Source organism: Paenibacillus sp., assembly GCF_035645195.1.
GTDB lineage: Bacteria > Bacillota > Bacilli > Paenibacillales > YIM-B00363 > Paenibacillus_AE.
On record NZ_DASQNA010000015.1, the window covers coordinates 1 to 57,671 of the forward strand.

Here is a 57,671-nt window from a genome sequence, read left to right on the forward strand (position 1 = left end):
AGCGGCGGCGCGCTTGTCCGAGCAGCATCACTCCAGCGGTGCGTAAAAAGGCAATACGAAACTGGCCCCGATCCATCGGATCGGGGCTTTTCTTTGCCTGCAGCAGCCCCCGGAGCGCGCCGACAGCATAAAACATGTGCGCTTGAGCGCGAAGAGCACAAAAGTTGTGCGGATGAACGGAGCGTAAGCTTCGGTCCGGAGGCGCGAGAGATGTTGGCTGAACCGCTTAGAGCGCCGGAGCCCGCCGACAGCACAAAACATGTGCGCTTGAGCGCGAAAAGCACAAAAGTTGTGCGGTTGAACGGGGCTGGCGCTTTGGTCCGGGAGGGAAGCATGCGAGCATCAAAAAAATCCCCGAACGTATCGTTCGAGGATTTCGCATCGTCGGATTCCCGCCGCTTCGCGCGGGCGGCGAATTAAACGCCCTTCGCGTCCAGCACCTTGCGAATGTACGCCTGCGTCTCCTTCGGCAGCCGCTCCATCGCCATCGACAAATCGGCGTCCGTCTTGATGCCGAGCCGATCGATCCGCCCGGGGCCCGCGTTGTACGCGGCCAGCGCGACGGCTTCGCTGCCGTTGTATTTCGTCAGCAAGTAGGACAAATAGCGCGTGCCGCCGTTCACGTTCTGCACCGGATCGAACGAATCGGTCACGCCGAGCGACCGCGCCGTCGCGTCCATCAGCTGCATCAGCCCTTTGGCCCCGGCCGGCGACACCGCATTCGGGTCGTACCCGGACTCGACGCGCACGACCGCCCGCACGAGCGACGGATCGACCCCGTACGCCGCGCTCGCCTCGCGGATCATCTCTTCTACGCCGGTATCCGGCTTCGACTCCCCTGCCGTCGCGTACCGCCCGAGCGGGACCGACGCGGTGAGCGCCTCCAGCCCGAACTGCGCCGCGGATCCGCTCGGCTCCTCGACGGCGGTGCCGTTGCCCGATGTCGCCGTCATCAGCTGCAGCAGCGCCGCGAAATCGGCGCCGCCCTCCGCGCCCTGGCCCCCGCCGAGCGACGCCGACGTCACGTCCGTCGACGATATGAATTGCGTCCGCAGCCATGCGCTGATCAGCTTCGGATCGATCGCTTCCATCCCCATACTCATGCCGTTCAGTCTCCGTTCTCCGTGGATGCGTCTATTATAGAGGAAATCGGACGAGAGCTCCATCGTTTTTTGCATGAAAAAAGCGCCGCCCGGACATGCCGGACGGCGCGAAAGGAATGCGCTGCTATACGCTGTTCTGGAGCGTCATCAGGAAGATAAAGAACGAAATGAGTCCGAGCGCGACGGCCCAGCCGCCCATCGCTTTCCGCCCTTGCGCGTACGCCATGAAGCCGACGACGGCCGCAGCGGGCCCCAAGATGCTCGGCAGCAGGAAGAACGACAACACCGCCGTCAACAGCGCGGCGAGCCCGAGCGCATAGCCCGGCTTCGCGTTCTGCCGCGCGTCTCCCGCCGTCCCGCCGGCACCGGCGGCCCCGGCAGGCGGCGCGGCCAGTTCGGTCCCGAACTCCGCGTCTTCGGCTCCCTTCGACCCCTCGTTCGAGTCGGGGACGATCGGCTGCACTTTTTCTTCCTGGAAGAACGCTTTGTCCGAAACGGACGATTCGCTTTCGAACCCGGTTTCCGGGCCGAACGAGGCCGAAGCGTCGTCGGCCGCCGTACGATCTGGATGCTCGTTCACGTGGAGTTCCCTCCTTGCGTTCTGTCCGGCGTCGTTACGCTTTCGGCTTGAACGTATGGCAGCAGGTGGACGACGACGACTTGGCGGCGTCCTGGTGATCGGAATCAAAGCTTTCCCCGGCGAACTCCGCGTCGTAGTTCATTCGCGCGTGTTTGTCGATATCGACCATGATGAGGTCCGCGCCGCAATTGTTGCCTTCTTTATTGAAGACGCAATTCGATACGCTGCATTTGACCTGTGTCAAAACCATCACCCCCTCCAAAGGTTGCCCGTCCGGAGGGGGTGAGTATGCGAGGGAGGTTTAGGTACGCTCGCCCTGCATGCGGCGCTGCGTGATGTAGTCCGTTTCGTAATAAGCGAGATCTTCGCGAAGCTCTTCGAAAATTTTGGACAGCGACAGCGTCAAATCGCGCACGTCGCGGACCGGCTTTTTCCGGAAGCGGATCGCGTCTTGCCCCGTGTACGCGTAACGTCCGTCTTCGGAATAGCATTCATGCTTCGGATAGAAGAAGTTGTTGACGGAGCTGTGGTACACGTCGTACAGGACGCGCTCCGCATAATCGTTGTTGAACGTCGGGCGGCGCAGCGCGACGCCGAGCTTCTCGTAATTGACGGTCGAAAACACAAGCAGGTGACGCATATCCGATAAAAAGCCGCGGTTGAACTCGTCCAGCGCCGGATCTTGCTCCGGGTTCAGGCTCGTCAACGTGACGCTGTTTAAGAACGGTTCGATCGTATCGATCGCTTGCTTGAGCTTTTGTTTCGTCGTTTCGCACAATTGTTGGACGTTATGAATCGCCATAAAGGTTATCCCCCTTACCTCATTCACCGGGCGCAAAACCGCGCCGATGCTCATCCATCATCCTATCACAAATAAGGCAAAAACGGTACTCCTCGCCGCGAATAACCGAAAGCCGGGAAGCCACCCTAACAAACAAAGAATCATGCGTCGCAGAGGGGAGCGCAATCGATCTATGGACAAACGGAAAATCGGCGCAGGCGTGCTGGTCGCCTTGTTCGCGCTGGCGTTGCCCGCGGCTTATTGGCTGCAGCAGGACCGGCCCGGCGACGGGCCGCGCGCCGCCGACGTCGGCGATCCGGCCCGCCGGCCCGCCGCTCGATTCGAGCATCGGCATAAACAAAAGATACTGGCGAGCGACGTCTCCACGACCGCCGCGCTCTGCCGTCTCCAATGCCGCAGCGATTTGGCGTCGTTCGCGAAGCGAAACGGCGGCCGGAACCAAGAGCAGATTCGACTTGAGCTCGCCGAGATGCGCGGCATGCATCCGCATCTCCATGCGCTGGCGTGGGTCGACGGCGGCTCCGCGCTGACGGACGGTAGTCTCGGCAACGCGGCGCCGGACGCGAAGGCGCGCTGGGAGGAAGCCATTCGCGCGGTGCGGGCCGGCAAGCGCTACGAATCGAAGCCGCTGCAAGGAACGGACGGCGATCAATACTTCGTGCTCGGCGAACCGGCGGGCGCCGGCCGCGGCCAAGGCGCCGTCGGCTTCGTCCATCAGGACGTCCTGCGCCAGGTCGCAAGCAACCAGTCCCGAAACCTGCGATTGAAAGAGTTTCCGGACGAGGACAAACGGTTCGGTATTCGCGCGGTCGATCCGGAAACCGGCCGCGAGGTCGACGTCGACACGCCGGAGGAAAACCAGGGCGTCAGCCATTACCGCAAACGCGAAGTCGTCGTTAAATTCAAGAAACCCCCGAGTCCTGACGACATCGCGCGGATGAAGGCCGAGACGAAGGCCGTCTCGGTCAAGCAGCTCGGCCCCGCGTTCGTCTTCGATTCCCGGCAGATGACGACCGCGCAGCTGATGGACTATTTCAAGAAGCGCGACATTGAATACGTCGAGCCGCATTATATGTACGTTACGAACGAAACGTCGGCGGCGGAGCCGAACGACGAGCTGTACGGACGATACCAATGGAATTTGCCGATCATCGAGACGCCTGCCGGATGGACGCTCTCGAAGGGCAATGCGGAGGTCGTCGTCGGCGTCATCGACACCGGCGTCGCCCTCTCCCACCCCGACCTCAAAGAGCACATCGTCGAGGGATACAACGTCGTCGAACCGGCCTCGCCGCCGGAGGACGACGTCGGCCACGGCACGCACGTCGCGGGCGTCGTCTCGGCGCTCACCGACAACGGCCAAGGGGTCGCCGGCATGACGTGGTACAACAAAATCATGCCGGTGAAGGTGCTCGACTCGACCGGCATGGGCAGCACGTACTCCGTCGCCGAGGGCATCATTTGGGCGACGGATCACGGCGCGAAGGTGATCAACATGAGCCTCGGCAACTATGCGAGCGCCGAGTTTCTGCACGACGCCATCCGTTACGCGTTCGACCGGGACGTCGTGCTGATCGCGGCGACCGGCAACGACAACACGAGCGATCCCGGCTTTCCGGCCGCCTATCCGGAGGTGTTCGCCGTCTCCGCCACGAATCAGGATCGGGAGAAAGCGACGTTCTCGAACTATGGCGATTACGTCGACGTCGTCGCCCCGGGCGAAAATATCGCGAGCACGTATACCGACAACCAATACGCCGCCCTATCCGGCACGTCAATGGCGAGCCCGCACGTCGCCGCGCTCGCGGCGCTGATCCGCTCCGCCAATCCGGCGCTGAAAAATACGCAGGTGTACGACATTATGCGCAAGAGCGTCGACGATTTGGGCACGCCGGGAAGAGATCCCTACTACGGGTATGGGCAAATCAACGTGTCCCGCGCGCTGCAGCTCGCGGTCGGCCAAAAGCCCGAAGCGGCGTCGGACGACGGCGCCGAGCGGCGGACGGTCGGACGCAAGCCCCGCGAATCGTTCTTCGAAGAGCTGGTCCGCTCCATGTTCGGTTCGTAATAAAAGCGTCTAAACGCGAAGAAAGAGCTGTCGAAGGTTCGACAGCTCTTTCGCGTTATGGTGATCAAGAGAAGTTTGCCGTAAGCCGGGTTCTGTACTTCCAGTGGTCAGATCGGGTCACCTGCCCTCCCACCGCGGAAGCGACAATCATCTATCTAGGCGGCGCATTGCTGCGACGCTCAAGCGACCAACCCGAACGCGCCTCGGGCCAAGGCTGCGGCGCGAAGCCGCGGCGTTCTCCTCGGTCTTGCTCCAAGTGGGGTTTACCAGGATGTATGTCACCATACCTCCTCGTGGTCTCTTACACCACGGTTCCACCCTTGCCTGTGCCTTCTCGCGAAGGCCATCGGCGGTCCATTTCTGTGGCACTATCCTTCGGCTCGCGCCGACTGGACGTTATCCAGCACCCTGCCCTGTGGAGCCCGGACTTTCCTCCCGCGAGCCTTGCGGCCCGCCGGCGATTGTCTGTCAAACTTCTCGAATCTATAACTCAGTATACTCGCTGGCTCGGCTCGTTGCAACGACAGGTTATTGGCACGGCTTCCAGCCGGGTCGATTCCGCCCGAGAAACGCGCCCTATATGAACGTGAACGGCTCCGTCGACGGCGCCGAAGCGTACGCCTCGACGTTCCAGCCTTCGCGCGCCGCGTGGGCGTTCAGCTTCTCCGCGACGGCCGCCTTCATCACCTGTTCGATATGATGCCCCGGATCGACGAGCGCGAGACCGGCCGCCAGCGCGTCGTGCGCCGTATGATGGTCTAGGTCGCCCGTGACGTAGACGTCGGCGCCGGCGGCGAGCGCGTGCTTCACGAAGCTGCGCCCCGAGCCGCCGACGACAGCGACGCGGCGCACCGGCTTCGCGGCGTCGCCGACGAAGCGGAGCGCGGGCACGCCGAACGCCGCCTTCGCCCGCTCCGCGAACGCGCGCAGCGGCTCCGCCGCCGGCAGCTCGCCGATGCGGCCGATGCCGTACGGCGCTCCGCTCAGCTCGAGGCGGAACACGTCGTACGCGACCTCCTCGTAAGGATGCGCCGCGATTACCGCTCGGACGACGTCCGCCCTGCGGCTCTCCGGCACGATCGTTTCGAACCGAACCTCTTCGGCCCGCTCCAGCTTGCCGGCCTCCCCAAGGTACGGGTTCGCTCCCGCCTCCGGCAGGAACGTGCCGGTGCCGTCGACGGAGAAGCCGCAGTGGCTGTACCGTCCGATATGGCCCGCCCCGGCGTCGAACGCCGCTTGACGCACCGCGTCCGCGTGCGACGCCGGCACGTAGACGACCAGCTTATAGAGCGTCTCGCGGCCGGTCGTCTTGAGCGGCGCCGTGCCGGTCAAACCGAGCCGCTCCGCGAGCAGGTCGTTGACGCCGCCTTCCGCGACATCCAAATTCGTATGCGCCGCGAACACCGCGATGTCGTGCAGCAGCAGCTTTCGAAGCAGCCGCCCGTCGGGGCGGTCCGTGCGCACGGCGGCGAGCGGCCGATAAATGAGCGGATGATGCGCGATAATGAGCCCTGCCCCGGCGGCGATCGCCTCGTCGACGACCTCCTCCGTCACATCGAGGGCGACCGCCGCTTTGGCGACCTTCGCGTCCATCGAGCCGACGAGCAGCCCGATTTTATCGCCCTCCTCCGCGAGCGACGGCGGCGCCCAGCTTTCCATCCAGCGTACGATCCGTTTCACTTCGACAGCCATGACAGCACCTCGTTCACTTCGTTCCTCTCTTGCGACAACTCCTCGCGCTTCTTCTTCGCTTCCAAGCTGTCCGACCGCCCGATTTGCTCGATCAGCGCGTCCAGCTTCGCGGAATACGCGGTCCACTTCCGGACGAACAGCTCCGTCGGGCGCCGCAGCAGATGCGGTCCCATCAAGAGGCGTACGGCCCGCGGCACCGGAGCCCCGGCCCCGTCCACGGGACCTTCGTACAGCGCTTCGTTCCACTCGCGCGCCTCCGCCGGATCCGTCGCCCGGTCGGCCGTCAGCACTTCGTACATCAGGCCTTCTTCTTCGAGCAGCGTCTCGGCCGTAAGCTTCCAGTCCTGCCGAAGCAGCCACTCGCGAACGAGACGCTCGCCGATGTTCGGCTGCAGCACGAGCCGACGGACGCCGGCAAGCGCCTCCCCGCCGGAAGATAAAATATCGACGATCGTGCCCCCGCCCATGCCCGCGATGGCGATCGTCGCCGCCTCGCCCGGGCGCAGGACGGCGAGGCCGTTGCCGATGCGCACGTCGACGCGGTCCTCGAGTCCGGCCGCGCGCACCTGGCGCTCGGCCGCCGCGGCGGGACCTTCGTGAATGTCGCCCGCGACCGCCCGGGGAATATGCCCGCGCTGCACGAGCGCCACCGGCAGCAGCGCGTGGTCCGTGCCGATATCCGCCAGCGTGCCGCCGGGCAGCACCTGCTCCGCCACGGCCCCGAGCCGTTTGGATAATTCGATCATATTACACAACCCATTCCGTCCAAGTTTTTCGTAGAGCGAACGCGGCCGCGCCGAGCGCGGCCAGCTTGCCGAACATGACCGACTGCGTAACGACAAGCGGCTGCTCCGTCAACGCATACGCATAGCCTTCAGGGACGAACCACAGCAGGCAGGCAACGATGAAAAACACGGCGCCCGCCTCCTTCGCCCGCCGGCTGAGCAGCCAACCGATCCAGCCGAACAGCAGCGACAGCGGCACCCAGCTCAATTCGAGCGCCGCCCAACCTTCCGGGGCGACGATCCGGTGAACGGCCAGCGTGTACGAGAGGAGGAATCCGATCCAACCGCATAGATGAATCCAAGGCACCCGCAGCGCGAGTCCGAACGCGATCCATAGGATGGAGCAGCAGGCGATATACAAGGCCCCGGCCCCCCAATGTCCGCCGCCGTCCGCCTGCATCATCCACGCGCCGCCGACGAGCAGCGCGAACGCGCCGACGCCGAACAGCCCGTACGACAGCAGCGGCTTGCGGCGGCGGAACGCCGCGCTCGCCGCATGCGCGCCGACGACGACGGCGGCGTACACGCCGATTTGCAATAAGGGCGGAAACAGGCTAAAATGTAGACCAATATAGCAAATCAACCCAATGCTGGCAACAAGTAACAGCCAGTGCATCGGATGGCTCTCGACGATCCGGCGTTTCCGCTCCTGCTGCTTCGCGTCTCGCGATTCTTCCGGATCGCGATACAGATTCAGCAGGAAATCGCAATAATGGTCCGGCAGCAGCTTGCTTCGCTTCCAATGCTCGATTTCCTTGACGATCACCGCTCGCTTGGCTTCATCCATCGATACGCATCCTCCGTTAAGGGAAAAGACCCCAGCCGCATTCACAGCAAGAGGTCTCTTCGTTCATACTATTCCAGGAAATCTTTAAGCCGTTTGCTGCGGCTCGGATGGCGAAGCTTGCGAAGCGCCTTCGCTTCGATTTGACGAATCCGCTCGCGCGTGACGCCGAACACTTTGCCGACCTCTTCGAGCGTACGCGTCCGGCCGTCGTCGAGTCCGAATCGCAGACGAAGCACGTTCTCCTCGCGCTCGGTGAGCGTATCCAGCACGTCCTCCAGCTGTTCCTTCAGCAGCTCGTATGCGGCCGCGTCCGCCGGAGCGAGCGCCTCTTGATCCTCGATGAAGTCGCCGAGGTGGCTGTCGTCTTCTTCGCCGATCGGCGTTTCCAGCGAGACAGGCTCCTGCGCGATTTTCATAATTTCGCGAACCTTCTCCGTGCTGAGATCCATCTCTTTGGCGATCTCTTCCGGCGTAGGCTCCCGGCCGAACTCCTGCAGCAGCTGGCGCGACACCCGGATAAGCTTGTTAATCGTCTCCACCATATGTACGGGGATCCGGATCGTGCGCGCTTGGTCCGCGATGGCGCGGGTGATCGCTTGGCGAATCCACCACGTCGCGTAGGTGCTGAATTTAAATCCTTTGTCATGATCGAACTTTTCGACCGCTTTAATGAGACCCATGTTGCCTTCCTGGATCAAATCGAGGAACAGCATGCCGCGGCCCACGTACCGCTTCGCGATGCTGACGACGAGGCGCAGGTTCGCTTCCGCGAGCCGGCGTTTCGCTTCTTCGTCGCCCTGTTCGATCCGCTTCGCAAGCTCGATCTCGTCTTCGGCGGAGAGGAGCGGCACGCGCCCGATCTCCTTCAAATACATCCGAACAGGATCGTTGATTTTTACGCCCGGCGGCAGCGACAAATCTTCGTCGAATTGGAAATCGTCATGCTCGTCGTCCGGAAGCGCCATGCCCCCGTCCTCGTTTTCGTTCACGACTTCGATGCCTTGCTCGGCGAGCACCTCGAAAAACTCGTCGATTTGTTCCGGGTCCTGATCGAACGGGGACAATCGCTCCGTAATATCTTTATACGTCAGCGTCGACCGCTTCTTCCCTTGTTCGATCAGTTGTTCTTTGACTTGCTCCAGGGTCAATTCGGTCTCCTGCTCCGTATGCTGTTCGTTCGTCATTCGACAACTCCCTCCTCCCTAGATCCGTTGACCAAGCGACTTGAGCTCCTTCTCTAGGGTAATGATCTCGATTCCGATCTGCGCGGCGGCGCCGAAATCCGACGCTCGCTCGGCTCTTGCAAGCTTCTGTTGCATTTGCTTCAATTTCTGCACTAAGCCCTGTTTGCGGATTTCCGTCAGGCAATCCTCGAGCACTTTATCGTTCGCTGCGTCCTGCGGGTAGGAGAGCAAAATCGAGCTGGCCTCCGCTTCGAGCGCGTCGTCGTGCAAGGTGGCGACGAACCCGCTCGGATTCGGAGCCTTGCCTTCGGCATAGTAAGCATATAAATAAGCAGCGATCGCCGCATGAGCTTCCACGTGAAATTCGTCGCCCACTTGATCTTGGACGAGCCGTGCGACATCTTCGCTGTGCATCATCGCGGAAAGCAGCTGTCGTTCCGCCGCGATGTACGCCGGCCGCAGCGTCGGCACCGGCGGGGCCGGGGGGCCCTTTTCATTCATATCAGTATTCCACGGAATTTCGTTCTTATCCCCGGGGCCTCTCATTTTCTGCCGGATTTCATGCATTTCTTGTTTCAAAGTTTCAAAGGCGTATCCGGTTTCCGAAGCGACGTCCCGCAGATAATGTTCCCGCTCCGTCGGCGATTCCAGAGCGGCCACGATCCGAAGCGCGGCTCTCGCGAACGACAGTCTGCTCCCGTCATCTTGTAGTGTATGTTCCTTCTTTAAATATAGTATTTTATATTTTGTCGAAGAAACCGCCTGACGGATGACGCTCGACAGGAACGCTTCGGGGCCGTATGTCGAAATGTATTCGTCGGGATCTTTCCCTTCGGGCAGCAGCGCCACTTCCGCTTTCATGCCGACCTTTTCGCACAAAAGCACGCATTTATGCGCCGCGGCTTGTCCCGCGCGGTCCCCGTCGTAACAGATCAGCACCGAATCGCAATACCGTTTGAGCAAAGCTACATGCGACTCCGACAAGGCCGTGCCGAGCGTCGCTACCCCGTTCTCCACCCCCGCTTCCCTCGCCTTGATGACGTCCACCATGCCCTCGAACAGAACCGCCTGCCGCGATTTGCGAATGGCGGCTTTCGACAGATGGAGCGGATACAACACCTTGTTTTTCTGGAACAAGGGCGTCTCCGGTGAATGCAAATATTTCGGCTGCGCATCCCCTACCGCGCGGCCGTTAAAGGCGATGATTTTGCCGCCGGCGTCCCAAATCGGAAACATGACGCGATCGCGAAATCTGTCGAACCAGCCCTCGCTTTCCCGAGCGACGATCAGTCCCGCGCGCTCCGCAACTTGCGGCGGGTACCCTTTCGTCTGGAGAAATTGCGTCAAGCTGTCCCACAACGGAGGCGCAAAGCCGATTTGGTATTCGTCGATCATCTTCTGGGTAAAACCGCGCCTCTTCAAATACGCGTAAGCCGCTTGCCCCTGCTCCGTGCCGCCGAGCACGAAGTGGAAAAACTTCGCGGACTCCTCGTTGGCGGCGACATACCGAACCGCCTCTCTTTGCTCCGGCGTCATCTCGCTCGGCGCGGGCGCGAAATCGAAAGCGATGCCCGCTTCCTCGGCGAGCGCGCGAACCGCTTCCGGGAACGACAACCCTTCGGATTTCATCAGAAACCGAATGGCGTTGCCTCCCGTGCCGCAACCGTAGCAGTAGAAAATCCGCTTCTCCGGCGTGACGTGAAAAGAGGGCGTTCTTTCGGAATGGAAGGGGCATAATCCGAGAAAGCCTCGACCGCTTTTGGACAATTTCACGGTGCGTCCGATCAGCTCCGCGATGTCCGTTTTGTCCAATACCGCCTGAATGACGCTCTCCGGAATCGAACCTGTCCTCATGACCTCTTCACCACGTTCCGAAATTGCAAATATTAGTATTCGCTATGATGAACCATTCTCCTGCAACCTCGACAAAACTTTTGTCAAAACGTGTAGAAACTTGTCTCGGTCTTCTTTCGTGAACGGCCTCGGCCCCCTCGTTCTCCCGCCGGACCGCCGCACCTTCGCCGAATGATGGCGTTCCTCGAGAAGCCGGTCGATGTTGTCGTTCGTAAACATCGTCCCGCGCGGGGACAGCACCGTCGTCCGCTTGGCGAGGCCGATCGTCGCGAGACCGTAATCGCCGGTGACGAGCACGTCCCCCGGCGCCAGCCGATTCGCGATATACAAGTCGGCGGATTGGTTCGACGCGTCCACCTGTACGTTCGTCACGCCCGGCAGGTCGGGCAGCCGATGGTTGTACGACGACACCATCCAAGCCGGGATGCCGAACCGGACGGCGACGGCCGAAATTTCTTCCTTCACCGGACAAGCGTCGGCGTCTACGACGATCTTCGGCTTCGCCGCGTCCATGATGCGTTCACCGCCGTTCCTTCGATGAAATAAAATCGAGTCCTTACTAATATATACGAGGGCGTCACGGAAAACTCCTGCTTCCGGCGCCCTCGCGAAAAAGTTGTCGAGTTTAGAACGCGATCTTGCTAGCCAAATACGCCGGAAGGTCCGCGATCGGCATGCGCACCTGCTCCATCGTGTCGCGGTCGCGAACGGTCACTTGACCGTCGGTTTCCGAATCGAAATCGTACGTGATGCAAAACGGCGTGCCGATTTCGTCGTGGCGGCGGTACCGTTTGCCGATCGAGCCCGCGTCGTCGAAATCGACCATGAAGTCGGCCGCCAGCTTCTCGAACACCGCGCGCGCGCCGTCGTTCAGCTTCTTGGACAGCGGGAACACCGCCGCTTTGTACGGCGCCAGCGCAGGGTGCAGATGGAGCACGACGCGGCTGTCGTCGCCTTCGAGCTGCTGCTCTTCATACGCGTCGATGAGGAACGCGAGCGTGACGCGGTCGGCGCCGAGCGACGGCTCGATGCAGTACGGGACGTACTTTTCGCCGGTCTCCTGGTCGTGATAATGGAAATCCTCGCCGGAGTGCTCCATGTGCTGCTTCAGGTCGTAATCGGTCCGGTCGGCGATGCCCCACAGCTCGCCCCAGCCGAACGGGAATTTGTACTCGATGTCGACCGTCGCGTTGCTGTAGTGGGACAATTCGTCCTCGGAATGGTCGCGCAAGCGGATGCTGTCTTCCTTCATGCCCAGCTTGAGCAGCCAGTCGCGGCAATACGCGCGCCAATATTCGAACCATTGCATATCTTCGCCCGGCTTGCAGAAAAACTCGAGCTCCATCTGCTCGAACTCGCGCGTGCGGAACGTAAAGTTGCCCGGCGTAATTTCGTTCCGGAAGCTTTTGCCGATTTGGCCGATGCCGAACGGCAGCTTCTTGCGCATCGTGCGCTGCACGTTTTTGAAGTTGACGAAAATGCCCTGCGCCGTCTCCGGACGCAAATACACTTCGTTCGCGCTGGACGCCGTGACGCCTTGGTGCGTCTTGAACATTAGGTTGAACTGGCGGATGTCCGTATAGTCGAACGCGCCGCAGTCCGGACATACGATGTGATGCTCTCGGATCAGGTCCATCATTTGGTCGAACGTCATGCCGTCGACGATAATTTCTTGCCCTTTCTCGGCGAGCGCGTTTTCGATCAGCTTATCGGCCCGGTGGCGCGACTTGCACTGCTTGCAGTCGATCATCGGGTCGTTGAAGTTGCCGACGTGACCGGAGGCGACCCACGTTTGCGGGTTCATCAAAATCGCCGCGTCGAGGCCGACGTTATACGGCGACTCTTGGATAAACTTTTTCCACCAAGCGCGTTTGATGTTGTTTTTCAGTTCGACGCCGAGCGGCCCGTAATCCCACGTATTCGCGAGACCCCCGTAAATTTCCGAGCCCGGAAAAATAAAGCCTCGGTGTTTGGCTAACGCCGTTACTGCGTCCATCGTTGTCGCTGACATGTTTCGTTTTCTCTCCTTATATGCAAAAATCCCGTCTCTACGCCCGTTGACACGGACGTAGGGACGGGTTTGTTTTCCCGCGGTTCCACCCTACTTGGCGCATCGATGTGCGCCCGCCTTTCGTTCGACAAACCCGCCGCTCCGAGAACGCCTTCGCTTACGGCACGGACCCGGGCTTTCACCATCCCCGGTCGCTGCGCTCCGCCGCGCATAAGCTACTTGTTTTCCCTTCAACGCGTAACGCGTATGTCACTTCATACTATTGGTGGATTATAACAACGTATCATGGCATTGTCAAGACGTTTCGTTCGGTTCCGCGGGTTCGTCGTACACCGCTTCGATCTGGTCCAAGACGGCGCGAGTTTTCAGCCGGACGTCGGCGTGCGCGTCCAAGTACCGGCGCAGCGCCTCCTTCAGCGCCCGCTTCGTGGCGGGCTTCACGCTGACGTCGCCGATGCGGCGAAGGTCGGCGCGCTGCAGCACCGGCAGCAGCCGAATCGCTCCCGGCGGCAGCGGCATCCGGTCCGCGCGGTCCGCCGCGCATCTCGCGCAGACGAGGCCGCCCGCCGAAGCGCTCCAGTATGCTTTCTCCTCCGGCTGCGGAACCCGCCCGCACTCGGCGCATTCGCTCGTCAGCGGCGCGAAGCCGGCGAACTGCGCCAGCTTCAGCTCGAGCATGGCGGCGACGACCGCCGGATCTTTGCCCGCCGAGAGCGCTTCGTACGCCGCTTTCAGCTGCTCGAACAAAAACTGGCTCGCCTCCCCGTCGGGCACGAGCCGGTCCGTCAATTCGGCGAAATACGCCGCGTACGCCGATGCGCGCAAATCGCCGCGAATGCCGGAGAAGCCGTCCAGCAGCTCCGCCGAGTTGAGCGTGCCGAGCCCGCTCGCCTGCGATTTGTAAAACACGAAATCTCCGTATGTATACAGCTGGGTGACGGCAGCGTGACGGCTGCGCGCCTTCTTCGCCCCGCGGACCATCACCCCGACTTTCCCGACCTCGCCGGTAAACAGCGTGACAATCAGATTGCCTTCGCCGTACGCGACGGATCGGATGACGATTCCCTCTACTCGGTATAACATGCCTCGGTTTCATCTTCCCCCGGGATCGCGTCCATGTCGATACCGGAAACGGCCTTCACCTGGTCCCATTCGCGGTATAGCATATAAGCATCTACATCCCCAGTCAAAGTAAAATACGTCCACGAAAAATCTCGCATCCGAATTCATCCCTTTCGCCTGTGGTGTGACATGACGCTATGGTCTTAGGATGGGATGGGAGCGTGTTTCCTATGCCTTGTAATAGATGGGAAAGGCGCGCGCGAATAACGAATCGGCTCGCGTCAATCGTTGCGGAAGCCGAGATCCTTAAGCACGTGCTCGGTGTTCCGCCAATCTTTTTTCACCTTGACCCACAGCTCCAGGAAAATGCGCGAGCCGAGCAGCGCTTCGATATCTTTGCGCGCCGCTTCGCCGATTTGCTTCAGCAGAGCGCCCTTCTTGCCGATGATGATCGGCTTTTGGGAATCGCGCTCGACGTAGATGACTGCGGAAATGTCGACGACGCCGTTGTCCCGCACGCTCATCGCTTCGATCGCGACCGCGACCGAGTGCGGTATTTCTTCCCGCGTCAGGTGCAAAATTTTCTCGCGGATCATTTCCGCGCATACGAACTGCTCCGGGTGATCCGTCACCTGATCGGCCGGATAATATTGCGGGCCTTCCGGCAAATACTTGGTCAGCTGCTCGAGCAGCGTCGAGACGTTGTTGCCCTGGAGCGCGGACACCGGCACGATTTCGGCGAACTCGTACAAATCTTTGTACTGCGCGATGACCGGCAGCAGCGCTTCCGGATGCACCTTGTCGATTTTGTTCAGACCGAGCACGACCGGGGTGCGCACGTTTTTCAGCTGTTCGACGATGTACCGGTCGCCGCCGCCGAGGCCGGCCTCGACGTCCACGAGAAACAGAACGACGTCGACCTCCTTCAACGTGTCGGTCGCCGCCTTCACCATGTAATTGCCGAGCTTCGACTCCGGCTTATGGATGCCGGGCGTATCGAGAAACACCATTTGCGACGTATCGGTCGTGTACACGCCGTGAATTTTGTTCCGCGTCGTCTGGGGCTTGTCCGACATGATGGCGATCTTTTGGCCGATGATTTGGTTCATCAACGTCGATTTGCCCACGTTCGGCCGCCCGATGATCGTGACGAAGCCGGAGCGGAACGCTTTTTTACCGTGTTGATTCTGATTCATGCAGGACCGTTCCCTTCCAGGACGAAGGCGCCAGGCAGCAGCTCCGCCACCGTCATCACCATGACGTCTCCGCGCAAATTGCTCATGATGACCGGCATATCCGGCGGGCACAGCTCGGACAGCACCTGCCGGCATACGCCGCACGGCGTGCACGGGCCGGCCGTGTCGGCGACGACCGCGATCGCTTGGAACGCCCGCGGCGGCACGCCGTCCGCGATCGCGCGGAACGCCGCCGTCCGCTCGGCGCAGTTCGTCGGGCCGAGCGCGCCGTTTTCGACGTTGCAGCCGTAATGGATATGCCCTTGCGCGTCGAGCAGGGCGCTGCCGACCGCGAATTTCGAATAAGGAACGTATGCCCGCTTGCGGGCTTCCAGCGCGTGGTGCAGCAGTTCTTCGTAACTCATCTGCATCTATGTATCCCTCTGTTTCCCGGTGAAATGTACGTTTGTTACGCTCCGTTCCATCGCGTCAGCACCGCGGGCACGAGAACGACGGCCAAGACGACGAGCGAAAAGGCCGCCAGCACGAGCACCGCCCCCGCCGCGGCGTCCTTCGCCTGTCCCGCGAGCGGCTCGCGCGCGGTGCCCACCGTCAAATCGACGACCCGCTCGATCGCCGTATTGACCGCCTCGGCGCTGATCACGAGCGCGATGGCGAGCGCGACCCACAGCCATTCCGCGGCCGTGATGCGGCCGTATACGCCTAGCGCGACCGCGCCGGCCGCCGCCGCCAAATGAATACGCATATTGCGCTCGGCGCGCGCCGCGTGCACAAGCCCTTGCAGGGCGTATTTCAGGCCGATTCCCCGTTTCACCGGGACAGCCCCGCCTTGCCGAGCACGCGCTCCTGCTTCTCCGTCATGACGGCTTCCGCCGCCTCGTCCTGATGATCATAACCGATCAAATGGAGGAAGCCGTGCACGAACAAGAAGCCGAGCTCGCGCTCGAGCGAATGCCCGTACTCCTCCGCCTGGCGCTTCGCCGTCGCCGCCGAAATGACGATGTCGCCGATCGGTTCGTCCGGCAGCTCCACGAGCTCGCCTTCCTCGCCTTCGTCCGCGTCCGTCTCGTCCGCTTCGTCGCCGTAATGGATCGGCGCTTCGTCTCCGGCCGTCTCCAGCATCGAGAACGACAAGACGTCCGTCGACTTATCTAAGCCGCGGTACTGCGCGTTCAGCTCGCGGATCGATTCGTCGTCCACGATCGTGACCGACACGTCGCCCGTCTCGACGCCTTCGAGCTCGCCCGCGATCGCGAGCAGCTCCTCCAGCTTGTTTTCGAGCCCTTGAGGCAGCTCCACCTCGTCCTGCTCGTTCGCGAAATCCAATCGCAGCGTCATGGGGTTCCCTCCTTCTTGAGTTGTCCCTGCGTCCCGCTCCCCGCCGGCGCGTCGCCGGGATATTCGATCCGGGAGTGGAAGACGCCGAGCAGCGTTTCCTTCATGCTTTTCGCGATGATGTCCAGCTCTTTCAGCGTCATGTCGCATTCGTGGAACTGCTGGTCGTCCAGCCGATCCTTAATGATCTTCCGCACGATCGAATCGACCTGCTCCACCGTCGGATTGCGCAAGCTCCGCACGGCCGCTTCCACCGAATCGGCGATGCCGACGACCGCCGCTTCCTTCGTCTGCGCTTTCGGGCCGGGGTACCGGTATTCCGACTCGGGAATCGGCTCCACCGCCGCGGCCGCTTCCGCGTCGCCGGCCGATTCCGCGATGCGCGCGGCGTACTCTTCCCGCTGCTTCAGCGCTTTGTGGTAAAAATATTTCAGCAGCGTCGTGCCGTGGTGCTGCTCCGCGATGTCCCGAATCGGCTTCGGAATTTTCGCCTCGTTCAGCATGTCCACGCCGTCCTTCGCGTGCGCGATGATGATCGCCTTGCTCACGCTCGGATCGAGCGTGTCGTGCGGGTTGTCTCGGTTCATCTGGTTTTCGATGAAGTACGCCGGACGCCGCGTCTTGCCGATATCGTGGTAGAACGAGCCGACGCGGCACAACAGGCCGTTCGCGCCGATCGCCTCCGCCGCCGCCTCCGACAAATTGCCGACCATGACGCTGTGGTGATACGTGCCCGGCGCTTCGGTCAAGAGCTTGCGCAGCAGCGGGTGATTCGGATTCGACAGCTCCACGAGCTTCAGCGGCGACAAAATGCCGAACGTCGCTTCGAAGAACGGCATGAGGCCGAGCACGAATACCGCCGTAACGACGCCGCCGGTGAACGCGTAAGCGACGGCGAGCAGCACCTCATGATAATTCCCCATTTCGGGGTTTTCGATTAATGCGAGCAGCGTCACCGATAACGCCGAGACGATCGAAATGGCCATGCCGGCGCGGAGCACCGACGCCCGCTGGCTCACCCGGCGGATCATGAAAATGGCCATAAAGCCGACGACGAGCGACACGAAGCCGTAATGGTAATCGAACAGCGCATCCTGCTCGGCATGGAACAGGATGCTGGCCATCGTGCTGAACAGCACCGTCGATATGATCGCGAGCTGATCGTCGAGCAAGAGCGCGATCAGCATCGTGCCGAGCGCCACCGGCGCGAGATAAGCGAGCGACGGATCCAAATCTTGCGCGACGGTGACGATTTTCATCAAGACGAGATTGATGGCGTAAATGAGCCAGAGCATGAGCAGCAGCCGATTGTCGGAGCGGACCGCCTGCCGCGAGTGGCGAATGAACCAATGCAGCGCGCCTAGGAACAGGAAGCACAGCGCCGCGAGCCCGACCCTCGGAAGCACGTTGTTGTTCCGATTTTGAATCAAATTCATTTCGTCGAGCTTTTGGTACATCTCTTCGGTGATCGTTTCGCCCGCTCGGACGATCACTTCGCCCTTCTCGAAATAGATCGGCTCGGTTTCCCGCTCGGCCGCCTCCCGCGCGCGCTGCGTCGCTTCCTCGTCGTAAAACCGGTTCGGCGTCAGGGCGAAGCGAATGATTTCCTGCGTCAGCCCGCGGGTCACGTTGCTCGTCAAGTCGGAGGCGTTCACCCATTCCGGCACTTGCAGGCGGACCGCTTCCGCGTCGACGACCGGGTCGCCCATCAGCCGGTTCACGATGTTGATCGCGACCGGTTCCATTTCGAGCAATTGTTTCTCCGTTAACTTCGGCAGTTTATATAAGTCCTCTTCTTGAAAACGGTACTGCTGTTCGTACAGCCGCAGCCGAATTTCTTCGATTAAGGTATCGCTGTACGCGTTCGTGTTGTGCCACCGAGTGAGCGTCGTTTCGTACGTCTCGCGGAACATCTCGGGCAGCTTGTTCCGGTAGACGCTGACCTTCTCCTCCGTCGTCAAACCGTCGTCGGCGTTGATGCGGGCGATTTCGTCGAACAGCCGCTCCACCAGCTCCGCGTTGCGCATCGGGACGATCGTCGACACCGGCTGCACGCGCCGGACGGCTTCTTTCCGCGCCGCCTCAGTCGCCAGCTCGTCTTCGATTCGATCAGTCGCGTAAATCGTTTGTTTGCTTTCCGTATTCGGCTGCACGTTATACGTCGGCGGGATGACGTTCTCTGCCAGCGTAAAATAAAAAAGAAGGGCGAACGACAGCAACAATGCCGCCCGAACACCCATGCTGTATCTCCAGCCTGTAGTTGTATATCGATGCTTGCCGCGAACGCGGACCTCTTTCGACGTCATGAGGGGGGCCTCCTACGGCTATTGATGATCCTTGAACCGATCGTACGCCACGATGATTTTTTGGACCAACGAATGGCGGACGACGTCCGATTCGGCGAAATAAATGAAGCCGATTTCGGGGATGGAGCGCAGGATGCGTTCCGCTTCGACGAGACCGGAGCTTTTGCCCCGGGGCAGGTCGATTTGGGTGACGTCCCCGGTGACGACCATTTTCGAGCCGAAGCCGAGACGCGTCAGGAACATCTTCATCTGCTCCGGCGTCGTGTTTTGCGCTTCGTCCAAAATGATGAACGAATCTTCCAGCGTCCGTCCCCGCATGTAGGCGAGCGGCGCGACCTCGATCGTCCCCCGCTCCAGCGCCTTCGCGACCGCTTCGGGTCCGAGCACGTCATGCAGCGCGTCGTACAGCGGACGCAAGTACGGGTCGACCTTCTCCTGCAGATCGCCCGGCAAGAAGCCGAGGCTTTCGCCCGCTTCCACGGCCGGACGCGTGAGCACGATCCGCTTCACTTTGCCTTCTTTGAGCGCCGTGACGGCGAGCACGACCGCGAGGTACGTCTTGCCCGTCCCGGCCGGTCCGATCCCGAACACGATATCCTTCTTGCGGATCGTCGATACATAATGCTTCTGGCCGATCGTCTTCACCTTGATCGGCTTGCCTTTGTACGTCGTCGTAATTTCGCCCTTGAACAGATCGAGCAGCTGGTCGGCCTGCATCGTGCGGGCGAGTTCGATCGCGTACATGACGTCCCTCTCCGACAGCGCGTACCCGCCGCGGATGAGCTCGAGCAGCACCTCGAACAGCTGCGTGAGCGATTCCACCTGTTCCTTCGTGCCCTGTACGGTCAGCTCCGCGTCCCGGGAAAACAGCCGGGCGTTCATCTCTTTCTCGATCAAGTGAAGGAAAGTATCCCCTGGACCGAACAGGGCCAGTCCTTCGGCCGCGTTGCGCAGCGTTATTTTAGCGGAATGTTCAGCGATGCGTTCGTTCAATAGCGTCCTTCACTCCTTGTTGGCTTGTCGAAGTCGTCGCAGGGCCGCGGGCGCCGCCCGGGCAAGTCCGTACCGTCGAACGTCAGGAGCGATTTTCTTTCTCGGCGGGTTCCGGTTCCGGCGGAGCGAGCTCCTCCGGCAGGATCGTTCTTTCCGCCGCCAAATCGACCTCGACTTCGAATACCACTTTCATTACCACTTTACCATTGTCGGTACGCTCATGCAAAATTTTTTCCTGCCGAATGACCGCGTCCCCCCCGACGTTCGCGACCAAATCGGCCCGGGCGTTCGCGAGGCCCGTCTCCCTCGCCTCTTTCGCCGTCCGCTTCTCCTCTTGCACCGAGGCTTCGTGCCGCGTCACCGTCATCCACCCGACCGGCGTCGTCCACGGCCCGAGGCGGAGCTGCTTGCGGTCGGATTCGACGCGCTCGTTCGCGAACGGCTTCTGCCAATACCCTGTCAGCTGCAGCGCCCGCGATCCGAGCACGAGATGGAACGACGAGCGCGCGTTGCCCGTGAGCGCCTGATGCTGTTTGACGGTGGGCACGGTGACGTTGTATTCGTACCAGACGAGTCCGCGGACCTTCCCCTCCGCTACGACGGCTTCGCGGTTTTCTTCATCTCCTAGAATGCCCGAAATCAAAATATCTCCTCGTTTCACCCGCGCGTGGACGCCGACCTGCGGCACGCCGCGGTCCGCGATGATGCTCGTAATGACGCCGTCCGAATTCGATACGATGTGGCGCGGGCTTTGCGGCGTCCGCTTCGCGGGAATCGTCGCTTCGACGACGCGGATCGTCGCGGCGGTCCCCTGCATGTCGATGCCGACCCACGCGGCGTTCGGCAGCGAGCGGGTCAGCCGGTCGGCGAGCTCGCCGCGGTCGCCGAGCCGGAACTTCCACTGGAGCGGGTGCAGTCCTTCGGCTCTCGCGGCCTGCAAAATTTGCTCCTTCGGAATCGTATCGTTGCCCGTCACCTCGACGCTCCAGACGACGGCGGACAGCAGATACATGCCGACGACGAAGCCGGCCGCGCCGGCCAGAAACCATTTCCGCCGGGCCAGTTTGTCCAACAAAAAGGGAAACCCGTAGCGCCCCGTCGTCCGCACCCGGCAGCCTGTCTCCCGCAAAAACGGCTTCAGCCGGAAGTAGTCCGGCACCGTAATATAGCACTCGCCCCGATTCTCGCCGCGCCGGCGAATGTCCCACACGGGGACGCCGCCTTCGGCCAGCCGGTTGATGAGCCTCTCGAACGACGTCCCGGCGACGGTCACCTTCACATATCCCTGTATGTATCGAATCAGCTGCGCGTTCATCCGCCTTCCCCCTTCTATCGCGTTACCCGAATTTCACTTCGTCGATATGTCCTTCGATGAACACTTCTTCCGTTACGATCGCGCGGATCGACAGCTGCCTGCCGCGGATTTCGAGCGTCCCCTGCGTCAGCGCGAGCTTTAAGTACGTGTCGGTAAAATGGAGCACCCCCCGGTGGTTCTCCACGTACACCTGCATGTTGCCGATCATCGTGACGCGCGGCAAGTCGAAGACCACGTCCTGGGGAAGGTCCAGCATGTCCGTCGTCCACTTCGTCAGCTTGCGAGTCCAGCGTCGCATAAGGTCAATGGGCGCCTCCCTCCTGATCTCTTAACAAAATATGCGGCGTAACGGCCGAATATAAGAAAAACTTTTCGGCCGGCGGGGGCGCTCCTCCAGACGCAAAACGGCCGGACCGGAGGTTTTCCTCCGGCCCGGCCGTTGCGAAAAGGCGGGCATATCGTTAACGTTTGCGGCTCGTATGCGGGCGGATCGCCCTAGGGGGGCCGAACACTTCGGCCCAGATCATGCCCTCCGCGGCGCGGCGCGGATCGATGCCCGCCGGCCGGCGCTTCGGGGCCGGCGCGGGCGCGGGCCGCGGCGCAGGAGCCGGCCGCGCGGCGGCGGCTCGCGCAGGCTTGGACGGCGCGGACTCCGGCTCCGACGGCTCCCAGGCGGCAGCGCGAGGATCGGCCGGCTGAGGCGCCGTCGGCGCATCCGCCGGACGCGCCGGCTCCCCGCGGGAGAGGCCGCCCCCGAGGGGGCCTTCGCCGCCGAACGGCGGCATGCCGCCCCGCGGGCCGCCCTGCGCGGTCGCGCCGCGAATTTTATTGACGAGGAAGGAGATGATGCCGAACGCGATCGCGACGACGAACACGTTGTCGAAGATGAGGTCCAGCAGCATCATGATTAAATCGTCCACGCGTCAGCACCTCGTTTCGCCGGATTACTTGCTGCCGCCATCGTCCGGATTCATCTTGCCGAACGCGTCGCGCATTTGCGTATCCGCGTCGATGTTTTTCAGGTTCATGTAATCCATTACGCCGAGCTTGCCGCCGCGAAGCGCTTCCGCCATCGCGAGCGGGACCTGCGATTCGGCTTCGACGACCTTCGCGCGCATTTCCTCGACGCGCGCTTTCATCTCCTGCTCGTGAGCGACGGCCATCGCGCGGCGCTCCTCCGCCTTCGCTTGGGCGATGCGCTTGTCGGCTTCCGCCTGCTCGGTCTGCAGGTTCGCGCCGATGTTTTTGCCGACGTCCACGTCCGCGATATCGATCGACAAAATTTCGAACGCCGTTCCGGCGTCGAGCCCTTTGCCGAGCACCGTGCGGGAAATGAGGTCCGGGTTTTCCAACACTTCTTTATGCGTGCTCGCCGAACCGACGGTCGTGACGATGCCTTCGCCGACGCGCGCCATGATCGTCTCTTCGCCGGCGCCGCCGACGAGGCGTTCGATGTTCGCGCGCACGGTCACCCGCGCCTTCACCTTCACCTCGATGCCGTCTTTCGCCACGGCGGCGACCCACGGCGTCTCGATCACCTTCGGATTGACGCTCATTTGCACCGCCTGCAGCACGTCCCGGCCGGCAAGGTCGATCGCCGCGGCGCGCTCGAACGCGAGCTGAATGTTGGCGCGCTCGGCGGCGATCAGCGCGTTGACGACGCGGTCGACGTTGCCGCCCGCGAGGTAATGGCTCTCGAGCTGGTTGATCGTAATGGCGAGGCCCGCTTTATGCGCTTTGATCATCGGGTTTACGATGCGGCTCGGGATGACGCGGCGCAGCCGCATCGCCACGAGCGTGATGATGCCGATCCGAACGCCCGACGCGAGCGCCGAAATCCACAGCATCACCGGGAAGAAGCTCATAAACACGATGAACGCGATCAAGATGACGGCAATCAGCAATAAACTGGTAATGTCCAACATTTCTAAATTCCTGCCTCTCGATTTAAATTAGGCGTCCCCTTGCGGGGGCACTTCCTTCACGACGACGCGCATTCCGTCGACGTCTACGACCGCGACGTCCGCGCCGGCCGGGATAAATTCCCCGTTCGTCACGACGTCGATCCGTTGCCCGCCCACGAGCGCGATGCCCGACGGGCGAAGCGGCGTCGCCGCCGTTCCGTTTTGCCCGACCAATTCCTTCCTAGTCTCGTGCGAAACGTAGCCTTCCTCGGTTTTCAGCGCGTCCCGCAAAATGAATCGATTCCATACGCCGCGGTGCTTAAAATAGCGGACGAACACTGCCGCGATCGCCGCCCCGACGAACGCCGCGATGCCGAGCGAGCGAAGCGCGTCGCCCGTATCGTAGGCGGCTAAGACGACGCCGGCGATGAGCGACGCCGAGCCGAGAATGCCGAGGATGCCGAAGCTCGGGATGAACAGCTCCAGCACGAGCAGAGCGATGCCGGCGACGAACAAGGCGATATGCTCCGTTCCCGCGAAGCCCGCAATGAAATTGCCGAGAAAATACAGCCCGAACGATGCGACGCCGACGATGCCGGGCGCGCCGAAGCCGGGCACGAGCAGCTCGATTAAGAGCCCCGCGACGCCGAGGACGAGCAGGATCGTTTGGGTCGCCGGATGCGTCAGAAACCGGGCCGCCTCCTCGGCGAGCGTCGGCTCGATCCGCTCCACGCGCTCCGCTTGAATCGTCGCGAGCACCTCGTCGAGCGTCGCGACGACGCCCTCCGCGTACCCGACGCCCGCGGCGTCCTTCGCCGACAGCGTAATCAAATCGCCGGGTTCCTTCACCTTGCCGATGGCATCGAGCGTGACGCGCACCGTGTCGTCGACCATCCCTTCGGCGATGTCGGGATCCCGTCCCGCCCGCTGCGCGGCGCTGCGCATTTGCTGCACCCAGACCGACACGATCTTCGAATCTCTCACCCGCTCCCCCGAGCCGTCGACGATCGCCGCCGCCCCGAGCGTGCTGCCTTCCTGCATGTAAATTTCGTCGGCGTTCAGAGCAATGTAACTGCCGGCCGAAATCGCTTTGCCTTCGACGTATGCGACCGTACGGAGCGGGCTTTGACGAATTTCTTCGCCGATTTCCGTCGCGGCGTCGAGCCGTCCCCCGAACGTATCGATGACGAGCACGACCGTGTCGGCGCCCATCGCCTCCGCTTCTCCGAGCGCCCGCGTCAAAAATCGCTGCAGCCCCGCTTCTACCGTTCGATCGACGGGGATGACCGCGACGGTGCCGGCGTCCGTCGTTCTGCCGTCCGCCGTCTGCGCCGTCGCCGCTTCTCCGGCCGACGCGGCGCCCGCCGCCCCGAACGCGAACGCGGAGGCTGCCGCCAGCAGCAGCGAGGCGGCGATGCGCCCGCGCAGCCGGCGAATCGCGTTGCCCATAGCGTCACTCCTTTTCTTTGCTTTCGTTCTTTATTATGTACGGTATTACGCAACGAGAACGCTGTCGTTTCAAAACGCCGAATTCCCGCCCGCATTCGAGCCGATAAACCGAAAACGCCCCCGATCGTCGATCGGGGGCGTCTGTCGGGTTGTTATACCAATAACCGCTGCACGGCTGCGTTCACTTGCTTGCCATCTGCACGGCCTTTCACCTTCGGCATCAATGCGCTCATTACTTTGCCCATGTCGGCTTTGGAGGTTGCACCCACGGCGCTGATCGTCTCTTGCACCAGTTGGTCCAGCTCTTCGTCGGTTAAGGGTTGAGGCATGTAGCGCTGTATGATTTCCAATTCAGCCTTCGCTTGCTCGGCAAGGTCCTCGCGGCCTGCTTTCTCGAACTCTTGAAGGGCGTCCCGACGCTGCTTCGTTTCACGAGTCAGAATGTCCATCACTTCGTCGTCGGTAAGGTCGCGGCGCGCGTCAATTTCCGCATTCTTGACCGCCGAACGAACCATGCGCACGACGGAAAGGGCGAATTTATCACCGCTCTTCATCAATGCTTTCATATCTTCGTTCAAGCGTTCGCTCAGCTTCATGCTTCGGACAGCCTCCTAGAATTTGCGCTTGCGGGCAGCTTCGGACTTCTTCTTGCGCTTCACGCTCGGCTTCTCGTAATGTCTGCGTTTCTTCACTTCAGCCAATACGCCGTCTTTGGAGATGGATCTCTTGAATCGGCGAAGAGCAGCGTCGATGGTCTCGTTTTTGCGAACTTTCGTTTCGGACACCTGTTTTCCCTCCCTCCGACTAAGCACTCCAAAAAAACGCGGTATATCATACGATATTATAATGTATAGGCGAATGCGGTGTCAACTCGGTTTATCCAACAATCGGTCCGAGCTTTTTTCCCCCTAGCAAATGGAAGTGCAGGTGGTATACGACCTGCCCGCCTTCGTCGTTGCAATTGTTGATCAAACGGTACCCTTTGTCCTTGATGCCGAGCTGCTCGGCGACCTGCTGCGCGGCGAGCGCGATGTCTCCGATGACGTTCGCGTCTTCCGGCGTCACGTCGTTCATCGTCGCGATGTGCTTCTTCGGGATGAGCAGCACGTGCACGGGCGCGGCCGGTTGAATGTCGTGGAACGCGAGCACCGTGTCGGTCTCCAGCACCTTTTTAGACGGGATGGCGCCCTCGACAATTTTGCAAAAAATGCAATCCATCGCTCCATGCCTCCTTCCTGGCGAATGTTCCGTATTTCCACATTTTACACCGTCGGCGCGGGCTCGTCCAATGTACGTTTAGTTCGCCGCCGGCGTGCCCATCCTGTAGATAGAGGTGTAGTTGCCATGGGTCCGTACGCGACGATCGCCGCCGAGCTCGTCATCGGGTTCGCGGCTTTGTTTTTATATATGAAAATTCTCGGGAAAGCGCATTTTTCCAAACTGACGCCGTTCGACTTCGTCTCCGTGCTGATGCTCGGGGAGCTGCTCGGCAACGCGGTGTACGACAAACACGTGCATATCGGTCACTTGCTGTTCGCCACGTCGCTGTGGGGCGGACTCATCTGGGTGATCGTCACGATCACGACGAAGTTCACCTCCTCCCGCAAACCGCTGGAGGGGGAGCCGACCGTCATTATCCGCAACGGGAAGCTGCTGTACGACGCCATGAAGATATGCCGTCTCGACTTGAACGAGCTGCAGACGATGCTGCGGCAAGCGGGCTACTTCTCGATGGATTTCGTAGAGTTCGCCGTGCTGGAAACGAACGGCAATTTGAGCGTTATGCCGAAATCGCGCTACGACAAGCCGACGCGCACCGAGCTTGGGCTTCCGGAGCAACAGGTCGCTATGCCCGTATCGCTCATCCTGGACGGCGAGCTCGTGCGCGACAACTTGAAGGAAGCAGGCGTCGACGAGGCGTGGCTGCGCGGGCGTCTGCGCGAACGCGGCATCGCGGCGTACAAGGATGTATTTTTCGCCGAGTGGCACGGGGACGATGCGCTGTACGTCGCGACGTACGACGAGTCGCAGCAGCAGCGGTGAAGCGGGTCGCGGTGTTGTTGGTTGGGCCCGAGACGAGGGCGCGCCGGGCGGCCGTACCGCGGGATGCAGTCGGAGATACTCCGACGATTTCACGCCACAAGGCCGGTTCGCCGCATGCAGTCGGAGATACTCCGACGATTTCACGGCCCAAGGCCGGTTTGCCGGATGCAGTCGGAGAAACTCCGACGATTTCACGGCCCAAGGCCGGTTCGCGCCCCCCGGAACCGCAAAAAGACCCGCCGCGCCCTCGCGGCAGGTCCTTGCCTAACGCCGAATCAGAAATACGGCAGCAGCGAAATCGCCGCGAGCGCCGCGAGCGGCAGCGCCAGCCGGCGGAACCGGCCGCCGTAACCGTAATACGGGTACCCATAGTACGGGTAGCCGTAATGCGGATATCCGTAGTAGCCCGTCAACGCGCGCGCCTGCGGCATCATGGCGTCCGCCGCGCCGGCCGGCACCGCCAAAATGACATGCTCCTCGTCGATCCCTGTGATAATGCCGTCGTAATGAAGTCCGTCCGTCGTATGGATGAGCACGTACTTATGCATATGCTGTTTGCAAAGCTCCACCGCTTCATGCTTGTGCATATCGCACACCTCCCTATGCCGACATCGTATTCAGCAAAGGGAACTTTGGGCGCTTGTACGGTCTCGTCCTGGTCAAAAATTTTTACAGTTCATCCCAATTGAGATTGGACGATTTCGTATAATTCGTAACCTTCTGTTCGAAAAAGTCCGTTTTCATCGCGTTCATGTTGCTGAAGCTTTCCACCCACTTCATCGGATGCTCGACGATTTCCGGGTACAGCGGCTCGAGATCGAGCTTGCGCAGCCGCTCGTTCGCCAAATACTTGATGTATTTATCGATCAGTTCGTTACTGAGCCCCGCGATTTTGTTCGCCGTAATGTACTGCCCCCACGCGATTTCGTGCTCCGCGGCGGTGCGCATCATCTCCCGCAGCTCCTCGATGTCGCTCGGCCCGAACAGCTCCGGATTTTCCCGCCGCAGCTCGCGGAACATCGATTGAAACAGCGCCAAATGCGTCAGCTCGTCGCGCTGAATATATTTGATCTCGGACACCGTGCCGAGCATTTTCCCCTGCCGCCCGAGCGCATAGAAGAAGCTGAAGCCGCTATAGAAATAAATCCCCTCGAGGATGTAATTGGCCATGATCGTCCTAAGCAAATTCGCCTCCGACGGATCCTCGAGGAACCGCTCGTACAAGTCGGTAATGAACCGATTGCGGGCGAGCAAATGTTTGTCCTCCCGCCACTCGTTATATATCCGATCCCGCGCCTCCGCCGAGCACACGCTGTCGAGAATGTACGAATAGCTTTGGCTGTGCACCGCCTCCTGGAACGTATGAATCGTCAGGATGAGGTTAACCTCCGGCGCCGTAATATACTCGTTGATATTCGGCAAATTCGCCGTCTGCAGCGAGTCGAGGAAAATGAGAAAGCTGATGATTTTATCGTAGCTCTGCCGCTCTTCGGGCGACAGCAGCTTGTAGTCCTTCGCGTCTTGCGCGAGCGGAATTTCTTCGGGAATCCAGAAGTTGTTCATCATCGTGCGGTACATTTTCGTCGCCCATTCGTACTTCACGTTGTTCAGCTCGATCAGGTTCGTCGTGTTGCCCCCGATCAGCCGCCGCTTGCCCCAATCCCGATCTCCGTGCTCGTTGAACAATTTCTTTTTCTCCAACATGAATGCTCCAAACCCTCTCTATGGTGAAAATGTTCTCGCTCGCCCGCTCCCGCCCGCGTTAAGCGAATGTTCGAGCAAAGCGGACACGCGGTTCGGTCTCTCTGCTCAAATAACGAGCTTATCGCACAAGTAGCGAGTCTAGCCTCGCAAATAGTGCAATTTCCTCACTAATCGGCCCGGCGGGGGCGCAGGCTTCGCTAAGCCGCCCGCGGCGCGGGTACGTCGGCATCGCTAAGCGGCTTGGCGGGTGCGTTAGCAACCCGAAGCGGCCCGCCGTCGCCCCGCTGTCGCCCCGCCGCAGGCTCGCCAAATCCATTGCCGTTCCTCGACGCCCGCATCCCCCTCAAGTTTCGCCGGTTACGCGGAGCAGCTGACGCAGTCCTCGACGTCGACGCTTTGGTTGCGGCAATAGTACACGGTTTTAACCCCGAGCTGCCACGCCTCCATGTACAGCTCCAAGAACTCGCGCGCGGACATGGCCGGCGTAATGTACAGGTTGAACGACTGCGCCTGATCGATATGCTTTTGGCGCGCCGCCGCCGCTTTCACGCTCCAGCTTTGGTCGATCGTATGCGCCTCTTTGTAGAACCACATCGTCTTCGGCCCGAGGTTCGGCGCCGTCTGCGGGATGACCGCGTTTTTCTTCTCCTCGACGAAAAACTTGCGGAACACCGGGTCGATGCCGGCCGTCGAACCCGAGATCAAACTCGTCGACGCCGTCGGCGCGACCGCGAACATCCACGCGTTGCGCACGCCGTGCGCCGCCACGTCCGCTTTCAGCGCCTGCCAGTGCGCGCCCTCGTAGCCGCGGCGGTCGAAGTATTCGCCCGTCTGCCACTCGCTGCCTTCGAACACGCTGTACGCGCCTTTCTCCTTAGCGATCTCGTACGACGCTTTGATCGCGCAGTAGCCGATCCACTCGTACAGCTCGTCGGCGGTCGCGAGATGCTCCTCGGACTCCCACGCGATGCCCGCCTCCGCGAGGAACTGATGGTAGCCGCTCGTGCCGAGGCCGACGGCGCGGTATTTTTTGTTCGTCCGCTCCGCCTGCGGCACCGGGTATTCGTTCAGGTCGATGACGTTGTCCATCATGCGCATCTGCAGCGAGACGACGCGCTCGATGTCCTCCTTCGTTTTCACCCGGCCGAGGTTGAGCGACGACAGGTTGCACACGACGAAGTCGCCGGCTTTCGCTTTCGTCGTAATGATGCCGTCCTCGTGCACCGTTTGGATAAGCTCCGTCGGCGACATGTTCTGCGCGATTTCCGTGCACAGGTTCGAGCAGTAAATCATGCCCGCGTGCTTGTTCGGATTGGCGCGGTTGACCGTGTCGCGGTAGAAGACGAACGGCGTGCCCGTTTCGAAGGCGCTCGCGAGGATGCGCTTCATGATCTCGACGGCCGGCAGCTCGTCGCGGGACAGCGTCGGATGCTCGACGCACGCTTGATAGCGGCGCTCCCACTCTTCGCCCCAGCTATCCTCGAGCGAGAAGCCGAGCTTCGTCCGCACCTCGTGCGGGTCGAACAAATACCACGTGTCCCGGCTTTGGACGCGGCGCATGAACTCGTCCGGGATGCAGACGCCCGGGAAAATGTCGTGCGCCTTCATCCGGTCGTCGCCGTTGTTCGTTTTCAGATTAAGGAAATCGAGAATATCCTTATGCCACACGTCGAGATAAATCGCGACGGCGCCGGATCTGACGCCGAGCTGGTCGACCGCGAGCGCGGTGTTGTTGTAGTTTTTGATCCACGGCACGACGCCGCCCGCGGCGCCTTTGTGACCGCGGATGTCCGAGCCTCGGCTGCGGATTTTGCCGACGTAGATGCCCATGCCGCCGCCGTGCTTCGACACCTGCGCGAAGCTCGCGTTCACGTTGTAGATGCCCCACAGATCGTCCGGCGCCGTGTCGATGAAGCAGCTCGACAGCTGGTGCTTCGGCTTGCGCGCGTTCGCGAGCGTCGGCGTCGCCACCGTCATTTCGAGCTTCGAGAGCGCGTCGTAAAACTGCTTCGCGTAATGGAGGCGTTGCGAAGGCTGCTCGTTGCTCGCAAGATGCATCGCGACGCCCATGAACAGCTCCTGCGGCAGCTCGAGCGTTTCTTTGTCGCGGCCGCGGATGAGGTACCGGTCGGCGAGCGTTTGCAGACCGATGTAGGTGAACAGGAAGTCGCGCTCCGGCTTCAGGTACGCCTGCAGCTCGTCGATTTGCTCTTCGGTGTAGCTTTCAAGGATATAAGCGCCGTACAAATTTTCGCGGGTAAGCCGCTCGATCAGCTTGCGGAAGCTGCCCGGCTCCCCGTAGCCGAACGATTCGTAGCCGCGATGAATGCCGGCTTCTTTGTACAGATCGTAAATGAGGAGCCTGGCGGCGACGTACTGCCAGTCCGGCTCGTCGACGCTCGTTTTCTCGACCGCCGTGCGGATGAGCAGGCGCTGAATTTCTTTCGTCGTCATCCCTTGGCGGAACAGCGGCAGCAGCGCCTGCTCGAGCTCGAGCGGGTCGCAGGACGGGTACGCTTCGCAGGCGAAGTCGATCACTCTTTTCAATTTGGCGAACACGAGCTCTTCGCGTTGTCCGTTGCGTTTTACGATTTCCATAGGGTGGAATGCCTCCTGTGCATATGTAGTAGATTCGCGGATTCGCGAGAAATAAAAAAAAAGCATTGCCTCCTCTGCAGAGAAAGCAATGCGATGATTTGCGCGAAAACTAGCACGAAGGGCGTACGGCTCCGCACACGTCAAGTACGAACGGCGAGCCGCGCCGCGCAAACACCTCCCTATCTCCCGTAGGTTCCACAGTGTTCACGAACGAGGCAGGTCTCCTGGCTTGCGGACTCGAACGCTGCGCAGCGACGCCTTCCCACCCTTCTTAAGGGCAGTGGCTTCTTGCACGCTTGCAGCTCGTCCGTTACAGTGGCGGGACCGCGCCGGCTTCACACCGGTCTTCCCTATTAAGTCCTACTCTCGTAGGACACCCCATTCGCACAATATGTAGTTGTGATAGACGTACTATAATACAAGATATTGAGAGTTGTCAAATCTTGTCGCTCATGTCGTTTCGATCCGGACGCGGCTGCCCGCGCCGAGCGGGTCCGCCGGCGTCACGATCAGCTTGCGCGGCAGGCGCGCTTGCAGCTCCGGCACGTGCGAAATGACGCCGACCGCGAGCCGCTCGAGGTGCAGCTTCTCGAGCGCCGACACGACGTTGTCGAGCAGCTCGGGATCGAGCGTGCCGAATCCTTCGTCGAGGAAGAAAAACTCGAGCGGGTATTTGCCGCTCAGCTGAATTTGCGCCGAAAGGGCGAGCGCGAGGGCGAGCGACGTCAGGAACGTCTCGCCGCCGGACAGCGTCGAAACGGAGCGGCGCAGGCCGCCGTTCGCGTCGTCGCGGATGACGAAGCCGCCGCTCGAGTCGAGCTCGATCGCGTATCGGCCGCGCGTCAGCCGCCCGAGCCGCTCGGAAGCGGCGCGGGTGACGCCGAGCAGCTGCTCCTCGGCGAGAAACTCGACGAACGCGTTGCCGCGGAACACCGTCTGCAGCTTCGCGAGCTGCTGCTGGAGCGCGGCCGCCTCTTCGTACCGCCGCGTCAGGCGCAGCCATTGCTCATGCTTCGCCCGCAGCTCCTCCACGGCGCGCTCCGCTTTGGCACGCTGCGCGAGCGCTTCCTCGCGCAGCGCCTTCGCCTCCAGCAGCCGGCGCTCGGCCTCGGCCCACTGCTCCTCCGTCAGCGTGCGGCCGGCGAGGCGCGCTTCCGCCGCCCCGCGGCGGGCCGACGCCGACGCGAGCTCCTCTTTGTAGGCGGCCGCTTCGCGCGCGAGCGCCTCGCGCCGCTCCGGCGGCAGCGCCGCCGCCCGCACCGCGTCCGCGCCATCGAAGACGCTCGCTTCGAGCGCCTCGGCCCAGCGGCGGTCGGCCCGCTCCCGGGCGTCCGCCGCGGCCTTCACCGCCTCCTCGGCGGCAGCGAGCCGCTTGCCCGCGGCGTCCGCGGCGGCGCGCGCCGCTTCTTCCGCCGCGCGCGCCGCCTGCGCGTCCGCCCGCCAGCGCTCGAGCTCGGCCGCGAGCTTCGCGGACAGCGCGGACGGCGATTCCGCGGCGCCGCCGGTCAGCGCGGCGATGTCCGCGCGCCGCTCCGCGATTCGGCGCTCCGCGGCCGCCGCCTCCGCCTCCAGCGAGGCGAACCGGCGCTCCGCGTCGGCGAGCCCCTGCTGCAGCTTCTCGATGTCCGCTGCGTTGCTCTCGAGGTACGGCTCGCTCTTCGTAAGCCGCTGCTGCAGCTCCTCCGCGTGCCGCTCCTTGCGCTCCAGCGCCGCGAGCGCTTCGGCGAACGTCTCCGCCGGCCACTCCGGGTACGCCTCGCGCCAGCGCAGCGCCGCTTCGGCCGCCGCGCGCTCCGCCTGCTCCGCCTTCGCCTCCGCCGCCTTCGCGACAGAGACGGCGGCGGCGAGCGCCGCCCGCTCGTCCCGCAGCCGGCCGCGCAGCGCCTCGAGCCGCTCCAGCCGCTGCCGCAGCTCCGGCAGGACGGCCGCGAGGCTCGCTGTGACGCGCTCGACGTCCGCGAGCGCCGCGCGGCCTTCCTCCTGTGCCGCGATCAGCCGCGCGGCGGCGCCGTCCCCGCCGGCCGCCGCTTCGGCGTACGCCGACGGCGCGTTCGGCAGCGCCGCGTCGAGGCGAACGAGCGCCTCCTGGACGCGCGCCGCCTCCTTGCGAGCGAGCGCCGCGCCTTCCCGCACCGTCTCGAGCTCGCGCTCAAGGCGCTCGGCTTCGGCGCTCGGCGCCTCCGGCGCGGGCTGCGCCGGCGCGGGATGGTCCGCGGACCCGCACACCGGGCACGGCTCGCCGTCCGCAAGCCGCTCCGCGAGCGCATGCGCCCACGCCCGCCATTCGCCGCCGGCCGCCGCCGTCCGCGCCGCTTGGATCGCGTCGCCGAGCCGCCGCTCCTCGCGCTGCAGCGCCGTTTCGGCGAAGGAAAGCGCGGCGCCGCTCTGCGCCACGGCGTCTCGCACCGCCGCAAGCTGCGCCTCGGCCGAGGCGGCCGCCTCAGCCAGCGCGGCCGCCTCGCGCTCGCGCCGCGCCGCGTCCGCCGACGCGGCCCCGGCCTCAAGCCGCAGCGCGCGCGCCTGCTCGGCGAGCGCCGCCGCGGCGCTCCGTTCCCGCTCGGCGGCCGCCATCCGGCGGCGTTCCTCCGCGGATACCGCGTTCGCGGCGAGCTCCGCCTTCAGGCTCGCCTGCAGCTCGAGCGCCTTCGCCCGCTGCTCCCGCTTCGCCGCGAGGGCGGCGCCTGCGCTCTCGCGCTCCGCCGCGAGCTTCGTCAGCGCCCCGCGCTTCTCCCGAAGCGCCTCTTCGTCGGCGCGCGCCTGCGCTTCGAGCGCCGCCGCTTGGCGCAGCTGCTCGAGCCGCACCGCCGTCGGCGCCTCGCGCTCGGCCAGCGTCCGCTCCGCGGCGGCGAGCGCCTCCCGGGCGGCGCCGTGCCGCGCCGTCTCGCTTGCCAGGGCGCGCTCCGCCTCGGCGAACGCGGCCGCAAGGCGCGCCTCCGCCTCCGCCGCCTGCTCGGCGTCGCGCCGCACGGGCAACAGCGTCTCCGCCGCCGCCGCGGCCGCAAGGCGCGCCTCGAGCGCCTCGATCTCCGGCCGGCGCGCCTCGAGCGCGGCGAGCTCGCGCGCCGCTAGAGCCGCTTCGGCCATCGCCTCGCGCAGCCGCGCCGCCTCCGCATGCGCCGCTTCCGCCGCCGTCAGCGCCGCCGCGAGCCGCGCCTCCTCCGCGGCGGCCTGCGCGTAAGCCGCCTCCGCCGCTGCGAGCGCCCCAGGCGACGCGTCGCCGAGGCCGGCAAGCTCCGCCGCCGCCTCCCGCGCGTCCGCTTCCGCGCGGTTATGACGCGACCGGAGCCGCGCCGCCAGCTCGTCGCCGTACCGCTCGAGGCGGAACAGCCGCTCCAGCATCGCCCGGCGGTCTTTGCCCTTCAGCGACAGAAACTCCGAAAATTTCCCCTGCGGCAGCACGACGGCGCGCGTAAAGTCGGTCATCGACAGCCCGATGAGCGCGACGACGCCGTCGTTCACGTCGCCCGCTTTGTCCGCCATGACGACGACGCCCTCCGGCGTCTCCTCGGACAGCCGGGCCATCCGCTGCTCGACGGTGCCGTCGGCTTTCCGCCGGTACGTCCGCTCGACCCGGTACGTTCGACGACCCGCCCCGTCGGCGAGCTGGAACGCGAACGCGACGGACAGCGTGTCCTCCTGCGCGTTCATGATGCCTTGGATGCTGTTGCCGGCCCGCTCCACGGAGCCGTACATCGCGAGCGTCACCGCGTCGAGAATGGTCGACTTGCCGCTGCCCGTCGGCCCGAATATGCCGAACACGCCCGCCTCCGCGAGGCGGGAGAAGTCGATCGTCTGCTCCTCGCGATAGCTCTGCAGCCCTTGAATCGTCAATCGAATCGGTTTCATGCGCGCTCCTCCTCCCGCTCCGCGTCTCCGTCTTCCCGCACCAGCTCGAGGAACAGCCGGATCATCGTCTCGTCCGGCTCCGCCCCGCCCGTCTGGCGAACGTAAAACCGCCGGAACAGCTCGTCGATCGGCAGCGCCCGCTCCGCGCGCGCCGCGGCGGCCTCCCGCTCCAGCGCGAACACCGGCCGGATGTTGACGAGACCGTCATGCGCGCGGCGGAGCGCCTGGATTTGCTCCATCGTCAGCGCGTCCGTCAAATGCAGCTCCAGGTCGATCCACGCGTTAGCGTCGCGCCCTTCGTCGATCCACCGGTGCACCTCCGCGACGCCCCCCTGCGCGATCCAGCTGACGAGCGTCCGGCCGGACGACAGCGGAATTTCTTCGATCGCCGGCGCGCCGCCGGGAGACACGTCGACGATCGTCACCGACTTCGCCTGCCCCGCCTCGGAGAAGCTGAACGCGAGCGGCGAGCCGCTGTACCGGACGATCGGGCCCGGACCATCGTCGCGCCGCCGAACGTTCTGCGGCCGATGCAGATGGCCGAGCGCGACGTACTGCGCCGCCGTCCCGAACGCGGACGGATCGACCGTATACGCCCCGCCGACCTCGATCGGCCGCTCGGACTCCGGCGTCGCCGAGCCGCCGAGCGCGTGCAGGTGGCTCATGATCACGTTGACCGTGCCGGCGCCGAACCGCTCCGCGGAGGCGTCCCGCACCAGCTTCGCGATGCGCGCCGAGTACGCCTGCTGGAGCGCCTGCTCGTCCGCTTCGGCGGACAGCAGCTCCTTCAGGCGCGATTCCGACGGATACGGCAGCGCGTACACGATCGCCCGCTCGCCCGTTCTCGCGGCGTCGACGGCGATCACGTCGACCGTCGGCAACCCGACGAGCGACACCCCTTGCGCGCGCGCGAGCGGACCGGCCGCGCGCAGCCGATCCGGGTGGTCGTGATTGCCCGCGATCGCGAGCACCGGGCGCCGCCCGCCCTTCGACAGGCGCGTCAGCGCCTCGTAAAACAACGTCTCGGCATCGGCCGGCGGGTTGACCGAATCGTACACGTCCCCCGCAAGCAGCACCGCGTCCGCCTCCGCCTCGTCGGCGAGCCGCACGAGCTCGTCCACGAACGCCTCGTGTTCCGCCGCGCGGCTTCTCCCTTCCAGCGTTCTTCCGAAATGCCAGTCCGCCGTATGCAGCAACCGCATCCGTACAACCCCTCTCCCGTTTGTAACGCTAACCGAACCTTATAGTTTCACGGCGCGAGCGCCGTCGAAAAAGTACAAATACCGATCCGGCACCGGCCGGCCGAGCGCCGTTTCCGCCGCCTTCGCGTATACGGCGAGCTGCAGCCGGTACTGCGCGACGAGCTCCGCCAGCCTCGCTTCGTCGTACACCGCGTCCGTTTTGTAATCGATCATCGCAAGGCCTTGTTCGTCCTCGAACAGGCAGTCGATGATCCCCTGCACGAGCACCGTTTCGCGCGCCGTCGCCTCGTCGAGCGGAACGCCGTGCGGCGCCTCCCCGTACACGACGGACGCCGGCAGCCCGACGCTGAACGGCAGCTCGCGGTGCGACCTGCCGGCACGCATCAAGCGCTGCCCGGGCTCGCTGTGCGCGAACCGGGCGACCGCGTCGACGTCGATCGCCTGCCGCTGTTCCTCCGTCAGCAGCTCCCGCAGCACGAGGGAGGACAGCTGCGCTTCGACGTCCGCCGCGGCAAGCCCCGGCGACAGCGCCAAATGCTGCATCGCCGTATGGTACGCGACGCCGCGCTCGACCGGGGTGAGCCCCCGGCGCGACAAGAAGCGCGGACGTTTGGCGGGAATTCGCGCGGGCGGCTTCCCGGCGGAGCCGGCGCTTGATGCGCCGTCCGCGGCGCTCTTCGACGCGCGCTCCGGCGCGCTTTCGGCGTCGCCGCCCTCGGCAAGGCCCGACCCGCCGAATCCGGCGCTGCCGCCGAACCCCGGGAACGACGCGTTCGTCGGCTCGTCCTCTTCCTCCTGCAGCCGCCGTTTCCACTCCGTCACCGACGTCTTCGCGAACAGCGCGGACGCCGCCGGGCGCGGATCTTGCCAGCCGAGGACGCGCATGACGTCGCCGTCCCGCGCCGCCCAATCGTCGGGCGCCGGCCGCGCCTCTCGCACCGCGAATTCGACCCACGGCTCTTTGCGTTCGCTCGCCGGCGCCGCCTCTTGCAGCGCGTCCGCGCCGGGCAGCGAGGCGACCAGCCGCCAGCGCGAGCCGTCCGCCACCCGCGACTCCGCGGGCGGCGCGTCCAGCCCGTACGCTTCCCGCAGCTCCTCCGCCGCGGGATGACGCAGCAGCGCCGGCACGAGCCAATCGAGGAAGCAGGCGCCTCGGCGGACCGCGTGCGCGGGCAGCTTCGGCCCCGGCAGCGCCGCCAGCGCATTCCATTCCGCGAGCCGCTTCGGCAGCTCCTTCGCCGAGCCGACCAATATCAGCTTCTCCTTCGCCCGCGTCAGCGCGACGTACAGCACGCGCATCTCCTCCGCGAGCGCTTCGGCGCGCAGCCTGCGCTTGATCGCGAGCTGCGGCAGCGTCGGATACGCCGTGCCGAGCTCCGGATCGACCCAGCGCGGGCCGAAGCCGAGCTCCTTATGCACGAGGAACGGCTCCCGCTCGTCGCCGCGGTTGAACGATTTCCCGAGGCCCGCGACGAATACGATCGGAAATTCGAGCCCTTTCGATTTGTGGATCGACATGATCCGGACGACGTCCTCGGCCTCGCCGAGCGCGCGCGCCGGCGCGAGGTCGGAGCCGGAGTCGCGCAGCCGTTCGATGAATCGCAGGAAGCGGAACAAGCCGCGGAAGCTCGTCGCCTCGTACTGCCGCGCCCGGTCGTACAGCGCCCGCAGATTCGCCTGGCGCTGCTCGCCGCCCGGCAGCCCGCCGACGAAGTCGAAATATCCGGTTTCCCGGTACAGCCGCAAAATCAAATCGGAGAGCGAGCCCTGCCGCGCCGCCGTCCGCCACGTCTCCAGCGTCGAGACGAACCGCGCCGTCTTCTCGCGCAGCGCTTCCGGCGCCTCCGCCCGGCCGGACGCGACCGCGCCGACCGCCTCGTAGAACGAGCGGCCGCGGCCGCCGGCGATGCGCACGCGGGCGAGCTCCTCCGCCGTAAACCCGAACACGGGCGAGCGGAGCGCCGCCGCGAGCGGAATGTCCTGCAGCGGGTTGTCGATCGTCTGCAGCAGCGACAGCGCCGTCTCGACCTCGACGGCCTCGAAGTATCCGCCGCCGAGCTCCGCGTGGGCCGGAACGCCGTGCGCGCGCAGCTGCTCGAGGAACGTCGGCGCCCAAGCCTTGTCCGCCCGGAGCAAGATAACGACGTCCCGGAACGACGCGGGACGCATGCCGCCGGCCGCTTTGTCGAACACCGCCATCGCGGGCTTGCCCGCCGCGCCGATCAATTCCAGGATGCGCAGCGCGATCGCGCGCCCTTCCAGCTCCGCGGCGTCGGCGTCCGCCGCTTCCGTCTCCTCGCCCGTCTCTCCGTCGCCTGATGGAGCCGCCCCGCCCGTTCGATCGAGCAGCAGCGCTTCCGCGTCGGCGCCGTGCGTCGGATCCGGCTCCGGGTACGACGCCCCGCGCACGAGCTCGGCGCGCTCGTCGTAATCGAGCTCGGCCGCTTCCTCGTGCATCGTCTGGCGGAACACGAAGTTGACCGCGTCGACGACCTCCTGCCGCGACCGGAAATTGCGGGCGAGGTCGATGCGGACGCCGCCGCCCGCGGCGATGTCGCGCGCCGCCTCGGCGAACGGGCGGTACGTCTTGTATTTGCGCAGAAACAGCCCCGGCTCGGCAAGCCGGAACCGATAGATGCTCTGCTTCACGTCGCCGACCATAAACCGGTTGCCCGGCGCGGCGGCGCCGGACGCGTTCTCCGTCTCGCCTCTCGAGACGAGCCGCAAAATCGTCTCCTGCACCGCGTTCGTATCCTGGTACTCGTCGACGTACACTTCTTCAAACTGCTCCCGGTAGCCGAGCGCGGCCGGCGTCGGCACGATACGGTCCGGCGTCGACGACGGATCGCGCAGAATGTGCAGGCACGCGTGCTCCAGATCGCCGAAATCGACGAGCCCTTTCGCCGTTTTCGCCCGCCGGAACGCTTCCGCGTAATCGAGGACGAGCCGCACGAGCTCGTCCATCAGCGGCGCGAGCGCCCGGCATTCCGCGGCGTAATCGTCGGTCGATCGCGTCAGCAGCTGCTCGATAAGCGCGTCCAGCCGCTCCTTGGCGTCCTTGCGGAGCTTCTTCACCCGCTCGACGACCGCTTCATCGGCCGTATCGCCTTTCTTCTGCGGCTTCAGCCGCCCGAAGGCGCCGCCGAGACCGCCCGCGGCCGCCTCCTGCAGCGCGGGCCAGCCGCCATTGACGAGCGCCCCGAGCAGCCGCTCGACCCCTTCGGCGTCCGCGCTCAAATTATCGACGTACGCCGACGGTCCGCTCGGCGTCATCGACAGCTCGAGCGCCGAACGAAGTCCGGCAACGATCGCCTCCAGCTCGAGCTTCGCGTCCGCGGCAAGGCTCGCAAGCCACGGATGATCGGGCGAAACCGCCCCCGCGCTCGCTTCCTCGTCCGCTCCGGCGTCCAGCCGGAACGCCGCGGCCGCCTCCCGCAGCCACAGCTCCGGAAACGGATGGCTGCGCGAGAAATCGTACAGCCGGTCGACCAGCTTCATCAGCGCGTCGTCGCCGCGCTCGCCGCCGAACCGGTCGGCGAGCTGCCAGAACGGATCCGTCTCCGCCGCCTCGCCGTACCTCTCCTCGAACACCGCTTCGAGCGCCTCCTGGCGCAGCAGCGCCGCCTCGGTCTCGTTCGCGATGCGAAACGCCGGATCGAGCTCCGTCAAATGCACGTACCGCCGCACGACGTCCAAACAGAACGAATGCAGCGTCGTAATGGACGCGCGCCCGACGAGCGCCAGCTGCTTGCGCAGATGGCGCGACTGCGGCTTCGCCGTCAGCGCCTTCTCGAGCGCGTCGCGCAGCCGGTGGCGCATCTCCGCCGCCGCCGCGTTCGTGAACGTGGCGACGAGCAGCCGGTCGATGTCGATCGGGCGGGCTTCGTCGGAGACGGTGCGGATGATGCGCTCGACGAGCACCGCCGTCTTGCCCGAGCCCGCGGCGGCCGCGACGAGCAGATGGTCTCCCCGCGCCGCGATCGCCTGCCACTGCTCGTCCGTCCATGTGCTGCCTTCCGGCTTCGGCGCAATGTAAGTATTCGTCACTCCCGCTCCTCCTCTCCGCCGATGCGCTCCCACACGTCCTCGTCCGTCAGCGGCGGCAGCAGCCGATAGTCGCTGCCCGGAATGTCCGGGTCGAAGCCGCACACCGGCTTATATGCGCAGAACGTGCAAGGCGTCTCCTGCTTGCTGCGGTACGGCGCCGCTTCCACGGTTCCGCACGCCGCCTTGTCGCCGAGCTCCGCCATCTTCTCGCGCACGAAGCCGCGCAGCCGCCGCCACTTCGCAGCGCTCGCCGCCTTCGATCTCGCGCCGAGCGAACCGTCCGCCTTCCGGCTGAGCGGCACGACGGGCGAGTCGCCTTGGCCGAGCTCCGTATCCATCAATCGGGTCGCCTCCGGATCGTCCAGCAGCAGCCCGCTCATTTTGAACTTTTTGAACAGCTCGTTCGCGGCAACCTCCGGAGGCGCCGCGTTATGCAGCGTCAGCGACGGCCGGTGCACGTGGAAATAGAGCGCACCCGCCGCCTCCGCCGGCTCGCCGAGCCACGCCTCCGCTTCCTCGGCCGCCGCGTCCGCGTAAGCGAGCAGCTGCAGCGACAAGCCGTAATAGACGTCGGACAGCCGCAGCCGGTGCGAGCTCGACTTATAATCGACGATGCGTAAATACGCTTCCCCCTGCTCCCCGCGGGCGGCGTCGATCCGGTCGATTCGCCCGTGCAGCTCCATGACGCGCCCGCTCGGCAGCGTCAACCGGATCGGCGGCAGCGCGCCGCCGTCGCCGAACGCGAGCTCGGACGCCGCCTGGCGGAATCCGCTGCGCTTCGATTGCCCGCGCAGCGCCTCCGCCGACTTGCCGACGACGGCCTTCAGCTTGCGGGTAATGTAACGGTGGCGGTTCGTGCTGTACAAAATTTCCGCCAGCAGCTTCGGCGCGAGCTCCTCCACCGTCTGGAACGCAAGGCGCGCGCATTCGGCGTCGTCGAGATCGGCCCACGTCCGGCCCTCGTCCGCGAGCCGCTTCGCCAGCGCGCTGAGCGCGGCGTGGTACAGCTGGCCGACGTCGGGCGCCTCCAGACGGTACAGCCGCCGCTCGGTCAGCCGGAGGCCGTACGCCGCGAAATGCGCGAACGGGCACCCCGCGAACTTCTCGAGCCGCGACACGCTCGACCGCAGCGGGTCGCCGTACAGCGCGAGCGCCGTCTCCTCAGACAGCGGCTCCTCCGCATTGGAATATTCAAGCGACGGCAGCAGCGCGAGCAGCTTCTCTCGCCAATACGGTCGTTCGACGAGCCAGTTGTACACCGCCCACCACACGCCGGACACCGGCTGTCCCCGCTTCCATCGCCGCAGCTGCGGCAGCAGGTCCGACAGCGCCCGGGACGGCGTCGACAGCCGCTCGACCGCCTCGTCGTCGGACGGTCCCGCGGGCGGATCGCCCGCGGCGTGCAGCCGCCGCGCGTCCGGCGCGAGCTGCTGCAGCGCGCGGATCCATTCCGACGGCAGCTGCGGCTTCCCCTCGGGATCGGACAGCGCATAGCTGATCCACAGCCCTTCCGACGGCAGGAACAGCGCGTTATACAGAAGGAACCGCTCGTCCAGCATGCGCCGCCGGCCGTCCGGCGCGAGCTCGAGGCCCGTCGCGAGCAGCCGCTCCCGGTCCGCTTCGGAGACGACCCCGTTCTCCTGCGGGCGAGCCGGCAAGACGCCGTCGTTCGCGCCGAGCAAGTAAAGCCGCCGCACCCCGAAGGCGCGCGTCCGATCGAGACTGCCGACGAGCACTTGATCGAGCGCCGGCGGCACGAGCCCCATGCGGATGCTGTCGAGTCCGGAGGCGATCATGCCGGCGAACAGCTCGCCGTCGGCCGGCTCGTCGCCGACGAGCTCGACGAGCTGGTCGAGCGCGTCGACGACGCGGTCCCACAGCTGCTCGTGCTCCTTCGCCCGCTCGACGTCGCCCGCGGCCTCAGCCGCTTCTCTCCAGCGCGTCAGCGTGTCCGCCGCTCCGGCGTCTTCCAAGAAGCGGAACAACGCTTCCGCGAGATCCCGCATCGTCTCCGCCTTCTTAAACCGCTTCTCGAACGCGAGCAGCGGCGCGGCGACGACGTCCCGCCATCGCTGGACGCGCTCTTCCTCCGCGCGGCGCCGCTCCTCCCGGACGGCTTCCTCCTCGCCCTCGAGCGGCTGTCCGGCGGTGAGGCGCCACGGCTTGCCGTCGGTCCAGCGCGAGCCCTTGATGCCGTATTCCAGCACGACGTTCTCGAGCCGGTCCATCGCGAAGCGCGCATCCGCCTCCGTGCGGAACGTGCCGCGCGGGAACAGCAAATCCGTCTTCACGGCGCGGAACACCGCGTCGTACGTCCAGCGGGACAGCACGACGTCGATCGCCGCGCGGACGAGCTCGCTGAGCGGATGATGCGCGACGCCGCGCTTCTGGTCGAGAAAGCACGGAATGCCGTGATCCGCGAACGCCGCCGCGATCACCTCGCCGTAGCCCTCCCAATTGCGCACGAAGACGGCGACATCCCGCCACCTGGCGGCGCCGGAGGCGACGAGGCGCACGATGTCGCGCGCCGCCGCCTCGGCCTCCGCCCGCGGGGTCGCCGCCGAGACGAGCGCGAGGGCGCCGCCGGCGCTCGCCGGCGCGAACGTTCGGCCGTTCGCGCGGTCCACGAACGCGCGCTCGAGCGCGGCTAGTCCCGGCGCCGCGGCGAACCGCTGCGCGCCGTCCAGCACCGTCACGCTCTCGACGTCGACGCCTTCCTCCGCCGCCATCCGCTTCAGCGCCGTCAGCGTCGCCGCCGTCGGATGGAACAGCTCGAGCTCGTCGGGCTTCTCGTCCGGCGCGTAGTCGCGGTCGATCGTCAGCATGAACGTGACGCTCGCCGCATGCTTGCACAGACTGCGCAGCGCAGCCATCTCGGTCGGCGTGAAGCCGTGGAAGCCGTCGACCCAAAGCCGCGCGCCGCGCAGCGCGTCGACGCGCGGCACGAGCTCCGCGAGCAGCGTCAAATAGTCTTCGGAATCGACGTATTTCCCCGCGAGCTCCGCCTCGAGGTCGCCGAGCAGCAGCGACATGTCGTGCAGCTTGTCCCGCAGCGCGTTCGGGAACGTCTCCGTTCCGGCCGCGCCGCGCAGCGCCTCCGCGTCGACGCCGTACCGCTTGCACTCCGCGAACCAGTCGAGCGCCGCGTCGATCCAGCCGCCCGCTTCCGTCAGCCGGCGGAACGCTCTCAGCTCGCGGCTCCGCTTCCTTGCGATTTTATATAACAGCATCTTCTTGCCCGTATCGTCGATATGTAATCGGGAAGCGCCTCCCGCCTCTTGCATGACGCGAAACGCCAGCCGGCGAAAGCTCAACGTCTGTGCCCGGATCGTCGCGCCGAACCGGCCGACGATGGCGCGATCCGCCGCCTGCGTCATCTGTTCGGGAACGAGCAGCACGAGCGGCGGTCCGTCGGGCGAGCGGCTCAGCTCCTCCCCGATGTCCTCGAACGCTAGGCGGCTTTTGCCCGCGCCCGCGCGTCCCAGCACGAACCGAATGCCCACAATGAACCCCTCCGCGATCTCTTTTTTTCCAAAGTACACAATCGAACGGGTGTTTGCAATGTAATTTTTTGGTTTAGTCGTATTTCGACCGCAAAATAGAGTACAATGAATCATAGAGAATTTATAGAGGTGCGAAGGAGTGCGGGTATGGCGAACGAAGAAATCATCTTGACCCCGGAAGGATTGCAAAAGCTGAAGGATGAGCTCGAAGAATTGAAAACGGTCAAGCGCGCCGAATTGGCAAGCCGCCTAAAAACGGCGATCAGCTACGGCGACCTGCGGGAGAACAGCGAGTATCATTCGGCGAAAGACGACCAAGCCTTCATGGAAACGAGGATTTTGACGATCGAGCATATTTTGCGGAAAGCGCGCGTCGTCAGCAGCATCGACACTTCTGCGGTGCAGGTCGGCTCGACCGTTACGTTGCTCGACGTCGAATTCGACGAAACGATCGATTACCAAATCGTCGGCCCGTCCGAAGCGGACGTGTCGCAAAACAAAATTTCGTACGAAAGCCCGCTCGGGCAAGCGCTGATGGGCAAGACGGTCGGCGAAACGATCACGGTCAACGCCCCCGCGGGCGAGATCGCCTACAAGCTGCTCGATATTAAAGTATCGTAAAAAACGCCGGCCCTTAGGGGTCGGCGTTTTTCCATAACGGCTCCACATGTCGAAGCTCGCGGCTCCATCTCCCCATAACGCCTCCCGGACGCCTCTGTCCGCGGCGCCGTCCCCACATGATGGGAAGGATGTACGCAAAACAAAGGAAGGGTATTCCCTTCTTATGCATACTCCCTACCCATAACGCCTCCCGGACGCCCCCGTCCCCGGCGCCGTCCCCCCATAACGCCTCCTAATGCCGGCAACCACCGCCCCAGCGCGCGGCGCAAACGAAACCGCCGGCCCACAGGGACCGGCGGTTCAATTATCGGATTATCGGCTCCGCACCTCGAAAATCGCGAACTTCAAATAGTTGCCCTCGTCGACGCCGAGCAGCTGCGGATGGTCCTTGCCGGCGCCGCGGAACTCGACGAGCCGCAGCACCTTGCCCGCGTCCGCGGCCGCCGCGTGGATCGTCGACAGAAACACGTCCGGCCGCACGTGATACGAGCAGCTCGCCGTCACGAGGTATCCGCCCTCGTTAACGAGCTTCATCCCGTGCAGGTTGATGTCCTTGTACCCGCGGCAGGCGCCTTCCACCGCGCCCTTCGTCTTCGCGAACGCCGGCGGGTCGAGGATGACGACGTCCCACGTCCGCCCCGCGCCCGCGGGCAGCGGCTTCGATGTGTCCACCTTCGCCCCGGCTTCGCCCGCCTTCGCACGCGCCGTCCGCTCCTCCAGAGCGCGCACCTGCTCGCGCAAATAATCGAACGCGTTCGCGACGACGAATTCGACGCGCTCGCTAAAGCCGTTGCGCTCGACGTTCCGGCGCGCCGTCTCGATCGCGTGCTCCGAAATGTCGAGGCACGTCACCTTCTTCGCCCCGTATTTGCACGCGTGCAGCGTGAAGCTCCCCGTATGCGAGAAGCATTCCAGCACCGTGGCGCCGTCCCAGTACGGGAACGTCACCTCTTTGCCGTTCGCGTTCACGGGCGCGACGCGCGTCGTGCCGTCCGGCTCCGCGACTTCGCGCAGCTCGATGCCGCTGCGGCGGCCCCAGCCGGTCATGAGCGGGCGTATGGCCGCCCGGTTTTCGCGCTGGTCGTAAAAATATCCCGTCTTCTGTCCGCGGACGACGTCGACCTCGAGCTCGAGCCCGTTCTCGCGGATGACGAGCGACTCCGGCGGCTCCTCGCCGTACAGCGTGCCGGTCCGCTCCTCCAGCCCTTCCAGCGCGCGGACGCCGACGTCGCTGCGCTCATAGATCGTCTTCGGCGCGAACACGTCGACGAGCGCTTCGACGATGTCGCCGCGGACGCGGTCCATGCCGAGCGTCACGATTTGCAGCACGAGCGTGTCGCCGAACCGGTCGACCGTCAGCCCCGGCAGGAAATCGGCCTCGCCGTATACGATCCGGCAATATCGCGGATCTTCGACGAAGCGCTCGCGCACGCCGAGGCATGCGCGGAACCGTTCGACGAAGAACGCTTTGTCCATCCGCTCGAGCTTCCCGTAGGAGACGACGCGTCCGATCATTTGCGAGGCGGGGTTGACGTAAGCGGAGGCGAGAAATTTGCCGCGGTGATCCGTCACCTCGGCGATGCCGCCCGGCTCCGGCTCGCCGTCGATCCGCTCGACCTCGTTTTTATAAATCCATGGATGTCCCGCTTCCAGCCGTTTTTTCCGGGACGATTTCAATACTAATGTCGCCACTGCTTGGGCACACCTCTTCGCGTTCCGGGAGACGAGTCATGCTCGTCCCGGTGGGTTCATATATATGTAGTTGACTGGACAGACCGAACATTCGCGCATAAGGGAGGGATCGGGAACATGCTGCAAGAGCTCGCGCTGCCGTTCGCTCTCGGGCTCGCCGTCTTCGTGTTCGGCATGAAGGCGATGGAAATCGGCCTGCACGATTGGGCCGGCCCGTTCCTCTCCGGCCTGCTGCGCCGGTTCACGAGCTCGCCGTTACGCGGACTCGTCGCCGGCACGCTCGCCACGACGGCGCTCCAATCGAGCGACGCCGTCACCGTCATCACGATCGGCCTCGTCAACGCCGGCGTCCTGACGTTCCGCCAGACGCTCGGCATCGTGCTCGGCGCCAACGTCGGCGCGAGCCTCACCGCGGACATGCTCGGTCTCGACATGACCGCGCAGGCGCTGCCGATGCTGCTCGCCGCAGGCAGCTGCTGGTTCCTCTGCCTGCTGATCCAGCGGCTGCGCCGCGGCGACGGCACGTCGCGAGCAGTGCGGGCCGCGGTGCCGCTGCGCCATTTGTCCCTCACCGTCTGCGGCTTCGCCAGCGTCTTGATCGGCATGGAGCGCATGTATAGAATCGTGCCGGAGCTGCAGTCGCGCGGCTTGTTCGTCTGGTTTCTCGAACGGGCGCAGGACAGCCTCGCCTTAGGGCTCGCCGCGGGCGCCTTCGTCACCGCCATCATCCAGTCGAGCGCCGCGACGATAACCGTCGCGATGGGCCTCGCCTCCGTCCAAGCGATATCCGTCGAGCTCGGCATCGCGATCGTGCTCGGCGCCAACATCGGCACATGCTCGACGGCGCTGCTCGCCTGCATCGGCGGCACGCGGGCCGGCCAATACGTCGCTTGGTCGCATATTTTGCTCAACCTCGGCGGCAGCCTGCTTTTCTTCCCGTTCATCGCCGAGCTCGCCGCGCTGTCGGCCATCGGCACCGAATCGCCTTACGACCAAATCGCCCGCGCCCAAACGTTGTTCAACGCGATCTGCTCGCTGATCGCGCTGCCGCTGTGCTACATCGGGGTCAATACGTACCGGAAGCGTCGGAAGCTTCGCTAGCGCCGCCCGCGACGATCGCGACGCCGGAGCTCGTCCCGAGCCGGCTCGCGCCGGCCAGGATCATTTTGACCGCCGTCTCGTAATCGCGCACGCCGCCCGACGCCTTGACGCCGACCGACGGCGACACGCTCGCGCGCATCAGCTCGACGTGCTCGACCGTCGCCCCGCCCGGACCGAAGCCCGTCGACGTTTTGACGAAATGCGCTCCGGCTTCCTCCGACAGCACGCAAGCGATTTGAATCTGCTCGCGGGTGAGGAACCCCGTTTCGAAAATGACCTTCACGATTGATTGCCCCTTCACCGCGTCGACGACCGCCTTGATGTCCGCCCGCACGTCGTCATGGCGGCCCTCCAGCAGCCACCCGATCGGCAGCACCATATCGATTTCGGCCGCGCCCTGCTTCGCCGCCGCCGCCGCCTCGAACGCTTTCGCCTCGGAGCTCATCGCCCCGAGCGGAAAGCCGACGACCGCCGCCACCTTCACGCCCGTCCCCTCGAGCGCCTTAGCGCAATGCGCCACCCAGGCTCCGTTGACGCACACGCTGTAGAAGCCGTATGTTTTCGCCTCGCCGCACAGCTTGTCGATCTCGGCCGTCGTCGCGTCCGGCTTTAAGTATGTATGGTCGATATATTTTTCGATATGTTTCACTTCGAAGCTCATGCTTCATCCTCCTCGACGGGAATTCCGAGCTTGACGAGCGCCCTGCGCAGAATATCGTCGTTATTATCGTACCCCGAAGCTTTTTGTTTCTCCCACGCCGCGAGCGGCTCGAACCAATCGACGCCGCGAATTTCTTCGACTTGCGCCACGAGCTCGCCTTCCGACGCCTCAACCAAATAGTAATGCACTTCTTTATCGACGAGGCCTTTGTCCGGATGCTTGTACTGGTATTGAATCAGCGCGAGCGGTTCGCGGATCGTGCCGCGAATGCCGGTTTCCTCGAGAATCTCCCGAAGCGCCGTTTGCTCGACGGTTTCTCCCGGCTCCATTTTGCCCTTCGGCAGCGAAGTCCGGCCGTAGCGGTCTTGGATCAACTGTATTTCGATGCGTCCGTCGTGCTTGCGGAAGACGACGCCTCCGGCGGATATTTCCTTCATCGGATGTCACCTCGTTCTCGTATCGTACCCCATTGCCGCAAAACCATATATGTTGAAAGAAAGGGAGGACCGCGCGCGCGAATCTCCGCCGTTCCTCCCCATGTCCCTATGCCGGCTTCGCGTTAAAACGAAGCGGCGCCCGGCAGCGCCGGCTCGGCGATTCGCTCGCCCTTGCATTCGTTGACGCCCGCTTCCAGCACGCGCACCTTCACGACCTGTCCGATCAGGGACGAATCGCCGGGGAACACGACCTGTAAATAGTTGTCTGTGTATCCGCTGAGCAGTCCTTGCCCTTCGGCGCCCTTCGCCTCGCGCTCCGGAATGACCGACAGCTCCTCGCCGACGAACTTCCGGGCGTACGCGAGCTGCATCGATTCGGACAAGTCGATCAGCTTGTGGACGCGCTCGTTTTTCAGCTCTTCGTCCACCTGATCCTCCATCCGCGCCGCCGGCGTGCCGGTCCGCTTCGAATACGGGAAGACGTGCATTTCGGAAAAGCCGATCTCTTGCATGAACCGGAAGCCGGTTTCGAACATTTCGTCCGTTTCGCCGGGGAAGCCGACGATGACGTCCGTCGTGATCGCCACTTCCGGCCAGCGCTCGCGAATGCGGGCGATCCGCTCCGCGTATTCGGCCGTCGTATATTTGCGTCGCATCCGCTTCAGCACCGCGTCGTCACCCGCCTGCAGCGGCACGTGCAGATGGCGGCAAAACTTCGGCGAGCTCATGAGCACGTCGATGACCTCGTCCGTAATTTGGCTCGCTTCGATCGAAGAAATGCGCAGCCGCTCGATGCCGTCGACCTCCGCGAGGTCGCGCAGCAGCGCCGCGAAATTGTAGTTTTCCAAATCTTCGCCGTAGCCCGCCGTATGAATGCCCGTCAGCACGATCTCTTTGTAGCCCGCTTCGACAAGCATACGCGCCTGCTTAATGACGCTCTCCGGTTCCCGGGAACGCAGCAGACCCCGCGACCACGGAATGATGCAGAACGTGCAGAAATTGTTGCAGCCTTCCTGAATTTTCAGGAACGCCCGCGTCCGATCCGCGAAGTCCGGCACGTCGAGCTCCTCGAATTGGCGCGTCTTCATGATGTTGCGCACCGCGTTGATCGGCTGGCGCTTCTCCATCACTTCGTTGACCAAATGGATGATCTCGCCCCGCCCTTGCGTGCCGATGACGAGATCGACCCCCGGAATGGCCATAATTTCCGCCGGCGACGTCTGCGCGTAGCAGCCCGTCACGGCGATGACCGCGTCCGGATTGCGGCGCACGGCGCGCCGGATGATTTGGCGGCTTTTCTTGTCGCCCGTGTTCGTGACGGTGCACGTGTTGATGACGTACACGTCCGCCGTCTTCGATTCGAAGTCGACCTGTTCGTAGCCTTCGTTCTTGAACAGCTGCCAGATCGCTTCGGTATCGTAAAAGTTTACTTTGCAGCCTAACGTATGAAACGCCACTGTCGGCATCGGTTATCCTCCCATCTCGCCGGTTTCGTAAAAAATGCAGCTGGCCGCGACGAGTCCGGCCGTCTCGGTGCGCAAAATGCGCCGGCCGAGGCCGACGCCAACGCAGCCGCGACGCTCGGCTTCTTCCGCTTCCTCCGCGGTAAAGCCCCCTTCGGGGCCGACGATGACGAGCACGGGGCCGCCGCCTTCGACGAGCCGCGCGCCGCGCAGCGCCTCTTTCAGACCGCGTCCGTCCTCTTTCTCGTAGCAAAACAGCGCGAGCTGCGCCCGCTCCGCGACCGCGAGCAGCTCGCTCCACTTCAGCGCGTCGCGCACGTCGGGCACTTTGCTCCGATGCGCCTGCTCCGCGGCTTCTTTGGCGATTTTGCGCCACCGCTCGAGCCGCTTCGCTTCCTTCTTCGCGTCGTACTGCACGATGGTGCGCGCGGAGACGAACGGCAGGAAGGCGCTCGCCCCGATCTCCGTCCCCTTCTGGATGACGGTTTCGAGCTTGTCGCCTTTCGGCAAGCTTTGCGCGATCCAGACGTCGACGCGCGGCTCGCCCGCCATCGGCCGCTCCTCCACGAGCCTTAGCAGCACGCGATCTTTATTCAGTTCGACGACTTCGGCGAGGCATTCGCGGTTCGTTCCGTTGCTGACGATCGCCTGATCGCCGGGCTCCGCGCGCATGACCCGCATCAAATGATGCGCGTCGTCCCCGCGCACGATCGCCTGATCCTCGAACATATCTTCCGGGGTTACGAAATATCGCTGCATAACAAGCCCTTCACTCCAGTTTACATCGTTTCCGCGGCGATTTCCATTCCCGCCGCGGCGCCAAAGTTACCCTACGCGAGAATCGTCTGCCAATCGACGACGTTCCCGAACCAGGACGCCATCAGGCCGAGCAGCCAGAACAGCATCCTGACGACCTGAGACAAAATCGGCCCGATCGTTACGTTATAGATCGGCGTAATGAAGACGATGAGCAGGAAAATGTATACGCCCCACGCTTCGTATTTCATCATCTGCAGCCTGAGCGGCCGCGGCGCCAAATCTTCGACGATGCGGTACCCGTCGAGCGGCGGCAGCGGGATCAGGTTAAAAATAAACAGCAGCAAATTGATCTGTACGAGATAAAAGAATATAAGTCCGACTGCTTTGTACGCGCCGAGCGACGCGTCGTTCAACGCGCCCGTCGCGAACAGCGCGTAGGCGGCTGCCGCCGTGACGAACGCCACGAGCAAATTGCTGAGCGGGCCGACCGCGGAGACGACGATGCTCATCAGCCGCGGGTTTTTGAAATTCGACCGGTTGACCGGCACGGGCCGCGCCCAGCCGAAGCCGAGCAGCAGGATGAACACAAACCCGAGCAGGCTGATGTGCGGCATCGGATTGAGCGTCACGCGGCCGAGCTTATACGCCGTCGGATCGCCGAACTTGTACGCGGAGTACGCGTGCGCGAACTCGTGCGCCGTGAAAGCGACGATGATCGCGAGAATTTGGAACGGCAAATGCTCGAAGTTGAAGGGGAGGAATTCCATCCGTTACCCCCGCTTCCTGGCGACGAGCGCCACCCAGCCGTTCTCTTCGCTGCGCGATTCCATCGCGAAGCCGGCGCGAAGGAGCGCGTCGGTCACGTCGGCTTCCTTGCTCGTGATGATGCCCGAAGCGACGTAATAGCCGTCAGGCTGAAGCGCCTGATACACGTCGTCCACGAACGTCACGATAATTTCCGCGAGAATGTTGGCGACGACGACCTGCACCGGCAGCTTCACGCCCGTCGGTTCGTCCGCCTTCAGCGCGCCCAGCAAATCGCTCAGCTGCACCTCGATCTGGTCGCTCAGGCCGTTCAGCTTCGCGTTCTCCTTCGCGCTCGATACCGCGACCGGATCGAGGTCGAGCGCGAGCACCCGCTCCGCGCCGAGGCGAACCGCCGTGACGGCGAGAATGCCCGAGCCGGTGCCGACGTCGATGACGTGATCGCCCGGCTTGACGACGCCCTCGAGCGTCCGCATGCACAGCGCCGTCGTCGCGTGCGTGCCGGTGCCGAACGCCATGCCCGGGTCGAGCTCGATCACCGTCTCGTGGGCTTTAGGCTCGTACGTTTCCCACGTCGGCTTAATGACGAGCCGCTCCGACACGTGCGTCGGCTTGAAGTACTGCTTCCACGACTCCGCCCACGCGTCTTCCTCGATCGATGCGAGCGTAATGTCGCCTCGGCCCGGGTCGAGCCCGAAGCCAGGCAGGTCGCGCAGCAGCGCTCGCAGCCCGTCTTGAATGACGTCCATGTCGGTATCCTCGGAGAAATACGCCTTCATCAGCGCGTCGCCCTCCGGGATGTCGTTGAGCGGCTTCTCGTACCACTGCCCGAGCGATGTGTCGCGCTCGCGGTCGAGCGAGCCCGACTCCTCGATGGAGACGCCGCCGGCGCCCTGCGCATGCAGCCAATCCGCGATCGCCTCGCTCGCCTCCTCCGTCGTATATATCGTTAATTCATGCCATATCATATCGTGTCCTTCACCGCTTTCCTGCGCCGTCTCGCAGCGCATGTATCTGACTCATTTTACCGAAAACCGAACGGAATTACAAAAATGAGACGAAAAAAGGCCCGCTAGCCGCGAGCCCCATCCTTAGTTTTGAAACTTTGGCTTCATTCCACGATTTCGATTTTGACGCCCTGCGTCTGCCCCGGATACGACGTGAGCATAATGCCGGCGAACCACGCCTTCGCCTTCTGTCCGACCGCGAACGCGCCGTCGCCCGTCCGGAAGACGACCTCCGCGTCCTCCGCCAATGTGACCCATACGGCTTCGGGCAGTTCATCCGGGCCGAGCAACCGTCCGCGATCCACGATCAACACCCGATCTCCCCGCTCGCCGATCGCTTCGATGACGCCCTCGATATCCGGCTGCTTCGGGATGACGTACTGGCTCAGCCGGATCGGGAACACGCTTCCAGCCTTCTCGTACAGCGCGAAGGCCAGCGCGTCCCGTTGCTCGGGCGTCAGGAGCGTCTTATGGTCTCCATATTTTCGAAAATCGAGCTGGAGCCATCCGCCCTCGCCCCCTCCGCTCAACATGACGATGCGATGTTCGTCCTGAATCCGCCGGTAGTCCGCCAGCATTCGCTCCTGAATCGCGCCCAGCGCTTCCGAATTGAAGCTTCGTCCGCAGGCGGTGTCGAGCGCGCCGCCTTCCGCCCACACGCCGCGCCCCCGGCTTTCCGCGAGCCGCTCGCGGTCGCACAGCCACTCTCCCCATGCGATGTCGGGCTCGAACGGCAGCGCATAGCCGTAGCCTTCCGCCAGCAGGGAAGCATTGACCATCGTTCCGTCTTCCTTATAAACATAGACGCGCTGCCCGTCCTGCTCGGCATGCCTTCCATCCGTCGGTTCGATCCACACGCGCTCGCCGAGCAGCGCCGCCTCAAGGTACGCCGCGGCCGCATCGGCGATCTCCCCCGGGGGAACCGCGACGCCGGCCAGCCGGATGGTTTCGGCGGTCGGCCGATCCTCGCCGAGCGGTTCGACCGCAAGCGCCGCCGGGCCCGCGACGCCGACGACCTTCCCCGGCCGCCTCGGTCCCGTCGTCACCGTCGCGGCGCCGCCGTCCGCTTCCCAGCCGACCAAGCCGCCGAAGGCGCTCGCCGCGGCACGCAGCGGAACGTACACGGTCCCGCCGATCCGTTCGACGCTGCCGCGCAGGTCCTCCCGCCTTCCGTCCGCGGTCGTCAACCTCTCGGAACCGAGGTGCAGCGTCGCCCGCTCGCCGCTCCGGACGACGGAGATGTCGCCCGTGTTCTCGTCCCAGGCGACATCGGCTCCGATCCGTTCGAAGAATGACCGGAACGGAACATACGTCACCCCCGTTTCCCGGACCTGAGGCTTCGGGTACATGACCCGCTCCCCGTCGATGTAAACGGGAGAGCCTGCGTTCGCCGCGGCGGAAGAAGCGAAGGCGGCGCTGACGATAAGAGAAAGTAGGACGAGGGACCGCACGATCCTTCCCACCGGATTTACCTCCCTTCAATGGAATCGTTTACCACCATGCCTTTGCATAAAAGACGCTTCGCGATGCAGATTCGTTGCGCCTTTGCGAAAAAAACGCCGACAGTCCCGCTGTCGGCGTCGTACTTACTTCGGCTTTACGAGCACGCGAAGCTCGGCCGTCGCGTCCCCGACCGTCGCCGTGACCAGCGCCGCCCCCGGCTTCAGCGCCGTCAAGACGCCGTCCGGCGTCACCTCGGCCGTCCGCTCCTGCTTCACTTCGAACGTCACGCCTTCCGCAATCGCTCTGCTGCTGCCGTCCTCGTAATGACCCGTCACCGCAAGCTGAACCGTTTCCCCCTCCGTCAGCTCCGTCTTCCCTTCGATCGTGATGCGCGTCAACGCCGGCGCCGGCACGACGTCGACGACGGCGGACGCTTCGGCGCCCCCGTAAGAAACCTTGATCTCGGCCGTGCCGACCGCATGCGCCGCGATGACGCCGGCGGCGTCGACCGACGCGATGTCCGGCCGGCTGGACGCGAACGACGCGCCGGACTCGATCACGGAAGAGCTGTCATCCGAGTAGAATGCTGTCACGACGACTTGCGCCCGGTCGCCCGTCCACATCGTCGCCGGCGCGTCGAGCTCGAGCCGTTCGACGGCCGCGTCGCCCGTCACGCTGACCGTACGCGACGTCAGCTTCCCGCCGTAAGATACCGTAATCGTCGCCGCGCCTTTCCCTTTCGCCGTCACGGTGCCGTCCGGGGCGACGAGCGCCACCGACGGCCGAGAGCTCGCGAACGACGCGCCCGCCGCGATCGCCGCCTTCGAGCCGTCGCTGTATACGCCGGCAACCGCGATTTTCCCGCTCTGCCCGACCGCAAGCGTCGACGGGCCGCTCGCCTCGAGGCTTTCCAAGGTAAGCACGGTGCCGTTCACCTTCACAAGCTCCATGCCGGCATAATAGCTGTTCAAAATTTGCTCGTAGCTCCAGCCTTGTCCGCCGAGCATCGATGCGCCGTATTGGCTCATCCCGACGCCGTGGCCGTTGCCGCCGCCGTAGAACGTAATTTGGGTCGGCGCGCCGGACGCGTCGCGATCGATCTCGAACGCGGCGAACGCCGAGTTCAGAATCGACGGGTTTTTCAATTGGAACGCCGCATCGTATTGGCCCAGACCGCCTTTCGCCCGGTGGAGGATGACGTCGGCGCCGCGCGTGTACGTTCTGGACGGTCGAATCGTGAACCGAATGTTATACTCTTTCAAAATTTTATAAGTGCCTGTCGTTCCCTCGACGACCAATTCCATCATATTGCCGCCTGCGCCGCGTTTCGTTACGTACATGTCTTTCAGCGTGCCGATCCCCTCCGCCGGAATCGGGCGGCTCGCGAAGCTGCCGTCGGGCATCTTCGTCAGCACGAAGTTCGGATCGGCCTGCTGCCTTCCCGCCAAATTGGCGTTGATCGTATGTTCCAACTCCGTCCTGCTAAGGCTTACCATCCATCTGAAATAATACGACTCGGAATCGTATCCGGTAAGCGACAGATCCTTGTAGAACGCAAGAAGCGCCTGCTCGTCCTGCGTATCGATCTCGAGCAAGTTCCCCGGATGATTCGGATCGTACGTATAGCTGCGCGCCGTCAAATACGGAATCGGCACGCCCGGGAACGCGTTCGTCCCGATGTCCGACCACACCTCGTGCTTCGAGGCGCCGTAGCCGCCGGACGTCGAATAAAACCGGGCGTCGACAAGCTCGCCGCCGCTCATCATGACAGTGCCCGACGTATCGTTCACGGCTTGCGTCGTGAGCGGATGCTCTAGGCTGTTGTTGTACACTTGGCTGAGCGTGCTGTCGTCGATATGGAAGCCCCGGTCGGCGAATCGGTTGCTCCGGTAATCGCTAAGCGCGTACGTCCTCGCCGCCACCGCCTGCGCGCGCAGCGCCTCGAGGCCGAACGACGCCGGCATTTCGCTCGGCACGACCTGGTACAAATATTGCTCCATATTCACTTCGTTGATCAGCTTCAGCGCCGTTAAGTTCGGAGACGTCAGCGAAATCTCGAACACGCCGCGGTACCACGGATTGCCGTATGCCCGCGTGAAGCTTTTGGCCTGCATTTTCCCGCCGGGCGCGGCCGGCTCCGCGTACAACCGGTTCGGCGTCCGCAGCGCTTCCGTTCCGTCTACGAGCACCGCGATTTGCTGTTCGGCGGGCAGGAACGACACGAGCTTGCCGGCCGGCACGTCCAGCGCGGCTCCCGCCTTTTTGTCGGTTATGCGGATACCGGCGTCGGAAGTCACATCGATCCGTTGATGGTCGAACTGCGTGTAATCCGCAATGTTCGCGATGCTTTTCCGGATGCCGACCCGCATTGCGTCGACCGGCGTTTCGCCGTCGAGGACGATCTTGTACACTTGGCCGGCGCTGTTGAACAGGAACGAAGCGTTCCGCGCGCCGACCATGACGTCGCTGAGCGATTTCGTCACCGTTAGGCCGCCGAGTTGCTGCTCGACCGCGTAGAACGGCGTAAGGGTGACGAAGCCGCGGTCCTCCAGCTCCAGCGTGCGGAGCGCGGCGTTCTTGGACAGCGGCCGATCGGGCACGGGCGCCGCCGAGGACGCCTCGACCTGCAGCGTGAATTCCCCGCTCTCGGTCCCGTACCAAGCGCGGATGACCGCCGTGCCGGGATGGCGCCCTTCGACGAGACCGTCCGCGGTGATCCTGGCCACCTGCTCGTTCGAGCTTTCGTAGACGACTCCTTCCGGCTGCTCCTGGGGGACGCCGTCCACGGTAATTAGAAGCTCGGTCTGCGCCGTTTCGCCGACCGGCACATGCGACGGTCCCGACAACGTCACCTGAACGCCGTATACGTCCGAGCTTACTGTGTAATCGCTTCCAATGTTTTGTTCGAAAGCGGACCGGCTTTCGCCCTGCGCCGGCTGCGCCGTTTCGTCCGCCATGGCGGCGGCGAAAGGGGAACCTGCCAAAATGAGTGCTAGAATGCATGAAACCCATGTGCGAAACATCGCTGCCCGAACCGAATATGGACCCGTCAACCGCATTCACTCCCCTAGCGTTGGTTGTCGGACAAGGCTGCTCGATTGCCTATCCGCAGCAGAAATAATTGTCAATTCCCTCCTCTCGTCCCTATCATAGGTTAAAATTTTGTTTTAGTAAATACAATTCGTCATGAAATTTTACTTCGCGGACATTGCGTCCAAAACGATAAGCGCCGCCCTTGCGCAGCTTGATGCTGCAGGCGGCGCCTCAGAATATTCCCGCTTCCCGTTGCTCTATCGTTCCGGCCGGCTTCCGCTCGAAAACTTGCCGATCATTATGAACGAAAAACGGGGAACGAAACCGGTGCGGAGTAAAATCGAAAACAGGCGCAATGCGCGCCGCAGTTGATTCACTCACCTACAGCCGATTCACCGGGATGCGCGTATGATGCTACGGGAGGTGGTCCTTGTGGCTCGACACAGGCACGGACAGATGCAAATGCAGACGCCGCCATCGGCGTTATGCAGAGCGTTCGCTAGATTGCTGCGCGCGACGCCCTCGGTCATCAACGGGGTATGCACCGCCACGAATTCGCGGACGAACATTATCCCGAAAGTTTTGGGAAGGAAAGCGGCTTCCTTCATGTTTGTGCCGCAAGCGTACTCGTTCGAAAACGTGGACAGAAACGGCAGAGCGCTGTGTTTGGGGGAAACAGTCATCCTTCAGTCCGAGCTCCAGCCGTACATGTCCCGCCTGCGGAAGCACGGCATTAAAATTACGACGACGCACAATCACTGGCAATTCGAATCCCCTCGACTGATGTACATTCATTTCGAATCGATCGATAGACCCTTGGATTTCGCCAGGAAAGTCCGCGACGCGAACCGCGTTCTAACGGCCCGCACCGTTCGGGGATAATTTCCGCACGAAAGGAGGCTACGCCATGGCTGCCAACTTCGAACAAACGTGCCGGCGCTTTTCCGCCGTGCTCGGCGGCATGCATACGGCCGAGAACGGCGTCTGCACCGTCATGAAGTCCCGCTCGAACATCAAGCCGATCGTTCTGGGCAGACGCGCGAAATCGTTCCTGCTCATTCCGCAAATGTTCGCGTTCGAATCCATGACGAGAGACGGAAAAGCGCTGTGCAGCGGGGAGACGGTCGTGCTCTCCTCCGAGGTCAACCCGCTCATCAAGCGGCTCCGCAAGCACGGCATCATCGTAACGGCCGTGCACAACCACTGGCTGTTCGACCGGCCGCGGCTCCTGTACATGCACTGGGAAGCTGTCGACGACCCGGTCGCGTTCGCCCGGAAAACGAAAGACGCCTTGAGCGTATTGACGACACGGGTCGTGCG

47 protein-coding genes, 1 other RNA gene, 1 pseudogene and 1 riboswitch (1 of these 50 running past the window's edge) are annotated in these 57,671 nt (G+C 63.7%); of the genes and pseudogenes, 5 read left to right on the forward strand and 44 right to left on the reverse strand.

The window, feature by feature from the left end; genetic code table 11:
* Positions 1 to 416: 416 nt before the first annotated feature.
* The 4 genes from VE009_RS07120 to VE009_RS07135 are packed head-to-tail and all read right to left on the reverse strand — an operon-like array spanning position 417 to position 2,485.
* Positions 417 to 1,178 (reverse strand): lytic transglycosylase domain-containing protein, encoded by a 762-nt coding sequence (locus VE009_RS07120; protein WP_325006694.1) that lies wholly within the window; start codon positions 1,176 to 1,178, stop codon positions 417 to 419.
* A gap of 49 nt (positions 1,179 to 1,227) precedes the next feature.
* Positions 1,228 to 1,683 (reverse strand): hypothetical protein, encoded by a 456-nt coding sequence (locus tag VE009_RS07125; RefSeq protein WP_325006695.1) that lies wholly within the window; start codon positions 1,681 to 1,683, stop codon positions 1,228 to 1,230.
* A 34-nt stretch (positions 1,684 to 1,717) separates the two neighbouring features.
* Positions 1,718 to 1,927 carry a DUF1540 domain-containing protein gene (locus VE009_RS07130; protein ID WP_325006696.1) on the reverse strand — a complete coding sequence of 70 codons (210 nt, stop codon included), beginning with the start codon at positions 1,925 to 1,927 and terminating at the stop codon, positions 1,718 to 1,720.
* Between the two features lie 57 nt (positions 1,928 to 1,984).
* Positions 1,985 to 2,485: a YpuI family protein gene (locus VE009_RS07135; RefSeq protein ID WP_325006697.1), complete on the reverse strand. Its 501-nt coding sequence runs from the start codon at positions 2,483 to 2,485 to the stop codon at positions 1,985 to 1,987.
* A 172-nt stretch (positions 2,486 to 2,657) separates the two neighbouring features.
* Between VE009_RS07135 and VE009_RS07140 the strand changes: the two genes are divergently transcribed.
* Positions 2,658 to 4,553 carry a S8 family peptidase gene (locus VE009_RS07140; protein WP_325006698.1) on the forward strand — a complete coding sequence of 632 codons (1,896 nt, stop codon included), beginning with the start codon at positions 2,658 to 2,660 and terminating at the stop codon, positions 4,551 to 4,553.
* A 66-nt stretch (positions 4,554 to 4,619) separates the two neighbouring features.
* On the opposite strand, the gene rnpB is transcribed toward VE009_RS07140, so the two are convergent.
* The 24 genes from rnpB to VE009_RS07260 form a co-directional block, all read right to left on the reverse strand.
* An RNA gene (rnpB, locus tag VE009_RS07145) (RNase P RNA component class A) lies at positions 4,620 to 5,030 on the reverse strand.
* A gap of 99 nt (positions 5,031 to 5,129) precedes the next feature.
* Positions 5,130 to 6,245 carry a Nif3-like dinuclear metal center hexameric protein gene (locus VE009_RS07150; protein ID WP_325006699.1) on the reverse strand — a complete coding sequence of 372 codons (1,116 nt, stop codon included), beginning with the start codon at positions 6,243 to 6,245 and terminating at the stop codon, positions 5,130 to 5,132.
* Positions 6,230 to 6,991 (reverse strand): class I SAM-dependent methyltransferase, encoded by a 762-nt coding sequence (locus VE009_RS07155; RefSeq protein WP_325006700.1) that lies wholly within the window; start codon positions 6,989 to 6,991, stop codon positions 6,230 to 6,232. Before VE009_RS07155 ends, VE009_RS07150 begins: the two co-directional genes overlap by 16 nt.
* 1 nt (position 6,992) lies before the next feature.
* Positions 6,993 to 7,817 carry a hypothetical protein gene (locus VE009_RS07160; RefSeq protein ID WP_325006701.1) on the reverse strand — a complete coding sequence of 275 codons (825 nt, stop codon included), beginning with the start codon at positions 7,815 to 7,817 and terminating at the stop codon, positions 6,993 to 6,995.
* Between the two features lie 68 nt (positions 7,818 to 7,885).
* Positions 7,886 to 9,001 carry an RNA polymerase sigma factor RpoD gene (gene rpoD / locus VE009_RS07165; protein WP_325006702.1) on the reverse strand — a complete coding sequence of 372 codons (1,116 nt, stop codon included), beginning with the start codon at positions 8,999 to 9,001 and terminating at the stop codon, positions 7,886 to 7,888.
* An 18-nt stretch (positions 9,002 to 9,019) separates the two neighbouring features.
* The gene (dnaG, locus tag VE009_RS07170; RefSeq protein ID WP_325006703.1) at positions 9,020 to 10,855 is read right to left on the reverse strand and encodes a DNA primase; all 1,836 of its coding nucleotides are present in this window, start codon (positions 10,853 to 10,855) and stop codon (positions 9,020 to 9,022) included.
* A 42-nt stretch (positions 10,856 to 10,897) separates the two neighbouring features.
* Complete coding sequence (locus tag VE009_RS07175; protein ID WP_325006704.1) at positions 10,898 to 11,368, reverse strand: YaiI/YqxD family protein; 471 nt, start codon at positions 11,366 to 11,368, stop codon at positions 10,898 to 10,900.
* A gap of 112 nt (positions 11,369 to 11,480) precedes the next feature.
* Complete coding sequence (locus tag VE009_RS07180) at positions 11,481 to 12,866, reverse strand: glycine--tRNA ligase (RefSeq protein ID WP_325006705.1); 1,386 nt, start codon at positions 12,864 to 12,866, stop codon at positions 11,481 to 11,483.
* Between the two features lie 294 nt (positions 12,867 to 13,160).
* Positions 13,161 to 13,949, reverse strand: a complete 789-nt coding sequence (recO, locus tag VE009_RS07185) for a DNA repair protein RecO (RefSeq protein ID WP_325006706.1) — start codon at positions 13,947 to 13,949, stop codon at positions 13,161 to 13,163.
* Positions 13,934 to 14,086 (reverse strand): YqzL family protein, encoded by a 153-nt coding sequence (locus tag VE009_RS07190; protein WP_325006707.1) that lies wholly within the window; start codon positions 14,084 to 14,086, stop codon positions 13,934 to 13,936. The genes recO and VE009_RS07190 overlap by 16 nt, the downstream gene beginning before the upstream one ends.
* 123 nt (positions 14,087 to 14,209) lie before the next feature.
* Complete coding sequence (gene era, locus VE009_RS07195) at positions 14,210 to 15,124, reverse strand: GTPase Era (protein ID WP_325006708.1); 915 nt, start codon at positions 15,122 to 15,124, stop codon at positions 14,210 to 14,212.
* The gene (gene cdd, locus VE009_RS07200) at positions 15,121 to 15,528 is read right to left on the reverse strand and encodes a cytidine deaminase (RefSeq protein WP_325006709.1); all 408 of its coding nucleotides are present in this window, start codon (positions 15,526 to 15,528) and stop codon (positions 15,121 to 15,123) included. Before cdd ends, era begins: the two co-directional genes overlap by 4 nt.
* 44 nt (positions 15,529 to 15,572) lie before the next feature.
* Positions 15,573 to 15,938: a diacylglycerol kinase family protein gene (locus tag VE009_RS07205; protein ID WP_325006710.1), complete on the reverse strand. Its 366-nt coding sequence runs from the start codon at positions 15,936 to 15,938 to the stop codon at positions 15,573 to 15,575.
* A complete protein-coding gene (gene ybeY, locus VE009_RS07210; protein ID WP_325006711.1) occupies positions 15,935 to 16,462 on the reverse strand; it encodes an rRNA maturation RNase YbeY in 528 nt (175 codons plus the stop codon). The genes VE009_RS07205 and ybeY overlap by 4 nt, the downstream gene beginning before the upstream one ends.
* Complete coding sequence (locus VE009_RS07215) at positions 16,459 to 18,765, reverse strand: HDIG domain-containing metalloprotein (protein ID WP_325006712.1); 2,307 nt, start codon at positions 18,763 to 18,765, stop codon at positions 16,459 to 16,461. Before VE009_RS07215 ends, ybeY begins: the two co-directional genes overlap by 4 nt.
* A gap of 18 nt (positions 18,766 to 18,783) precedes the next feature.
* Positions 18,784 to 19,746 carry a PhoH family protein gene (locus tag VE009_RS07220; protein WP_414694796.1) on the reverse strand — a complete coding sequence of 321 codons (963 nt, stop codon included), beginning with the start codon at positions 19,744 to 19,746 and terminating at the stop codon, positions 18,784 to 18,786.
* 94 nt (positions 19,747 to 19,840) lie between these two features.
* Entirely contained in the window at positions 19,841 to 21,073 is a 1,233-nt protein-coding gene (gene yqfD, locus VE009_RS07225; protein ID WP_325006714.1) for a sporulation protein YqfD, read from the reverse strand.
* A 22-nt stretch (positions 21,074 to 21,095) separates the two neighbouring features.
* Positions 21,096 to 21,371 carry a sporulation protein YqfC gene (yqfC, locus tag VE009_RS07230; RefSeq protein ID WP_325006715.1) on the reverse strand — a complete coding sequence of 92 codons (276 nt, stop codon included), beginning with the start codon at positions 21,369 to 21,371 and terminating at the stop codon, positions 21,096 to 21,098.
* A 163-nt stretch (positions 21,372 to 21,534) separates the two neighbouring features.
* On the reverse strand, positions 21,535 to 21,993 hold the full coding sequence (locus VE009_RS07235; protein WP_325006716.1) for a hypothetical protein: 459 nt from the start codon (positions 21,991 to 21,993) through the stop codon (positions 21,535 to 21,537).
* Positions 21,994 to 22,017: 24 nt separating this feature from the next.
* Positions 22,018 to 22,998 (reverse strand): flotillin-like protein FloA, encoded by a 981-nt coding sequence (floA, locus tag VE009_RS07240; RefSeq protein WP_325006717.1) that lies wholly within the window; start codon positions 22,996 to 22,998, stop codon positions 22,018 to 22,020.
* Between the two features lie 27 nt (positions 22,999 to 23,025).
* The gene (locus tag VE009_RS07245) at positions 23,026 to 24,426 is read right to left on the reverse strand and encodes an NfeD family protein (RefSeq protein ID WP_325006718.1); all 1,401 of its coding nucleotides are present in this window, start codon (positions 24,424 to 24,426) and stop codon (positions 23,026 to 23,028) included.
* 152 nt (positions 24,427 to 24,578) lie between these two features.
* On the reverse strand, positions 24,579 to 25,022 hold the full coding sequence (locus VE009_RS07250; protein ID WP_325006719.1) for a GatB/YqeY domain-containing protein: 444 nt from the start codon (positions 25,020 to 25,022) through the stop codon (positions 24,579 to 24,581).
* A gap of 15 nt (positions 25,023 to 25,037) precedes the next feature.
* Positions 25,038 to 25,211, reverse strand: a complete 174-nt coding sequence (gene rpsU, locus VE009_RS07255) for a 30S ribosomal protein S21 (protein WP_138196048.1) — start codon at positions 25,209 to 25,211, stop codon at positions 25,038 to 25,040.
* Positions 25,212 to 25,302: 91 nt separating this feature from the next.
* Positions 25,303 to 25,644, reverse strand: a complete 342-nt coding sequence (locus tag VE009_RS07260; RefSeq protein ID WP_325006720.1) for a histidine triad nucleotide-binding protein — start codon at positions 25,642 to 25,644, stop codon at positions 25,303 to 25,305.
* Positions 25,645 to 25,770: 126 nt separating this feature from the next.
* Here VE009_RS07260 and VE009_RS07265 point away from each other — a divergent pair, with 126 nt between their 5' ends.
* Positions 25,771 to 26,469 carry a DUF421 domain-containing protein gene (locus VE009_RS07265; protein WP_325006721.1) on the forward strand — a complete coding sequence of 233 codons (699 nt, stop codon included), beginning with the start codon at positions 25,771 to 25,773 and terminating at the stop codon, positions 26,467 to 26,469.
* 275 nt (positions 26,470 to 26,744) lie between these two features.
* Here VE009_RS07265 and VE009_RS07270 read toward each other — a convergent pair whose 3' ends face one another.
* The 7 genes from VE009_RS07270 to addB form a co-directional block, all read right to left on the reverse strand.
* Positions 26,745 to 27,056: a hypothetical protein gene (locus tag VE009_RS07270; protein WP_325006722.1), complete on the reverse strand. Its 312-nt coding sequence runs from the start codon at positions 27,054 to 27,056 to the stop codon at positions 26,745 to 26,747.
* 82 nt (positions 27,057 to 27,138) lie between these two features.
* Positions 27,139 to 28,173: a ribonucleotide-diphosphate reductase subunit beta gene (locus VE009_RS07275; protein WP_325006723.1), complete on the reverse strand. Its 1,035-nt coding sequence runs from the start codon at positions 28,171 to 28,173 to the stop codon at positions 27,139 to 27,141.
* A gap of 357 nt (positions 28,174 to 28,530) precedes the next feature.
* The gene (locus VE009_RS07280) at positions 28,531 to 30,771 is read right to left on the reverse strand and encodes a ribonucleoside-diphosphate reductase subunit alpha (protein ID WP_325006724.1); all 2,241 of its coding nucleotides are present in this window, start codon (positions 30,769 to 30,771) and stop codon (positions 28,531 to 28,533) included.
* 197 nt (positions 30,772 to 30,968) lie between these two features.
* Positions 30,969 to 31,167: riboswitch (cobalamin riboswitch) on the reverse strand.
* 54 nt (positions 31,168 to 31,221) lie between these two features.
* A complete protein-coding gene (locus VE009_RS07285; RefSeq protein WP_325006725.1) occupies positions 31,222 to 34,617 on the reverse strand; it encodes an SMC family ATPase in 3,396 nt (1,131 codons plus the stop codon).
* Positions 34,614 to 35,819, reverse strand: a complete 1,206-nt coding sequence (locus VE009_RS07290) for an exonuclease subunit SbcD (RefSeq protein ID WP_325006726.1) — start codon at positions 35,817 to 35,819, stop codon at positions 34,614 to 34,616. The genes VE009_RS07285 and VE009_RS07290 overlap by 4 nt, the downstream gene beginning before the upstream one ends.
* A 39-nt stretch (positions 35,820 to 35,858) precedes the next feature.
* Positions 35,859 to 39,866 carry a helicase-exonuclease AddAB subunit AddA gene (gene addA, locus VE009_RS07295; RefSeq protein ID WP_325006727.1) on the reverse strand — a complete coding sequence of 1,336 codons (4,008 nt, stop codon included), beginning with the start codon at positions 39,864 to 39,866 and terminating at the stop codon, positions 35,859 to 35,861.
* Positions 39,863 to 43,369, reverse strand: a complete 3,507-nt coding sequence (gene addB, locus VE009_RS07300; protein ID WP_325006728.1) for a helicase-exonuclease AddAB subunit AddB — start codon at positions 43,367 to 43,369, stop codon at positions 39,863 to 39,865. Before addB ends, addA begins: the two co-directional genes overlap by 4 nt.
* 147 nt (positions 43,370 to 43,516) lie before the next feature.
* Here addB and greA point away from each other — a divergent pair, with 147 nt between their 5' ends.
* The gene (gene greA / locus VE009_RS07305) at positions 43,517 to 43,990 is read left to right on the forward strand and encodes a transcription elongation factor GreA (RefSeq protein WP_325006729.1); all 474 of its coding nucleotides are present in this window, start codon (positions 43,517 to 43,519) and stop codon (positions 43,988 to 43,990) included.
* Positions 43,991 to 44,302: 312 nt separating this feature from the next.
* Here the strand turns inward: greA and VE009_RS07310 are convergent, their stop codons facing one another.
* A complete protein-coding gene (locus VE009_RS07310) occupies positions 44,303 to 45,682 on the reverse strand; it encodes a class I SAM-dependent rRNA methyltransferase (protein ID WP_325006730.1) in 1,380 nt (459 codons plus the stop codon).
* A gap of 117 nt (positions 45,683 to 45,799) precedes the next feature.
* Here VE009_RS07310 and VE009_RS07315 point away from each other — a divergent pair, with 117 nt between their 5' ends.
* Complete coding sequence (locus VE009_RS07315) at positions 45,800 to 46,783, forward strand: Na/Pi symporter (protein WP_325006731.1); 984 nt, start codon at positions 45,800 to 45,802, stop codon at positions 46,781 to 46,783.
* On the opposite strand, the gene deoC is transcribed toward VE009_RS07315, so the two are convergent.
* From deoC to VE009_RS07355, 8 genes are all read right to left on the reverse strand, one after another.
* Positions 46,749 to 47,444, reverse strand: a complete 696-nt coding sequence (gene deoC / locus VE009_RS07320) for a deoxyribose-phosphate aldolase (protein WP_325006732.1) — start codon at positions 47,442 to 47,444, stop codon at positions 46,749 to 46,751. The genes VE009_RS07315 and deoC overlap by 35 nt on opposite strands.
* A complete protein-coding gene (locus VE009_RS07325) occupies positions 47,441 to 47,881 on the reverse strand; it encodes an NUDIX hydrolase (RefSeq protein ID WP_325006733.1) in 441 nt (146 codons plus the stop codon). The genes deoC and VE009_RS07325 overlap by 4 nt, the downstream gene beginning before the upstream one ends.
* Before the next feature lie 122 nt (positions 47,882 to 48,003).
* Positions 48,004 to 49,347, reverse strand: a complete 1,344-nt coding sequence (gene mtaB, locus VE009_RS07330) for a tRNA (N(6)-L-threonylcarbamoyladenosine(37)-C(2))-methylthiotransferase MtaB (protein WP_325006734.1) — start codon at positions 49,345 to 49,347, stop codon at positions 48,004 to 48,006.
* 3 nt (positions 49,348 to 49,350) lie between these two features.
* Complete coding sequence (locus VE009_RS07335; protein ID WP_325006735.1) at positions 49,351 to 50,103, reverse strand: RsmE family RNA methyltransferase; 753 nt, start codon at positions 50,101 to 50,103, stop codon at positions 49,351 to 49,353.
* 71 nt (positions 50,104 to 50,174) lie between these two features.
* A complete protein-coding gene (locus tag VE009_RS07340) occupies positions 50,175 to 50,870 on the reverse strand; it encodes a site-2 protease family protein (RefSeq protein WP_325006736.1) in 696 nt (231 codons plus the stop codon).
* A 3-nt stretch (positions 50,871 to 50,873) separates the two neighbouring features.
* On the reverse strand, positions 50,874 to 51,836 hold the full coding sequence (gene prmA, locus VE009_RS07345) for a 50S ribosomal protein L11 methyltransferase (protein WP_325006737.1): 963 nt from the start codon (positions 51,834 to 51,836) through the stop codon (positions 50,874 to 50,876).
* A 143-nt stretch (positions 51,837 to 51,979) separates the two neighbouring features.
* A complete protein-coding gene (locus VE009_RS07350; protein ID WP_325006738.1) occupies positions 51,980 to 53,338 on the reverse strand; it encodes a stalk domain-containing protein in 1,359 nt (452 codons plus the stop codon).
* A 123-nt stretch (positions 53,339 to 53,461) separates the two neighbouring features.
* Complete coding sequence (locus VE009_RS07355; protein ID WP_325006739.1) at positions 53,462 to 56,341, reverse strand: SpoIID/LytB domain-containing protein; 2,880 nt, start codon at positions 56,339 to 56,341, stop codon at positions 53,462 to 53,464.
* A gap of 466 nt (positions 56,342 to 56,807) precedes the next feature.
* On the opposite strand from VE009_RS07355, the pseudogene VE009_RS27205 reads away from it, so the two are divergent.
* Positions 56,808 to 57,671 (forward strand): annotated as a pseudogene (locus VE009_RS27205) (DUF1259 domain-containing protein) (it continues 22 nt past the right edge of the window).

Bases quoted from the DNA above. Each gene is read 5' to 3' on its own strand.
- yqfD (WP_325006714.1), bottom strand. From the start codon at position 21,073: ATGAACGCGCAGCTGATTCGATACATACAGGGATATGTGAAGGTGACC.
- era (WP_325006708.1), bottom strand. From the start codon at position 15,124: ATGAATCAGAATCAACACGGTAAAAAAGCGTTCCGCTCCGGCTTCGTC.
- VE009_RS07120 (WP_325006694.1), bottom strand. From the start codon at position 1,178: ATGCAAAAAACGATGGAGCTCTCGTCCGATTTCCTCTATAATAGACGC.
- yqfC (WP_325006715.1), bottom strand. From the start codon at position 21,371: ATGCGACGCTGGACTCGCAAGCTGACGAAGTGGACGACGGACATGCTG.
- VE009_RS07355 (WP_325006739.1), bottom strand. From the start codon at position 56,341: ATGTTTCGCACATGGGTTTCATGCATTCTAGCACTCATTTTGGCAGGT.
- VE009_RS07155 (WP_325006700.1), bottom strand. From the start codon at position 6,991: ATGATCGAATTATCCAAACGGCTCGGGGCCGTGGCGGAGCAGGTGCTG.
- VE009_RS07315 (WP_325006731.1), top strand. From the start codon at position 45,800: ATGCTGCAAGAGCTCGCGCTGCCGTTCGCTCTCGGGCTCGCCGTCTTC.
- greA (WP_325006729.1), top strand. From the start codon at position 43,517: ATGGCGAACGAAGAAATCATCTTGACCCCGGAAGGATTGCAAAAGCTG.
- VE009_RS07160 (WP_325006701.1), bottom strand. From the start codon at position 7,817: ATGGATGAAGCCAAGCGAGCGGTGATCGTCAAGGAAATCGAGCATTGG.
- VE009_RS07190 (WP_325006707.1), bottom strand. From the start codon at position 14,086: ATGCGAGATTTTTCGTGGACGTATTTTACTTTGACTGGGGATGTAGAT.
- VE009_RS07180 (WP_325006705.1), bottom strand. From the start codon at position 12,866: ATGTCAGCGACAACGATGGACGCAGTAACGGCGTTAGCCAAACACCGA.
- rpoD (WP_325006702.1), bottom strand. From the start codon at position 9,001: ATGACGAACGAACAGCATACGGAGCAGGAGACCGAATTGACCCTGGAG.
- VE009_RS07280 (WP_325006724.1), bottom strand. From the start codon at position 30,771: ATGGAAATCGTAAAACGCAACGGACAACGCGAAGAGCTCGTGTTCGCC.
- VE009_RS07275 (WP_325006723.1), bottom strand. From the start codon at position 28,173: ATGTTGGAGAAAAAGAAATTGTTCAACGAGCACGGAGATCGGGATTGG.
- VE009_RS07270 (WP_325006722.1), bottom strand. From the start codon at position 27,056: ATGCACAAGCATGAAGCGGTGGAGCTTTGCAAACAGCATATGCATAAG.
- VE009_RS07265 (WP_325006721.1), top strand. From the start codon at position 25,771: ATGGGTCCGTACGCGACGATCGCCGCCGAGCTCGTCATCGGGTTCGCG.
- VE009_RS07140 (WP_325006698.1), top strand. From the start codon at position 2,658: ATGGACAAACGGAAAATCGGCGCAGGCGTGCTGGTCGCCTTGTTCGCG.
- floA (WP_325006717.1), bottom strand. From the start codon at position 22,998: ATGTTGGACATTACCAGTTTATTGCTGATTGCCGTCATCTTGATCGCG.
- recO (WP_325006706.1), bottom strand. From the start codon at position 13,949: ATGTTATACCGAGTAGAGGGAATCGTCATCCGATCCGTCGCGTACGGC.
- mtaB (WP_325006734.1), bottom strand. From the start codon at position 49,347: ATGCCGACAGTGGCGTTTCATACGTTAGGCTGCAAAGTAAACTTTTAC.
- VE009_RS07340 (WP_325006736.1), bottom strand. From the start codon at position 50,870: ATGGAATTCCTCCCCTTCAACTTCGAGCATTTGCCGTTCCAAATTCTC.
- VE009_RS07290 (WP_325006726.1), bottom strand. From the start codon at position 35,819: ATGCGGTTGCTGCATACGGCGGACTGGCATTTCGGAAGAACGCTGGAA.
- VE009_RS07245 (WP_325006718.1), bottom strand. From the start codon at position 24,426: ATGGGCAACGCGATTCGCCGGCTGCGCGGGCGCATCGCCGCCTCGCTG.
- VE009_RS07135 (WP_325006697.1), bottom strand. From the start codon at position 2,485: ATGGCGATTCATAACGTCCAACAATTGTGCGAAACGACGAAACAAAAG.
- prmA (WP_325006737.1), bottom strand. From the start codon at position 51,836: ATGATATGGCATGAATTAACGATATATACGACGGAGGAGGCGAGCGAG.
- cdd (WP_325006709.1), bottom strand. From the start codon at position 15,528: ATGAGTTACGAAGAACTGCTGCACCACGCGCTGGAAGCCCGCAAGCGG.
- VE009_RS07215 (WP_325006712.1), bottom strand. From the start codon at position 18,765: ATGACGTCGAAAGAGGTCCGCGTTCGCGGCAAGCATCGATATACAACT.
- VE009_RS07260 (WP_325006720.1), bottom strand. From the start codon at position 25,644: ATGGATTGCATTTTTTGCAAAATTGTCGAGGGCGCCATCCCGTCTAAA.
- VE009_RS07175 (WP_325006704.1), bottom strand. From the start codon at position 11,368: ATGGACGCGGCGAAGCCGAAGATCGTCGTAGACGCCGACGCTTGTCCG.
- VE009_RS07325 (WP_325006733.1), bottom strand. From the start codon at position 47,881: ATGAAGGAAATATCCGCCGGAGGCGTCGTCTTCCGCAAGCACGACGGA.
- dnaG (WP_325006703.1), bottom strand. From the start codon at position 10,855: ATGAGGACAGGTTCGATTCCGGAGAGCGTCATTCAGGCGGTATTGGAC.
- VE009_RS07285 (WP_325006725.1), bottom strand. From the start codon at position 34,617: ATGAAACCGATTCGATTGACGATTCAAGGGCTGCAGAGCTATCGCGAG.
- VE009_RS07335 (WP_325006735.1), bottom strand. From the start codon at position 50,103: ATGCAGCGATATTTCGTAACCCCGGAAGATATGTTCGAGGATCAGGCG.
- VE009_RS07150 (WP_325006699.1), bottom strand. From the start codon at position 6,245: ATGGCTGTCGAAGTGAAACGGATCGTACGCTGGATGGAAAGCTGGGCG.
- ybeY (WP_325006711.1), bottom strand. From the start codon at position 16,462: ATGACGCTGCGATTGGATTTCGCGAACGAGCAGGACGAGGTGGAGCTG.
- VE009_RS07250 (WP_325006719.1), bottom strand. From the start codon at position 25,022: ATGAAGCTGAGCGAACGCTTGAACGAAGATATGAAAGCATTGATGAAG.
- deoC (WP_325006732.1), bottom strand. From the start codon at position 47,444: ATGAGCTTCGAAGTGAAACATATCGAAAAATATATCGACCATACATAC.